This window comes from Desulfosoma caldarium, assembly GCF_003751385.1.
Lineage (GTDB): Bacteria > Desulfobacterota > Syntrophobacteria > Syntrophobacterales > DSM-9756 > Desulfosoma > Desulfosoma caldarium.
Genome location: NZ_RJVA01000009.1, coordinates 515,765 through 563,153, shown reverse-complemented (window position 1 = coordinate 563,153; position 47,389 = coordinate 515,765). Strand labels below are relative to the sequence as shown.

The window sequence follows — 47,389 nt, the reverse complement described above, 5'->3', positions numbered from 1 at the left end:
GCGGGTTTGATGAAGCCGGATGCGGCGGTGTTGGCCGGGGACGGCTTGGCGGAAGTGTGCGAGACGGTGGGCATGCCGCCGGTTTTGGGCTGTGGATCCTGCGTGGACAACAGCCGAATTCTCATTGCCTGTGCGGAGATGGTGCGCGTTGGCGGTTTGGGGACGAGCATTGCGGATCTTCCCGTGGCGGGGGCGGCTCCGGAGTGGATGAGTGAGAAGGCCATCAGCATTGGGCAGTACTTTGTGGCCTCAGGGGTGTTTACGGTCTTTGGGGTGACGTTTCCGACCCTGGAAGGGACCAAGTTCCACAAACTGCTCTTTGAGGGGCTGGAAGAGATGGGCTTTGGCAAGTGGGGTTTTGCGACGGATCCGTACGAGATGGCGCACATGATGATCTCGCACATCGACAAGAAGCGTGAAGCTTTGGGCATCATGGGCCCGAGGGAACGCAAGCTCTTCGATATGGCCGACCGCCGCGCCTTGGATTAAGCGGCGTCAAGACGCTTGGTGCACTCACCCTCGCGCAGCCCGGCTCTTCAGGACCCCGGGGGTGACGTCACCGGCAGATAAATTTCAAAGGCCGTGCCGATACCGGGAATGGAGCTGGCCAAGATGTGGCCGCGATGGTTTTCCACGATGCCGTAGACAATGGAAAGACCAAGACCGGTGCCTCGGCCAAAGGATTTGCTGGTAAAGAAAGGTTCAAAGATTTTTTTCAGGGTTTCCTGATCCATGCCCATGCCGGTGTCGGCCACGGTGAGCACGGCATAGGTGCCGGGCTTAAGGCCGGCACACGGCATGTCGCTTTGGTGATAAAAGGTTTTTTGTTCCAGAAGAATCGACAGAGTTCCTCCTTCCGGCATGGCATCCCGAGCGTTGGCCACGAGATTCATGAGCACGCGATCCATTTGGACGGGATCGGCTTTAACCCACACTGGGGCTGAAGGCAGGGAAAGTCGAACATTGATCTGAGGCGGCAGTGTGGATGCCAGGGTTTCGTGAAAGGCTTGAAGCTTTTCCACAAGATTGGTGTTTTCAAAAGCCGCGGGTTGATCTCGGCTGAAATCCAGCAATTTTTGCACGAGATCTTTGGCTTTGAAGGCCGCTTGGCCTATGGCGTTCACGTGTCGCCGAAGGGGGCTGTTTGCGTCCACGTACCGGGACAAAATGTCCCCGTGGCCGAGAATGGGGGCCAACACGTTGTTGAAATCATGAGCGATGCTTGCGGCCAGTCGGCCGATGGATTCCATTTTTTGCGCATGCCGCAGCTGTTCTTGCAGTTGTTCCTTTTCTTCCTGAGCTTTGATCCGTTCGGAAATGTTCCGGGCCATCATGAACAGCACCTGTTCCCCTTTCATCGCAAACGGTTTGGCGCTGATTTCCACGGGAACCGCGGTGCCCATTCGCGTTCGCACATACCCTTCCACAAGGCATTGATCCCGCGAGGCCAACTGAGCGCGGCATCGATCTACGAAGTCCTGGCCTTCCGAGGCATCGATCAAGGTATCCCAGACGAATCCCAAAAGTTCTCCGCGCCCGTAGCCGAGAAGGGTCGAAGCGGCTCGATTGGCATCCAGAATGCGTCGATCGCGAAGGCGCACAACGAAAAGGGCATCTCCGGCCAATTCAAAAAGAGCCTCATATTGTCGAGTGGATTCCAGCAGTTCTTGTCGAACCTGCAGGCGCCCCAGGGTGTTTCCCAGGTTTACCGCCACCGTTTCCAGAAAGGTTCGTGTTTCCTGCGGGACGTCGCGCAGGGTGCGGGATGCCGCGTTGAGGCATCCCACCACGCGGCCTTCGTAGTGGATGGGCACCACGGCGATGGCTTGAAGGCCTTCTCTGGTTCCTTTGCCCGATTGACGAACGGAAAGGTCTTCGTAGGTGGTGTAAACAGGGGTTCCCGCCAAGACCAGCTGCATGTTGGGTGAGTCGGTGCCATACCATCGAACGGCTTGCACAAAGGATTCCGAGAGCCCCTGTTGGCACACGAGCCGCAACGTGTTTTTTTCCGGGTCAAGAAGGTAAATGCCGCCGCAGTCCATGGCCACCGCCTCGAGCACCGTGTCCAGCACCAGTTCCAGGCGCTCATCCAACTGGGTCATGGAGGCCAAAAGAGCGGCGATCCATCCCTGAACGGTTTCTCTGTGTTCTCCTTCCTTGATGCGCGTGATGTCCGTGTGGGCGCCGATCATGCGCAGGGCCTTGCCCGCACTGTCCCGTTCCACCGCCATGCCGCGGCCCAGAATCCATTTCCAGTTTCCGGCCTTGGTGCGCATGCGAAATTCCACGGCGAATTGCGCCACCTCGTTGTGGATGCAGCGCTGGTTTTCCGAGATGGCGCGCTGCCGATCGTCCGGATGAATGCGATCTAGCCATTCGGCCAGATTGCCGCTGAATTCTTCCGGTTCAAAGCCGAGCATGCGCGCGTAGGCGGGATTGTAGTAAACGCGATTAGTGCGTAGGTCCCAATCCCAGATGCCGTCGGACGTGGCTTCCATCACCAGGCGGTAGCGCGCTTCGCTTTCTTGGAGCGCCGCGTGCAGCGCGTCGATTTCGGATTGTGGAGAAGTGCTCTTTTTAGGGCTGAAGCTCATCGGATGGCCTTTCCTCGTGGGGCTTCGGGGGGTCCAAACGCTCTACCGTGATGAAAAGCTCCGGGCCACCCGAAGGCCTCAGTGTGTAAATGCGATCGGCATGCTCTCGAAAAAGATCCAAGTTGTGATGACTGATAACCAGGACTTGGAACTGTAACTTGTGAGCGATGGTATGAACAATGGCCATGAGGCGCGGCACCAGGTCGGGCCTTAGCCAGCAGTCCTGCTCGTCCAGCACGAGAAAGCGACGGTGCGCTTTATCGTCCAGTTGCGACAGCGCGATGAAACGCAGCCCAACGGACAGCACGTTGCACACAGATCCTCCCTGCCCTCGCAAAATGTCTTCCGGACGGCCGTCCCGTTCGATACCGAATTGAATATGAACCTTTCCGTACTTGACGTCTCTGGACGTGACCACGCGCAAGTTTTGGCCGAGAATGTCCTGCAGAGCGAAAGTGAGGTTGTTTTCCACTTCTTGAAGAATGTCCCCGAAATACGCGGTGGCCAACTGTTCCAGTCTTTGGGCCGCCGCCGGCTGCAGAGCCAAAAAGGCTTCCAGTTCTTTAAGATGCCGCGTCACGTCCTGACGCTGTTTTTCCAGAGTTTCCGCGCGGTATTGCAGCGCCGTCATACGATCGCGCAAATCCTTGGGCGAAGGCACAGCGTCCAAGCTGATGGTGGAAGATGACAGCCCGTTCACGATGGACTTCCCGAGTCGGCCGAAGCCTCAATGGTTTCCAGAGCTTCCTTGATGGATCGAATGTGGGCCTCGTATTCGGCCACTTTGCGGGCGTTTTCCTCACGCCATTGGGCGAGCATGGCTTTGAGTTCCTCCACGTCACTGGTGCCGTATTCGGCTTCGGCGTGCTTTTTCAGCTCTTCCAACTGATCCTTGAGGTTTTGCAAGGTGGTCTCGGTTTCAATCTGTTTCTTGTGAAGTCCGTCGTATTCTTTGCGCAGGGCTTCCAGGGCTTCCTGAATTTTCCTGTCTTCTTCGGGAATGGACGGAGTGGAAGCACGTTCATGCTTTGTTGACACGACCGATCACCTCCTCGTAAAGAGTCCAGATAATGGGCGTTACAGGATCCGAGGGATCCAGGTTGGCTTCCAGAAAGGCCTTGAGACCGACACCCTCCGTGGTTTTTCGAAGGGCCAAGTTCTCCAGGCCTTGAATGAAGCGCGACGCATCGAGCACTTCTCCTTCCGGGTTCAAGGGAGTATCCAGGGAAGGGAAGATGTCATCAAAGGGAGCATGGGGCACCTCCAGCCGAACGGGTTCCTCGTGTCGCGGGGTCCACAGAGCGACGGCAGGCCGAAGGTTTCGCGTGACGGCGCTTCGTGTGATGCGGGTCAGACTTCCCGGATTCACCCACAGGGTTTGACCTCGCCGCTGCGGAGGTTTGGGCGTATGAATGTGTCCGTTCACCACCAAGTCTACTCCGGGAATTTCTCGAAGCGCGATGCGCCCGGCTTCATAATCGGGAAAACGCACGTTGTGGTGAGTGATCCAGACCACCTTGTCGACCTCATTGGCTTGGACGGCCGAAGGTATGGGGGTCCAGTCCGGAGAGGCGCCCAGAAGCACCCGAGTGTTGTCCAGCTGCAGCCATGCCACGGGGCCGGCCCGATCCAGGAGCACGAGGACTTGAGCGGCACGCAAAACGGCCAAGGAAACGTCCTGGGTCAACCGCGCTTCGTACTTGTCGTGGTTGCCGACCAGAACCCAAGGGGAAGTGGGCCGAAAAAGTTCCATGAGCTTCACCAGCAACCCGTTGGGGTTGTCCCTTGGCACATGAAAGAGATCCCCGAGAATCACGGGAAGAAGCCGACGTTCCCGGGCTTCTCGCAAGCAGTGGGCCAGCTTGCCGAGGACGGCGGAACGGTAGTCGTCCGTACGATGCCCAGGGGGATAGGCCGCCACATGAGGGTCCCCTATGAAGAGAAGGCCGGAAAAACCGGTCACGGTAGCCAGGGTCACCGTCTGTTCGGCGTCGACAATCCAAGGCTCATTCCCCATGGGCGCGCTCCAGAAAATGATGGGGATCTATGGGCTGGCGACAAAAGGGGCACACGGGCATGTTCTGCAGGAGTTTTTCAACGGCTTGTCGCTTTTCTTCCATTTGCCGTTGCACGTTTTGTTGAAGCTGCCGCGTGCGCTGCCATTGTTCCTGAAGCCGCTCCATGGCTTCCACAAGCCGCTGCACGGGCTTGGGATCGCGAAGAGACGGCGGAGATGCCAGCGCCTTGAGACTTTTACCGCAAGCCTTCAGGGTGAATACCGCTTCGTGCATCGTTTCCAAAGCCTTCAGCGTCTGATGCAGATCCTGAAGAGAGCGAGTCTCCGGGGGCGCTTTCAGCGGGGCCAGAGCGTCATGGCGCACGGATGTGTTGTGCAGGCTTTGGAGCCGTTCCGTAAGGGCTTCCAGCGTTTGTACCATTCCGTGCACAGGTCGCAGAGCAGGGGGAGGCTGCAGGGTAGAGGCGACTTCTTTTCGCCGGTTTTCCACCTGAAGGCGTTGCACGGTCTTGTCCAGGCGCGCGACCAGCCGGGCCAAGGCCTCCGTGTTCGACAGCGAAGGAGGCTTTTCCGTTCGGCCGAGCACCGAGGAAGCTTGCCACCGTCGCTCAAGGCTGCGACGTGTCCTCACCATGGCGCCAACAAGTTCGTGCAGTGCAGCGGTGTTCTTGATCTGCGGCGGGATGCCAAGGGGCGCAAGGCATCCTAAGATTGTGTTGATTTCTTGAAGCGACTGTTGCGCTTTTTCAAGCCGATTCACAAAGCCTTGGAGTGATAACGTGTCGTGCACATCGGGGGGTGTTTCGAGCTGTTGAAGGTGCTGGGCCTTTTGAGTCCACAGATCCAGGCGCTGTGTCAGATCGTCCGCCTTGTGAATCTGCGCTTCCAGAACGGGAACGGTTCGGCGGGTTACCTCGATGTGCGCATACAGTTTTTCGGCCTGAGCCATCTGTTGGGCCAGAGCAGGCAGAGGGGCAAAGGCGAGCAGGTCCTTTTCCAACTGCTGGACTTCTTCCAGCAGACGTTTGCGTTCTCTTTGCGCTTCAGCGGTTCGTTCCTTCAGAGCCTGTTGCACGGCCAAAAGGTAGTCGGCTTCCGTGGATGCCGCAAAAAAAGCGGCAGCCTGACTACCCGATTGATCCAGCAAAAAGATGGGAGTCTTTTGATGGCCGATGTGGACATCCACAGGCCCGGTTTCCGTGGGCAGGCTGTGAAGCCGCAGCAGAGCTCGAATGTCTTCCGGAACGGCCCCGCGTCCCACCTTGGCATAAAAATCTTCTGTGCCGTTTGCAAAGCGCACTCTGTAAACCACGGACCCCGCCGTGCGCTCCCACTGAACCCACGAGCCGTCGTTCATTTCTACCCGCACCACGGCCTTGGAGGCACCATGGCGAATGAGTTGTGCCGAGGGCGGATTTTCAGCAACGCAGCGCAGCGCTTCCACGATGGCGCTTTTTCCCGTATTGTTGGGGCCGGTGAGCACCGTCACGTTTGGATGCAATTCCAGGACGGTGTGCTTGTGGGTCATAAAATTTTCAATAATCAGCCGATGGATCATGGCCCTTCTTAATCCTCTGGACACCATGGATTCATCTTGGTGCCTCTATACCGGTTCACAGGACCGGTGTAAACGGACTTTCCTCGTCACAGGATGTGTTCCATGAATCGCCATCGTAGCGGAAAGGATGCATAATCTATGGAAGAAGCGCAACGGGTGAAACGCACCTTGTCGTTTAGCCAACCCAACGAAGACATCGACCCTCTTATTGAAGAACTCATGGACCGAGCCGGAGGTGTTCAGCATCGCGGCCTAGTTCGGGAAATGATTCTGGCGGCACTCAAGGCTGGACAGGAGTCCCGCTCCCTCTTGGACCTCAAGCTCATGAACACCACCCTCAAGGAAATGCGATTTACGGCCAAGATCTTTGGCCCTTACCGGCACAAGAGAAAAGTGACCGTGTTTGGTTCCGCGCGGACGGGGCCCCATGAACCCATGTACGTCATGGCCCGCGAATTTGGGCAGGCGCTCGCCGCCTCCGGCTTTATGGTCATCACCGGCGGAGGGCCAGGCATTATGCAGGCAGCTAATGAAGGGGCCGGACCAGAGCATTCCTTTGGTGTCAACATTCGATTGCCTTTTGAACAGACCATGAACCCGGTGGTGCACCAGACTCCGAGATCCATCACCTACAAGTATTTTTTCAACCGCAAGGTGGCGTTTCTCAAGGAAGCCGATGGGGTGGCCTTGTTTCCCGGAGGATTTGGCACCATGGACGAGGCCATGGAAACCTTGACTTTGCTGCAGACCGGAAAACATAACCCCGTACCTCTGGTGTTCTTGGAAGCCCCAGAAGGGACCTATTGGGTGCGGTTTATCCAGTTTCTTAAAGATGAACTTTTGTCCCGAGGACTCATTTCCCCCAGTGATTTTCATCTGTTTCGGCGGATTCCTTCCGTCAAAGGGGCCGTTAACGAAATTCGTCGATTCTATCGGCGTTACCATAGTCTTCGATACACCAGAGACGGCCTTATTCTTCGCTTGTCGCAGCCTCTGCCTTCGGGGGCCGAGGATGACTTGCGTAGAGATTTTCAGGACATTCTGCGACCCGGTGGCACCATTCGTCTGGGGCCTCCTCTCGAAGAAGAAAAGGACGAACCTGACTGCGCCGGACTCAGTCACCTCTATGTGGACTTTCATCGCAGGGATTTTGGCAGGCTGCGCCAATTCATCGATGCCGTCAACGACGCGTGAACCGGCCTTGGCACGAGGCAGTGGTTTACAGGCTGCTTGACCGAAAATGTTCCATGGGTAAGCGCCACACGCGGCGAACGCGTATCGCGGCGTGCGGTGCTAGTTCGGAATGAGATCCTGAAGGCATGCTTAGACTAGCTGCGGGGATGGCGGCGGCACCTCGTGTAGGGGTTCCACAACGGGGTGAGAGGCTTCAAGCTTTTTGAGGAACGCGTGCACGGCATTCCAGTCTGATGCCGCGTTCATGGAGCCTCGGCATCGCACACACACCGTAGGCCCTTCAGGAGTGATGCTGGGGTAGAGGCCGATTTCCACGGAGGGGTGCCGTGCGGCGAACGATTCCACCTCTTCCGCAATGTCACCTTCGGGAATTTTCAAGGTCAGTTCCAGGACTCGCCTTTCCGGTGGAGCTTCCATGCGCAGCAGATCTTCGAGCACTTTCTGGGCCATAGGATGAAGCATTTGAGGAAATCCCGGAAAGGCATACACGGGATCCACGAAAAATCCGGGGGCTCCAAGGGGATTGGCCATGAGCTGCGCTCCTTGAGGAAGCCAAGCCATTCTTTGGCGTTGCTCGGTGAAACGGGTGCCGTACCGGCGAGCCAGCAGGGCAAAGCATTCCTCGTGCCGTACCAACGGGCGTTGCAAGGCCAGGGCGATGCCTTGGCGTGTGCGATCGTCGTGGGTGCCTCCTATGCCTCCGGAAACAAAAATGGGCCGGTACCCTTGACTCACAAGAAAGGCCAGGTGCTTTCCGATGGCCACCTCATCGTCGGGCAGCACCATGGCCACGGCAGCCGGAATCCCGAAGCTTTCAAAGGCTCGAAGAAGCCAGAGGAGGTTGTCATTGGGCCTTTCTCCATAGAGCACTTCCTGGCCCACGGTGATCACGGCGGGTTGGCACCATCGTTTTTCATGGCCCATGGGTTCTACGACCTCGCTTTTTTGGGGAAATGTCCGCGCATGCACGACGAAAGCCCTGGCGACGCAATGTAACTCCGGGTGGGCTTTGAGGTAAAGCTTACGGTATGGGTCCCTGAAGCGAGGCGGGAATGCCTGCACGGCCTCCCAGGCGGCGGGCTACCTGAGCCGCCGCCCACGAGGCGCGCCGAAAACGCTCATGAACGGGCCATCCTTCTAGCAGTCCGTAGACGTAGGCTCCGTGAAAGACATCGCCGCATCCCGTGGTGTCCACAACATCCACGGCATAGGCTTCCTGAAAGGCCAACCGGCCTCGGTAGTAAAAGACGCTTCCTCGCGCGCCCAGGGTGACCCCCACCACCTCGGGTCCAAGACTGGCCAGTTTTCGGCACGCCCCTTCCGAATCCTCGGTCCCCATAAGGCTTCGGGCAAAAACCTCCGACGCAATGAAATGATCGCTCCATCGCGCCAGATCCAGCATGCCGTCGCGAAGGGATCCTGCATCCACGACCACGGGAATGTTCCAAGCTCGGGCCTTTCGAGCCAGCGCCAGGGCCGCGTCCATGAAAAAGCCGTCGGTGAGAATCACTCGGCTTCGACGGACCTCCTGCCAAGGCACCTCATCCGGGCGCAGGGGCGCTCCCGTCGGACGCCGCCAAAAGATGGTGCGCCGTGCCGTGGCGGGTTCCGCGGCAATAAAGGCAAATTGGGATGCGCCTTCGGTGCGCACCTGCACGCCGTCCGTATGAACCCCTTCGTTGTGGAGCGACTGAAGAATGGCTTCGCCGAAAGGGTCGTCTCCCACCACGCCGCACAGAAGGCAGCGTTTTCCCCAGCGGTTTAGGGCCACCAGCGCCGTGGCGACAGGGCCGCCTCCCTGCATGGTCAAGCCTCGAAATTCACACTTGCTGTCCGCTTGAGGAAATCGGTCGATGATCCCAAGGTAATCCAAGGAACATTGGCCCAACCCGAACACATCCCAGAACGCGTCTTGGGGTTCTTTCAAAGGCTGCGCCGAAGCCTTGACGGGTTTCGAGTATCCATTCCAGGCCACAGAAGATCCTCCGTGCAGGCATGCGGTCACCCTTGATGCATAGGGCGCCTCGACGGCACCCGATTTGGAATCGTGGGAGACGGAGCCTCAAAACCCACGGTCGGCCAATCATCTGGCCCGAGACCGGACCGATCACGGCTTGATCCCCTGGGAGGGCGAGCCTCTTGTGTGCCAAAAGAGCAGGCAAAATGCCTATGCTTTCAAAGCCAGGGGCATTGTTCCATGGAATGCCCTTAAGGCCAAAGCCGACGGGGTCGCGCCAGCTTAAGTTCAGTGAAGGATCTGGCTGAGAAACAGACGGGTGCGCTCGTGCTTGGGATTGGAGAAAAATTCTTCGGGAGTATTTTCCTCCACCACGCGCCCTCCGTCCATGAACAGAACCCGATGGGCCACACTTCGAGCGAAGCCCATTTCATGGGTGACCACAAGCATGGTCATGCCTTCCTGGGCCAGTTCGATCATGACGTCCAGGACTTCTTTGATCATTTCAGGATCCAGGGCTGAAGTGGGTTCATCAAAGAGCATAACCTTGGGGTTCATGCACAGGCTTCGAGCGATGGCCACCCGTTGTTGCTGACCTCCGGAAAGCTGCCCCGGATACTTGCGCGCCTGATCGGCGATATGGACTTTTTCCAGGTAATACATGGCCATTTCTTCCGCCTGTTTTCGCGGAATCTTGCGTACCCATATGGGGCCTAGGGTGAGGTTGTCCAGCACGGTCAGGTGTGGAAACAGATTAAAGTGCTGAAAGACCATGCCCACTTCGGAGCGGATTTTTTCAATGTTCTTGATATTGTGGGTCAGTTCGATGCCATTCACGATGATGCGACCCCTTTGATGTTCTTCCAATCGGTTGATGCATCGAATGAGGGTCGATTTGCCGGAGCCTGACGGGCCGCAGATGACGATTCGTTCCTTGGCGTGCACGGTGAGGTTGATACCGCGAAGGACGTGAAATTCGCCGAACCACTTGTGCACATCGATCATTTCCAGCATGGGAGCGGTGTCGGCCGGCGGCTGGTGAAGTGCTGTGTTTGTCATGGACCTTACCTCTGTCCCACGTGGGTCACATCTTGATTTATGCCATAGCGGTCAAATGATAACTTCTCGAACAGGATTGTTGAAGCCGGCATAAGGTTTTTTCGGCCTGGGCTGTGCTCCACCATGGAAAACAGGAAGCGCCATCTCAGCCACCCTCCTGACGGTTCGTGGAAAGCTGCCTTTCCAGTCGGCGACCTGCATGGGACATGGAGAAGCAACCCGCGAAATAGAGTATGGCGAGGAACAGATAGGCTTCTCGGCTAAAGCCCATCCATTCCGGGTTGGACAACACGGTTTGGGTTGTCTTCAGTACATCGTAGAGCGCGATGATGACCACCAGAGAGGTATCCTTGAAGGCGGAGATCAGAATGCTCACGGTCGGTGGAATCACGATTTTTAGAGCCTGGGGAAGTACCACGAGGCGCATGGTGAGATAGTAGTTGAGCCCCAAGGATTCGGCCGCTTCATACTGCCCTTTGGGTATGGCTTGAAGTCCGCCGCGCACCACTTCCGCAATGTAGGCCGCGGTAAACAGAATGATGGCAACCTGAGCCCGCAGGATCTTGTTAATCGTGATGCCGGCGGGGAGAAATAGGGGAAAGATGATGGAGGCCATGAAAAGCAAACTAATGAGGGGCACGCCTCGAATCAGTTCAATATAGACGACACAGAGCAGCTTTACGGCGGGAAGGCGGGACTGGCGTCCCAAAGCCAAAAGGACACCCAGCGGGTAGGCCGCCGTAAGACCGAAGACGGCGAGAAGAAGGGTCAGAGGAAGCCCCCCCCATTGTGTGCTTTCCACGGGGGGGAGCCCAAAGAGGCCTCCCGCCATCAGCGTGCCCATGGCCCCTAAACCCACGATCCAGGCACAGGCCAAGGTTTTAGTCCAGAACTTGCGGTCTCTGGAAAAAAACACGAGGCCTAACAACAAGAGCATGGCCGTGATGGGCCGCCATTGTTGATCATAGGGATAGAAACCAAACAGAATGAACCGGATATTTTGGCTGATCACCGACCAGCACGCCCCTTCCGATTGCCGGCACAGGTTGGAAGGGCCGACCCACACGGCATCGACAAAAGCCCATCGAAAGAAGGGCAGAACGGTTTTCCATAGAAAAAAGAGGGTAAGGCCTGTCAGGACGGCATTTAACGGGGTGTTAAAAAGATTTTTTCTCAGCCATCCCAGGGGTCCCACCGTGGTCACGGGCGGCTTGAGGTCATCCGGTGTTTGCGAGGGGCGTGGGGACATGGTTCGTTCAAAGCCGCTCATCGTTCTACTAGTCTAGCCTTTTTGTTGTACCAATTCATAAAGGCGGAAGTGGACAGACTGAAGAAGAGATAGACCGCCATGATCAAGGCCACCCCTTCTATGGATTGCCCGGTCTGGTTGATGGTGGTGTTGGCCACGGAAACAAAGTCCGGGTATCCAATGGCCACGGCCAAGGAACTGTTCTTGGTCAAATTGAGCATTTGGCTCGTGAGGGGAGGAATGATAACCCGTAGGGCTTGCGGCAAAATGACCAGTCGAAGCACCTGGGCCGGCCTGAGCCCCAAAGACATGGCGGCTTCGCGCTGGCCTTTGCCTACGGCCTGAATGCCAGCTCGGACGATTTCCGCCACAAAAGCGGCCGTGTAAAGGACCAAGCCCAGCAAAAGAGCGGAAAATTCCGGGCTAAGGGTCTTGCCGCCGACGAAATTGAACCCTTGAAGTTCCGGCAGAGTTACGGCGCGGGGAAAGCCGAAAGCCCACCAGGTTACGAGCGGCGCCCCCAGGACAAGCACCAAAGAGGTGCGAAAGACGGGAAATGGGCGACCGGTGCGGTCCTGGCGGCGCCGGGCCCACGCCCGCAAAAGCCATGAGGCCACCATGGCTGCGGTGAACGCAAGGATCATCCAACGCCATGCCGGATGTGGATTCAAGGACGGCACAATGAGTCCTCGATTGCACACATAGACACCGATCATGGGGTTCAGAGCCTGGCGCGGTCCCGGAAGCATTTCGTAAAAGAGCGCGTACCAAAAAAACAGCTGCAGAAGCACGGGAACATCCTGCATCACCTCGATGTAGACGGCCGCAAGGCGCGCAATGAGCCAGTTGGATGAAAGGCGTGCTATGCCGATGAAGGTGCCCAGGACCACGGTGAGGCCAATGCCGATGGCGGCCACTTTGACCGTGTTTAAAGCCCCCACGAAAAGGGCTCGCGCATAAGTGTCCGCGGCACTGTAGCTGATAACGGATTCGCCGATTTCAAAGGCCGCTTCTTTTTCAAGAAAAGCAAAGCCCGTAGCGATTTTTTGACGCTGCAGATTGGCTATGGTGTTGGCCATGAGATACCAGGCCAGAAGAGCTACGGCACCCAGGACCAAGGCTTGAAAAAGCAGGGCACGAAATCTAGGATCGAGCCAAAAAGGTTCCTTGGGATGGAAGGGTCGAGACGCCACCGTTTGGGACGAATCCAAGCGTAGCCTCCGTCAGATCTGTCTCACTGCATGGGCCAAAATGTCAAACATTCCGGCACCACGGCCCTTCTGCCCGTTTTGGGTGCGAGGCCGAAGGTCTCGAACTGTCGGGAAATTTTTTATCACGGTCATACTTTGATGAGCCCTCGGCGTGTGTTCAAGAAAAGCTCATGCCCGGCGTGTTTTCGTCCTTTAGGAGCGCCGCACGACGCGACAAGGAGGGGCGGTTTGCGGCGCTCCTTTTCAAGAGCGGTATTTTAACGGAAAGGGGCCGCGTACATGAGTCCGCCCTTGGTCCACAAGGCATTCAGGCCCCGTTCCATGGCCAAAGGAGTTTGAGGGCCCACATTGCGTTCAAAAATCTCTCCGTAATTCCCTACTTGCTTCACGATGTTATAGGCCCATTTGTCATCCAGACCCAGAGCGGCTCCAAGGCCCGGTGTCACGCCCAGGAACCGCTGAATTTCCGGATCCTGGCTCTTGAGCATTGCATCCACGTTTTTGGACGTGATGCCGAATTCTTCGGCTTGAATCAAGGCCATGACCGTCCAGTTGACGATGTCGAACCATTGATCATCCCCATGGCGCACCACAGGGGCCAAGGGTTCTTTGGAAATGACTTCCGGCAAAATGATGTAGTCCTGAGGATTGGGTGCCACGGCGCGGTGGCCGGCAAGTTGGGACACATCCGAGGTTAGGACATCGCATCGGCCGGAGAAGAACGCCTTGTTCAATTCGGGAGTTTGTTCAATAACCACCGGTTTCCATTGCAGGTTGTTTTTGCGGAAGAAGTCTGCGGCGTTCAATTCCGTTGTGGTTCCGGGAAGCACGCACACGGTGGCCCCGTTCAATTCCTTAGCGCTCTTCACCCCCAATTTCTTGGGAACCATGAATCCCTGGCCGTCGTAGAAATTGACGTGGGTGAAATTCAGCCCGTTGGTGGTCTCCCGCAGAAGAGTCTGGGTGGTGTTACGGCACAGCACGTCCACTTCTTTGGATTGCAGGGCCGGAAGGCGTTGAACGGCCGTCAAGGGGACGAACTTGATCTTGGAGGCATCCCCAAAAATGGCTGCGGCGATGGCTCGAGCCGTATCCACGTCCAAACCTTTCCATTCACCCTTTTCGTCCGGCATGCTGAAGCCGAACACCTGGCCATTGACGCCCGCAATTAGGTACCCTCTGGCTTTGACTTCATCCAGAGTTCCCGCGGAAGCGCTCAAGGTCCAAGCCAGGACGAACGCCACGACGAAAATTACTTTGAGTCTCTTCATGCTTTCCTCCCTCTTGTGTGCGTTTCCTAAAAAGATGGACCTTTCCTGAGGACAATCCGGCGCCCAAGCGCACACTGTTATTCTCGGCGCACTTGTGGCGCACAGGGTGACTTTGGAAAGAAACCTTTTCGACTTCACGCTCTGGCGACGGGCCCTGGAACGGGGTGAACATAGACAAGCAGCGGGAAGGAAGCACCGGGCCCGCAAATCCTTATACTTCAGGATTCGTTCAGCGCTCAATCTTTTTTCGCCCTTAGATCATAGAACCATGTCCAGACATTGTGCTATAAGGCCCAAACAAGTTGCTGACGGAAGGAACGTTAAGGCATGGCGCTCCGGCGCTGTGAAAGAGGCCCCTTCAACAACGGATGCTCACACTCCAACCTGGGCAGGCCGATTCAGGTCTGAGAGGTGAGGGGATTTTTTTCAGGCTACGACATGTCTTTGAGAGGACCCTTGGGGAAATGAGGGCATGAACGGATGGGCTTGACATTCATGGATGGCAACGAAGCCGTGGTGCAAGGGGCTGTGTATGCCGGCTGTCGGTTTTTTGCAGGCTACCCCATCACGCCAGCGAGCACCATTTTGTCGGGGATGTTGAACGTTTTGCCGCCCCTTGGGGGCATTGTGTTGCAAGCTGAGGACGAAATGGCTTCCATTGGGGCCTGCCTTGGAGCTTCTATGGCGGGCTTAAAGGCCATGACGGCCACGTCCGGCCCAGGCCTCAGCTTGTACAGTGAAAATATCTCCTTTGCCGTGGGCAGCGAAATTCCTTTGGTGATCGTCCATGTCATGCGTCAGGGTCCCTCCACGGGTGCGGCCACGCGTGGCGCCGACGGGGATGTGCACTTTATGCGCTGGGGACATTCCGGAGGGCTTCCTGTGGTGGTGCTTGCCCCCACCGGTCCTGCCGACTGTTTCACTTTGACCGTGCACGCCTTTAATTTGGCCGAACGGCTGCGCTGCCCGGTGTTCGTGGCGTCCAGCAAGGACATTGCCATGACCCGAGAAACCGTGGACATGGAAAGAGTGGAAAAGCCCCCGGTGGTCGATCGAAAAACACACGCCAAAGGCCCCTTTCTTCCCTTTGAGGCCGGGCCGAGCGGCGTGCCGGCGTTTCTTCCCATCGGCGGGCCTGTGCCCGTGCGGCAGACGTCTTCCATGCACGGTCCCGACGGCTACATCACCACCAACCCGGAAGTCATACAATCCTTGGTAGAGCGCCTTCAATACAAGGTGGAATCTCAGATCGACACCTTTTCCTTTTACGACTGGGATCCTCAACCCGGCGCTTCCATGCTCCTGGTCGCTTACGGCATCACGGCGCGATCGGCTCGCGAGGCGGTCTTGCGCCTTCGAGCTCGAGGCCATGGTGTGAGCTTTCTTGTCCTCAAGACCCTGTGGCCGGTTCCCGAAAAGGTTTTGCTCTCCGCGGCCGAAGCGGTTCACAAGGTGATGGTAGTGGAAGCGAACCTGGGTCAATATGTTCACGAAGTGCGCCGCGTTGTGTGCCCGAAACCCGTCCACTTTTTCGGACTCATGTGCGGCCGTATGATGACCCCTGAAGAAATTGTTCAAGAGGTGATCCGTGCCCAGTCTTCTTAACCCATCTCGCCCTCCGGTTTTTTGCCCCGGATGTTCCCACGAGCGAAGCCTTCACGCCCTGGACAAGGCCTTTCAGAGACTCCATCGACAACCCCACGAGGTGGTGATTGTGAGCGATATTGGCTGTTCGGGGCTCTTTGACGTTTTTTTTGCCACCCATGCTTTTCACGGATTGCACGGGCGAGCGCTCACCTATGCGACCGGGATCAAGTTGGCCCAACCGCACGCCACTGTGGTGGCGGTCATGGGGGACGGAGGTGTGGGAATTGGAGGCGCCCATGTGCTGGCCGCGTGCCGTCGGAACTTGGACCTGACCCTCCTCGTGCTGAACAACTTTAACTTTGGCATGACAGGCGGGCAGGCTTCCTGCACGACCCCGCAGGACGCTCACACGGGATCGGCCTTTCTCAATACCTTGGAAACCCCTCTGGATGTGTGCCGCACCGTGGCTGCCGCAGGCGCTCCCTTTGTGGTGCGCCGCTCGGTCTACAGCCAGGACCTTGTGGAAAAGCTGCTGGAAGCGCTTCGGTATCCCGGATTTGCCGTCGTGGACATCTGGGGCCTCTGTCCCGGTCGATACCTCAAAGCCAATCCCATCTCCCCTAAAGATATGGATGGCATGGTGGCCCGAGCGGGTGTGTGGGACGGTGTTGTGGCCGGCAATGAGCGGCGGGAGTATGGCTCCGCTTATGCCGAACACCGAGGACATGCCCCATTTGTCGAGGATTGGAAGGGCATTGAGGCGCAGGGGCGAGCGAACCTTGTGGGGCGCCACGGCACCCTCTTTTTGGGAGCCGCCGGAGAACGTGTGCTTTCCGCAGGAAACCTGTGGGCCATGGCGGCGGTACGGGCAGGCCTTCACGTCACCCAAAAAAGCGATTACAACATCACGGTCATGCGAGGGCCTTCCATTGCGGAAGTCTTGCTCTCGTCCGATCCCATTGACTATCCAGGCATTGAGGAACCCGATGCGGTGGTGGTTCTGGCCCGAGAAGGCGTGGAGCGCATGGCCCAGATATGGAACCGCCTCAGCGAACGAACCCTGGTGATTCAAGCGGCAGACGTTCCCGTCCCGAAACATGCGGGCCGCACGCTGATGGTGGATTTCAAAGCCTTGGACATCGCGAGAAAAAACAGAGCCATGGCTTCCCTGGGAATGCTGGCGCGTTGGACGGGAATCTTTTCCATCGAGGACCTGGTGCAGGCCGCCGCAGCCACGCTGGCCCCGTCCCAGCGGGATGGGGCGCTGCAGCTATTGCGTCAAGGAGCCGCCGTGCCGGGGCCAGGATCTCCACGGAAGTGAAAAAGCATGCGGAAATTCTTCAATAAGCCGTGTGGCCAGGGATTTTGTCGCTCGGAAAGCCGTTTTTTTAACGCGTTCACAGGCCTTTGGTGGCTGCTCTGTTTGATGGCCGTTGGGTCCTGGCCCATACACTCCGCGGCATGGGCCTTGACCCTGGAAGACGCCTTGAGCGAAGCTCTAGCCACACACCCTGAAGTGAAAGCCGCCGAGCAGGATTTGGAAGCCCGCAGAGCTCTGGAACGTTCCAGCCTCACCCCCTACGTGCCCTCCGTCGACCTGGTGGGATCCGTGGATCAGGTCTCCAAGGGAGGCCTTGAGGATCGTCGCGAGCAAGTGACATTGGGGACGGAATATCTTCTCTTTGATGGAGGGGCTCGGTTTTCGGAGCGATCGGCCGCCAAGATTCAACGGGCTCAAGCGGAAGAATCCCTGCGTGCAGCGCGCCTGAACGTGATTCGCGACGTGTCGGAAGCTTATTTTCTCGTGTTGGCACGAACCCGCATCGTGGCGGAACGGACCCTGCAAGTGGAGGATGCCCGGAAAGATTTGGAAATCGCCGAAGGCCGCTATCGGCTCGGTGTGGCCATGAAATCCGACGTGCTGCAAGCGTCGGTGCGTTATGAAGAATCCCTTTTTGAAAAAAACAGTGCCGAAGGCGACCTGTCCACGGCTCGAGCGACCTTGTGGTCTCTGGTGGGGCGGCCTCTTGAAGAAACGGAACCCCTTGAGGGCAACCTGGAAGAATATGTCGGTGCTTTGAAAAATCGAGAGGTCCTTTTGCGCATAACGGAGACGCACCGCCCCGAAGTGCGCCTGGCGCAATGGGCCGTGGCCCTGGCGGCATCCCAGGAGCGTAAGACCTGGTCTCCCTTTTGGCCGCGTCTGACGGCCGACGCCAGTTACACCAGCTACGACGGGACGGGACCCTATGGCGAGCTGGACAATGAAAAACGTATGGGTCTCACGGCTTCCTGGAACCTGTTTCGCCTGAACAAGTACTACGACCGCAAGGCCGCCTCGGCGCAGCTCAGAGCGGCTCAAGACCGACTCTTGGAGGCGCAGCGCCAAGGCCGCCTAGAATGCCACAGTCGTTACGACAAGGCGCTGACGGCACGGCGTAACGTGGATTTGGCCCGGTCGGTTCTTGTCCAGGCCGAACATAACTACCGGCAGGCCCTGGGGGAATACCGGGTTGGCAAAGGCGATGTGCTGTCGCTGGTGCGGGCCGAAAGTGCTCTGGGCGCGGCACGCGTGCGGCTCCAGGAAGCTCTGGGTAACTGGAACGTGAGCTTGGTGAATCTGCAGCGAGCGGTGGGGGTTGAAAGGCTGGATGAGCTGATGAAAGCGGAGTGAGGCAACGTGAGAAAAGCCATTGCGGTCTTGGTTGTCCTCGGCCTCGTGACAGCGGGCGTCTTGGGATATCGACGATGGCGGGCGCCGGCGGCGGTCCAGGTTTTGGAAACGGCGGTGGTGGAAAAGGCGACCATTCGCGAGGTGCTGGTGGCCACGGGCATGATCAAATCCCAAGTGGGCGCTCTGATTAAGGTGGGCTCCCGGGCCACGGGCGTCATCGACGAGATGCGCGTGCGGGTCGGTGACAGCGTGAGGAAAGGAGACCTTATTGCGCGCATTGATGACCGTGAAATCCAAAAGACTTTGGCTGTGGATCGAGCGGTCTTGGAGGCGGCGCGCAACATCCTGAAGGAAGTGACCACCGTGTATCCCGAGAAGATTCGAGAAGCGCAGGCGCGGTTTCGGCTGGCCCAGGTGAATCTGCGGCGGGAGAAGGCATTGATTGAACAGGACTACACCACCCGGGATGCGGTGGACCGTGCACAAGCGGAACACGATGCCGCGCAGGCCGCGCTGGAAAGGCTGCGCCGAGAATATGTCACGCAGCGGGCCGTGGCCGAAGCCAAGCTGCGCGAAGCCGAAGCCAAGCTCAAACAGGACGAGATACGCCTGAGCTACACGCGCATTCACGCGCCCATTGACGGCATCGTGACGGAAGTGACGGCCCAGCAGGGCGAAACCATTGTCACCGGCCTGCAGACGGTCAACCTCGTGGTCATCATGGACCCGACCCAGTTGGAAATGCAAATCTATGTGGATGAAACGGATGTGGGCCGTGTTCGCGTGGGCCAAACCGTGGAATATTCCGTGGACACCTACCCGGACCGAACCTTTGTCGGCACGATCAAGGACATCTACCACCAGCCGGTGATTCGGGACAACATCGTCTATTATCTGGCTATTGTCAAAATTCAGCCGGAAGATGCGCGTGCGCTTCGGCCGGAAATGACCACTTATTGCCGCATTCTTTTGACGGAAAAAGCGGAGGCGCTTTCGGTTCCCAATGCGGCCATCAAGTTTGAAGCGGGCCGCCAAGTGGTCTACATCATAAGCGAAGACCAAAAGATGCCCCAGAAGGTTCCGGTCTCGGTCGGGATTCGCGGCGAAAATCGAACGGAAATCGTCTCGGGTTTGAATGAAGGGCAAGTGGTAGCCACCAAAATCATTGTGACGCAGGGCCAAAACGGCCCAGGATCCCAAAAGCGGTAGGCAGTGGGGAGGTTCGTTTCCAAGAGCTTGCACGGCCTTGGCCGAAAAGCGGACTGCATAAACGGGGCTTCGGCCATGACGCCGGCCAATGCGTACGGTTTTGGGGACGAAGCCTTGTGGGCTCAGGGACTGAAACCTTCCCCAAAAGGTGTGAGACAGGCGCGCGGCCTTTTCAAAAGCGGCGCCCGACAAAGGAACTGCATGAGTCTGTGCCTCCTTGAGGATGTTCGCAAGACATACATGATGGGCGATGTGCGCGTGGAGGTGCTGCGCGGGGTGAGCCTGACCATAGGTGCCGGTGAAATGGTGGCCATCATGGGGCCTTCGGGGTCGGGCAAGACCACGCTCATGAACATTATAGGGTGCCTGGATGTGCCCAGCGAGGGCCGTTACATGCTATCGGGAAAAGATGTCACGCACATGAGTGACGATGAGCTTTCCCGCATGCGCAGTGAACATATCGGCTTCATCTTTCAGAGTTTTCATCTGTTGCCTTACGCCACGGCCTTGGAAAACGTTCTGCTGCCTACGCTTTATCTAGACCGTAAACTGGACGGGCGCCGAAAACGGGCCATGGAGCTCCTGGCTTTGGTCGGGTTGGAAGACCGTGCCCAGTTCAAGCCAAGCCAGCTCTCGGGAGGGCAACAGCAACGGGTGGCCATTGCCCGAGCCCTCATGAACGCCCCTCGGCTGGTCCTGGCGGATGAGCCGACGGGAGCCTTGGATTCGGCCACAGCCAAAGACATCATGGAGCTCCTCGTCCACCTGAACACGCAAGGGACCACCATCGTGGTGGTGACCCACGACCCGGAGGTGGCCTCGTATGCGCAAAGAATTCTCCGCATGCGGGATGGCCTCATAGTGGAAGACACCGCCGGCGGTTCGTAGGACTCACTTCTGGAGACGAATCCACGAGCGTTGCACGTCTTGAAAGGGACGGTCTTTGGAAGGGTACAACCATGGAGCGGAGCGCCACGGAGCATTCCCTTCCATGAAACGATTGGACCTGCAGGCTTGCAGGAAAAGACCTGGCAAAGGTCGCGCCGGTGGCGGGCTCATGAAGGCCCGCTGAGGAGCCGCGCCGTGGCGGCTATGGGGCGCGCCGTGGGACGTTTCTTCGATGCGTGGCGAAGAGGACTTCTGAGCGCTGCGTGAATAAGATATTTTTACTCAAAGGATGGCTGAGGCCATGATGCGGCTTTGGCTTCAATTGGAGGATGCCTGGCGGGCTGTGCGGGCTTATCGGCTGCGCGCCGTCTTTTGTGCTCTCAGTGTGGCCTTGGGCGTCGGGGCCATCACCATCATTGTGGCAGCCACGGAAGGCGCATACAAGAGGGCGTATGACATCGTGGACCGGTTCGGTCCGGATGCCATGTTACTTCTTGGGGAAAGCGAAGAAGCGCGGGCCACCGGGCGGCGGGAACGTAGCATCACCGTCGAAGATGTGGAAGCTTTGCGCCAAGCCTTTCCGACGGCTTATCTTGTGGTGCCCATGAGCTTTCGAGGTGGCATCATTGTTTCCTACCGTAATCGCAAGCACCAGACACGCCTCACGGGCACCACCGCGGATTACAGTCTCAGCTGGTCGTGGCCGGTGACGGATGGCCGGGACCTGACCGAACAGGACATCAAAGGCATGCGCAACGTGGCCTTAATCGGACGCACCATCGTTCAAGAACTGTTTCCCGATGAGGATCCCCTGGGCAAGTCCATTTTCGTGCGCAATCTGGCCGTGCAGGTTGTTGGGATTCTTGAAGAACGTGGAACCACGGGACCGGGACACAATCTGGACGATCGCATTGTCATGCCCATCACCACCGCCATGAAAAAGATTCTCAACGAAAAGGATCGAGTGCAGGCCGTGCGGCTGAGGTTTGTGGATCCAAAGCGCATGGAGCACTTTGAAGCCGAGGTACGCCAGTTTATGAGAAAGCGGCACCAGTTGCAAGAAGGCCAGCCGGACGATTTCCGCATCGTGTCTCCGAAAGAAATCATCAAGTTCCTTGTGGCTTTGACGGGATCCCTGGTCGTGTTCATCGGCATCACGGGGCTATTGTCCCTGGTGGTGGCGGGTTTTGTTTTGGCCAACCTGTTTCTGCTTTCCGTCAGTGAAAGGATTCCGGAAATCGGCATACGCCGTTCCGTGGGCGCCAGGCGCCGGGATATTCTTTTTCAGTTCCTGTCCGAGGCCGTGGCCCTGACGGCTCTGGGAGGGGTTTTGGGTTTTGGGATTGGCCTGTTGGGTGGCCCTTTGCTGAAAACGGCTGCGGAATTTCCCATGCATTTTTCCTGGAGGGCCTTTGCCGTGGGCATGTTCATGGCCACACTTGTGGGCGTGCTGTTCGGCATACAGCCGGCTCGAAAGGCGGCCGCGGTGCATCCCATTGAGGCGGTGCGCAAGGGATCATGAGGCATGAATTTTCGTCGTATCGGGCTCAATTTCAAGATCGCCCGTCGTTCCCTGGCCAATTTCAAGCTTCGAACAGCGCTGGCGGTGCTAGGCGTTTTTTTGGGGACCTTTTCTTTGGTCACGGTCTCCAGCCTCTCCCAGTCCATGTCAGTCAAAACCCGCCTGGAAATGGCGGCGATGGGAGAAAACCTGCTCATTGTGCAAAGCGGTACGGTGCGCACTTTTGGCATGCGCACGCGCCTCATTTCCCAAGCGACCACGTTGACCACAGAAGATGCTCTGGCCATTGCCAACAGCACGTCATGGGTCGAGGACGTGAGCCCGTCTTCCGGCACGGCTTTTGTGGTTCGTGCCGAGGCGATCGTGCTCAAGGACGTCATGGTCACGGGGGTCACGTCCAACTATCCAACCGTGCGGAATTTTCACCCACGCCTCGGCCGTTTTGTGTCTGACGAGGACGAAAAAATCTCGGCCAAGGTAGTGGTGCTGGGGCATAAGGTGGCGGCCAAACTTTTTGCCGGGCAAAACCCCTTGGGCCGAACCATTCTCATTCGCCGCGTGCCGTGTCAGGTCATCGGCGTTATGGAAGAAAAAGGGGCGGACCTCTCCGGGTTCGATCAGGACAACCAGATCTTCATGCCGCTCAAGACCTTTCTTCACCGCTTCGTGAACAAAACCTATATTCAAACGATCTATGTGCGGGTGAGTCGAGAAGAAGGGTTGTCGGCAGCCAAGAAGGAAATTGAGGAGCTCTTGCGTTTCCGCCATCGAATCGGACCCGGAAAGCGCGATGATTTCACCGTGATGGACATGCGGGACGTGATGCAGCTCAAGAGCGAGGCCATGACCATGATCACGATTTTGGGGCGCATTGCGGCGGTGGTTTCCTTCGCCATTGGGGGAATGGGAATCCTTTCCATCATGATTTTGATCGTCAATGAACGGCGCCTGGAGATCGGATTGCGGCGCGCCGTCGGAGCGAGGCGTCGGGACATTGCTGTGCAGTTTCTGACGGAATCCTCGGCCATTGCCCTTTTGGGAGGGTTTTTTGGAATCCTTTTTGGGGTGACGTTTAGTGGAGTCGTTTTTACATGGCTGCGCTATCCCGTGGCCACATCCTATGCGGGTTTGGTCGGATCCTTTGCCGCGTCGCTGGTCGTGGGCATCGGCGCAGGCATTTATCCATCCCGAAAAGCTCTGGCCATTCAACCGGTGGACGTCATGCGTGCCGAAGCGCGCTAAGGCGTTGAAACATGAAGAAACTTCTCGCTCTCGTTTTGTGTGTTCTTGGGTGTCTCGCCACGGCTTGGTGGTTTTGGCCCAAGATGCCGCCCCCCCTCAAGGATGGAGCGCGGCAGCTCATGGCGCAAGGGGCTGCGGTCAAGGAAACCGTGAACACAGCGGTTCGAGGCATCTTTGCCCAAGGTCAAAAGCAGCCCGTCCTTCAGGGCCAGGACGGCCAGCTATGGGTGGAACCCATCACAGGCATGAGGTTTGTCTGGATTCCCGGCGGGTGCTTTCGCATGGGCAGCGAGGCTTCGGAACAAGGTCGGAGTCGAGATGAAGGGCCGATCCACGAGGTGTGCCTGGACGGTTTTTGGATGGGTCAGAGGGAAGTGACGCGGGGCGAGTTTCGGCGTTTTGTGGAAGATTCCGGCTATGTGACCGATGCGGAAAGGGAAGGCTTTAGCTGGGTGTACACGGGTAGATGGGAAAAGCGCGGAGGCTATTCGTGGAGGCGCCCCGGGTTTTATCAGGATGAGACGCATCCGGTGGTTCATGTCTCATTCAATGACGCCTCGGCCATGGCCAAGTGGCTTGGAGAGAAAGCGCAGGCGGCCATTGGCCTGCCGACGGAAGCGCAATGGGAATACGCGTGTCGATCCGGACGACTGGAGGCCCGCCATTGGGGAGACGACCCTAAGGAGGCGTGCGCCTATGCCAATGTGGCCGATAGAACGGCGGCCAAGGATTTTCCATCCTGGACCGTGCACGAGTGTTTTGACGGTTTCGTCTTCACGGCCCCCGTGGGAACGTATCGGCCCAACGCCTATGGGTTACATGATATGTTGGGCAATGTGTGGGAATGGTGTGCCGACGGTTACGATCCGCAAGCCTACCGCAAACACGGATCGAAAAATCCGGCCGTGTTGGGCCCTGCTGTGACGGCTCGAGTGATTCGCGGCGGAAGTTGGTACAGCCGCCCGGATGATGCCCGCTGTGCCAAGCGCGATGCCCTCAGCCGGCCCGATCGGCGGAGCCAGGACCTGGGCTTTCGCCTCGTGCGCCAATGATGCCGCGGGCGTTCAGATCGGTTCTCGCGGGGCTTGAACGAATGGGCACAAAGGGAGCTTCGGCCACGATGGGAAAGTCGTGAACCCTACTCCAAGAAAGGGCCTTTGGGGACACCGTATTTGGAGCCTGGGTATGGGGCCACGGGCTGGACCCTGGAAGGAAAAGGGACCGTGAGACGGCCATGGAAAGTAAGGGACCCATGAAAAAAGAGGGGAGTCGAACGCTTTTTCTGTGGGTGATTGTGCTGTTCCTGGTGGGATGCGCCGTGAATCCCGTGACGCAGCGAAGCCAGTTTTCGCTCATGAGCCCTCAGCAGGAAGTGGCCATCGGCCGTGAGCTTTATCCGCTTTACACCCAAATGTCCTACGGATTGTTTCAGGACCCCACACTGCAAGACTACGTCCAGACCGTGGGAAAACGCCTGGCATCCGTCAGTCACCGGCCCAACATGCCCTACGAGTTCAATGTGGTCAACGGGTCGGAAATGAACGCCTACGCACTGCCGGGCGGCAAGATTTCCGTGACCCGCGGCATGGTGTCCAAACTCCACAATGAGGCCCAACTGGCGGCGGTGCTGGCCCACGAAATCGGCCATGTGTCCGCCATGCATCATGCCACTTTTTACACGCGGCAAACGGTGGCGAGTCTCCTAACGGGCCTGGGGGCGTCGATGCTGCAGGCCGGGGGTGGGGCCGGAGGAGATCTTTTGGCTCAAGCGGGTGTTGTGGCTGCAAATCTGGTTCTTATGAAATACAGCCGCGATCAGGAACGGCAGGCGGACGAGCTGGGCATGGAATACATGGTGCGTGCTCAGTACAACCCCGCAGGTTACGTCCAGACCATAGCCCTTTTGCAGGAAGAAGGTCAAAGACAGCCGTCGCTTTTGGAAAGTTTCTTTTCAAGCCATCCTTTGACCACGGAACGCATCATGGCTTCCAACCGTAGGCTTGAACAATACGGCCCGGGTTTGCGCACACCCGAAGCCCTTCGAAAAGCCCCGTTTCGAGAACATACGCGCTACCTTCGACAGGTGGCCCCGGCCTATGCTCTCATGGACGAAGCCAAACAGGACTTGTCCACAGGGAATGCCGTGCGTGCCGCCTCACTCCTTGCCCAGGCCACCGCTCAAGCGCCCAAGGAAGCCCTCATTTGGGTCTTCCGGGCCATGGCCGAAAAGAAGGCGGGCAAGGGCCGTGAAGCCGTTTTGTCCGCGCGCCGAGCCGTGAAACTCTACCCCACACTTTACCATGCGCGATATGTGGCCGGAGTGGTGCTGTTTGATGAAAGGAACCACCGGGAAAGTCTGGAGCAGTTGACGGAAGCGAACAAAATCGTCGCCGATCAGCCATCGGTCCTATTCTATATGGGCAGAAACTGGGAAGCCATGGGCCAAAGGGACCGCGCGGCTCGCGCCTACCACGCGGTCCTAAAGAAAGTGCAAAAGGGGCCCATGGCCCAATACTGTTACCAAAGATTGGTGGAGTGGGGTTATTTGCGCTAAAGGGCGTTCAACACATCAAGGGCCCGGTCAATCTCTTCGTCTGTGGTGCACCAGTGAGGGGCCAAGCGGAGGTAACCGGATCGGGCCGAGACGAACACGCCGCGACGCGCCGCTTCCTTCATGATCTCTTCCGCAGAACGCTGACATAGGACCGACAAAATGGCCGACCGGTGCGGTGTGGAAAAGACGAGCGGCGTGTAACGTTGCGAATCCAGCCCCTGAAGAAGGCGGTCTTGAAGCCGAAAGATTTCTTGTTGAATGTGGTTTATGCCCACCGAAAGAATGGCCGATCGCAGGCTAGCCGCCAAGGCCGCCGCCAAAATCGTCGGCGTCGTGCTGTATTCAAACCGGCGGGCACTGGTGTGCGGCTGCCATGTGTGGTTGAGGTAGTCATCTCCTTGCACCATGGCTTCGGCTCCGACCAGAACATCCCCTAATTTTTGTCGAAATTCCGGTGAAGTGTAAAAAAGGCCTGTGCCCGTGGGCCCAAAAAGCCATTTCCATCCGGAAGCCGCAATGGCCGCGATGTGGTACCGTTCAGGGTCAATGACAAGGCTGCCCAAACTCTGGGCCGCATCCACCACCAAGTCGATGCCGCGTTCTCGGCAATAGGTTCCCAACTCTTCCAGATCGGCCGCATAGCCGCTGGTGAACTGCACATGGCTAATGGCCACGAGCCGCGTGCGCGGCGTCGTCAAACGCTGCACATCTTCTAGGGACCATCCGCATGGAAGGCCCTGTGTGGGTCGGGTGGCCATGGGCCGATTGGGCAACAGGACCAATCGCACGCCCCTGCGTTCCTGCAAACGCCACGGATAGTGATTGGCGGGGTATTCATGAACATAGCTGAGGATTTCATCCCCTTGGCGAAAAGGGTAGCCGTGGGCGATCATGCCCATGGCTTCCGAGGTGTTCTTGACAAAGGCCACGTTGTCGGGATGGGTGAAGAGCAGTTCCGCAGCGGCTCGGCGCAGGTCTTCCACCGTGTGTCGATACGAGGCGAGACCAAAAACACCTCGCTCCATCTGCCCCAAAGCAACCAGGGCGATGGCTTCATGGGCCGGCCTAGGCAAAGGGGAAATGGCGCAATGGGCGAGAAAGACTCCTTCCTTCTTGACGGGGAACAGATCGGCATTCTTGCACATCATGGCACATTGTCCTTTCCATGACTGAACCGTGTAAGTGAAACCGATGCCTCTATGGGTGAAGATCCAAAAAGATTCCACCACGCTACACCTTTTTTGTCTATGTTTGAAATGCCAGAGACCCTTTTTCAGACTTCCTCGGCGCAACGGTTCACCTGACCTCCTTCAAGAGGAGCGCCGCACGGCGCGATAAGGGAGTCGCGGCTCAAGCCGCCCCTGAAAATTAGGTACTCGCACGGGGACTTTGACACCGTTTCATCGCATCTCTTGGTACGCACCCCAGGGTGATGTGGAGGCTTCCGTTGACGTGTCAACGGGGGTTGGTTAGAAGAAGGTCAAAGCCGACGATGTCGACGCGTCAATGCAAAGGAGCGCTCCATGAAAGCTATATTGGATGACATTAAAATGGGTAGCCTGATTCTGGCGCTGCTGGCGGCGATGGTTCTCCCCGGATGCAACCCTGCAGCGCATAACGTGGCGAGGGAAACCGGCGTGGTGGCCGGCCCCCATGCACCGACCATTGACGGCGTCTTCGCCGTCTCATCCATGTGGCTGGGAAAAAACTGGGAAATTTTTGTGGCCGGATCGGATCCGGACGGCGACATGGACTACATCTGGGCGGAGGTCTCCCAGCTTGGCGGCCACATGTGGGATCAGCATCAGCTTCGCCTGACGGGGTCGCAACGCACCCAGTTCAGAGGCGTCATTACCCTGCCCACGCCATCATTTCAGTCGCGAAAGATCTGGGAAACGCTTCGAGTGACCTTGAGGATTCGAGACGCGGCCGGGCACTACAGTGATCCTGTAACGTTGGAAGTGGAATTAGGGAAACCGACGCGGGAAAGTATTCCGGAGTCCTGGCAGGATGCGCGGGAACATTCCCTCGGGGTCATCTTCTTTGACTTCGATATGGACTATGGCGAACACAGTGAGGATTTCAAGCGCTGGTAAGCGTGATAAGGCTCGGCGAAGGGTCTTGGGGCGACCCTTCGCCGAAAGACATTGGCCCGTAGCGCCCCATCTTTACGAGCGTTCTCCGTGGCGGCTCAGCCGGGGAACTTGATGGTCACGGTTTCTTTGGAATCTTCTTTTTTATACTTGACTTTAAGCTCCAGACTACTGTCTCGAATACCAAGGGCCAAGGGGGACGAACCCTTTTCGCCTTCAAGTCCTACGACGCGCTTCAGGATTTCAATCACCTGGCCGCCAACTTCAGCACCCGGTGTGCGCAGGGGCGCTTCTCGGTACTTGGCGCTCACGGCCACGCTGCCGTCGGCATGACGGAAAACCTTAATCTTTTCCGCTCCGGCCGTGACCCCGTGAAGCACGGCCAGAGCCACCCATTTCAAAGCCGCCTCTTCCTTGTCCGGTTCTTCGGAGACCTTCGCCATTTCCATCAGAGGATCCGTCGTGGCGAAGCAATCGCAGAGTTCCTGAACCTTTTGGTGTAAGTTTCTCTTATCCTTCATGGCCTGTCCTCCCTGCTCGAGGTTTATCATACCTTCAAGTTAAGGTTTCTGAGCCGTCCATCAAGGAGGGTAGGCACGCTGAAAGGGGATTGACGAACGTTCGATTTTTCAAGAGCGCGATGGTGTCCATCTGGGGGTGGAAGAAAGCGGTGCCTTGCCGTGTCATTGTCTCCAAGCGTGGGCGTCTCGCCCGCCATGAATGCGGGCCAGGGATTTGCCGGTTCTCGACATGAGGGCTTTCGTGACGGCTCTTATCGACCTTGCCATTTTTCTTAGGCGTATGTCTTGCCGAAAGGGAGCGTGTCGTGTTAGCGGAATCGATAAAGTGCCTGGCGTTTCTCTTGAGGGGATTCTGGAAAAGTCGCTTCAATCAAAGGTTTTTTGGTGATGAAAGGAGTCGCTCATGCCGCGCACGCCGTTGGCAGTGGACAGTCCTTTGGAGTACCTGGCGATTCTCGATGAAAAGGGTGAGGTCGATTCGGCGCTGGAGCCGAATTTGTCCCAAGAACTGCTTTTGAAACTCTATCGGTTCATGGTTCTAGGGCGCCGCTTTGATGAGCGGATGCTCCAGTTGCAGCGCCAGGGACGGCTCGGCACCTTTGCCCCCATCAAGGGCCAGGAAGCGTCCCAGCTGGGCGCGGTGGCTGCCCTGGAGCCTCGCGATTGGATGGTGCCGTGTTTTCGAGAAACAGCGGCGCAACTGTGGCGTGGCACGCCCATGGAAAGCATCCTTTTGTACTTCGGAGGCTTTGATGAAGGAGGGCGCATTCCCGAAGGGCAAAAGGACCTGCCCGTAGCCATTCCCGTGGCTTCGCAGTTGCTCCATGCCGTGGGATTGGCCTGGGCGGCCAAGTACCGAAAGAGTGATGAAGTGGCCATGACCTTTTTTGGCGACGGTGCCACGTCGGAAGGGGATTTTCATGAAGCCCTGAATTTTGCGGCCGTTTACCAGACCCCTACGGTTTTTGTCTGCCAAAACAACCAGTGGGCCATTTCCACTCCTCGATCCAAACAGACCCGTTCCCGCACTTTGGCGCAAAAGGCTCTGGCCTACGAAATGCCGGGCCTTCAGGTGGATGGAAACGACGTGCTGGCCGTGTACACGGCGGCCAAGGAAGCCGTGGATCGCGCCCGAGCCGGCGGTGGTCCTACGTTTATTGAATGCGTGACCTATCGCATGGCCATGCATACCACGGCGGATGATCCCGGCCGATACCGAAGCGATGAAGAAGTGGCGGAGTGGACGCGGAAAGACCCCATTGCCAGGGTCGAAAAATACTTGGCGGCCAAGGGCATGCTCACCCCGCAGGAGATGGAAGCCGTAGCCTCAGAAGCTGATGCGGCGATTCAGGAAGCGATCCAGCGCTATGAGGAAATCGCTAAAACCCTTGGCGATCCTTTGCAAATGTTCGACCACCATTTTGAAGAGATGCCGGTCCACCTGCTGGAACAGCGGGAAGAACTGCGGCGGTTTCTTGAAACGGAAAACGAGGAGGCTCGCCATGCCTAAGATGACCATGGTGCAAGCGCTGAATATGGCTTTGCGTCAAGAGATGGAAAAGGACGACCGAGTTATCGTTTTGGGAGAAGACGTGGGGGTGGACGGGGGTGTGTTTCGGGTGACGGACGGGCTCATCGACCGTTTCGGGCCCGATCGCGTTGTGGACACGCCTTTGGCCGAATCCGCCATTGTGGGCATGTCCATCGGCATGGCGGTCTACGGGCTTCGGCCCGTGTGCGAGATTCAATTTTCCGGATTCAGCTATCTGAACTTTCACCAGATCGAATGCCATGCCTCTCGGCTGCGGCACCGCTCCCAAGGCCGATGGACCGTCCCTATGGTCCTGCGCACACCGTACGGAGGCGGCGTGCGGGCTCTGGAACACCACTCGGAAAGCCGCGAAGTCTTTTACGCACACATGCCGGGCCTCAAAATGGTCATTCCTTCAGGGCCGAGAAACGCGCGAGCGCTGCTCGTTAGTGCCATTCGGGATCCGGATCCTGTGATCTTCTTTGAACCCAAGGCCGTCTACCGGGCTTTTCGGGAGGATGTCCCGGAAGAAGAGGAAACCTTGCCCATCGGAAAATCGCTTTTGGCGCGTGAAGGCCGACACGTGACCCTGATCACGTACGGGGCCATGGTGCGACCCGTGTTGGAGGCCGCCGACCGATTGAGCCAAACAGACGGGATTGAACCGGAAGTCATCGATCTTTTGACCCTGGCACCGCTGGATGACACCCTTTTGGTGGAATCCGCCAAGAAAACGGGGCGCGTGGTCATTGTGCATGAGGCGCCGTGTAGCTACGGTCCCGGTGCCGAACTGGTGGCGCGCTTGGTGGAAAAAGCGTTCTATTTCCTGGAAGCTCCGGTGCGGCGCGTCACCGGATTTGACCTCATCATGCCGCTTTTTGCTCGAGAAAAGGCATACCTGCCAAATGCTGAGCGGATTGTGCGCGCCGTGAAAGAAACCCTTGAGGCGGCGGCTTGAGACGGAGGATCGGTCATGCCAAAAGTTTTTCAATTGCCCGACTTGGGGGAAGGGATTCACGAAGGGGAAATCGTCGAGGTGCTCGTTAAGCCCGGAGAATCCATTCTAGAAGGTCAGCCCCTGCTCATCGTGGAAACGGATAAGGCGAGTGTGGAGATTCCCTCGCCTTTTACGGGCGTGGTGGAAGCCGTGCACGTGCAACCCGGTCAGGTGGTGCGCGTCGGGGATTTCCTGGTGACGGTTTTGGAAAAAGGAGAAGAGGCGGAGACAGCGCCTGTGGGTGTCTCCGCTGAAGGGCGAAGCGGGGGAGAAACCCCGGTGCAGGAACCGGAAGCACGAGACAAACGGGAAGGGCTGCCGGTGGCGGCTTCGCCGGCAACGCGCCGTCTGGCCAGGGAATTGGGCGTGGATCTGCGTCAGGTTCGGGCCAGCGGTCCCGGAGGGCGCGTCACGGCAGACGATGTGCGCCAGGCGGCCCAGGCGATTCACGAACCCAAAGAAGTCCCTTTGAAGCCCGCCGAAGCGGCACCATCGGGGGAAGTCAAACGGCCGAGCCGTCCCGTAGAAGGCGCCCCTGGTTCCGAGCCCGTTGGTTTGGGGCCTGAGGAAGAAGGCGAACGCCGCGTGCCATTGCGATCGGTGCGCCGCGTCATCGCCCGGCGCATGCAAGAATCCTGGGCCAGGGTCCCGCACGTCACCCACCACGAAGGCATCGACATCACGGACCTGGAGCGGCTTCGGCAGGAAGTCAACAGCGAGGCCATCGATGCGGCAAAGCACCTTTCCCTGACGCCCTTTCTTGTCAAGGCGGCCGTGGCGGTCCTGAAGGAGTTTCCCTTTTTCAACGCGCGGCTGGATGAGGATAGGCAGGAAATTGTCGTGCACAAAGCCTTCCACGTGGGTGTGGCTGTGGATTCGCCCCGTGGCCTCGTTGTGCCGGTGCTCAAAAATGCGGACCGAAAAAGCATTGCGGAACTCAACGCTGAGCTCCGCCTTCTCTCAGAAAGGGCTCGATCGGGCGAACTCAACCCCGAGGATGTCTCCGGCGGCACCTTTACGGTGACCAACATCGGTCCTTTGGGCGGTCGAGGCTTTACGCCTCTGATCAATTATCCTCAAGTGGCCATTTTGGGTGCCGGCAGAGCGCGCCTCGAACCCGTCGTGACGGGCACGTTGGAAGACCACACCATCACTGTTCGGCTCATTTTGCCCGTGGTGTTGGCCTTTGACCACCGAGTTGTGGACGGCGCGGACGGCGCCCGCTTTGTCAACCGCCTTAAGGCGCTTCTGGAAAACCCTAAAAAAATGCTCATTGCTCTGTGAGTCTCCTTAGCAAGTCCAGCCCTTGGCATAGGGGGTGAAGGGGGAAAAGGTCATGGTGATGGGGGAATTGAGTCAAGAAACCCAAGTGGTGGTCATCGGCGGCGGGCCCGGAGGCTACGCGGCGGCTTTTCGCGCAGCCGATTTGGGACTGGATGTAACCTTGGTGGAAATGGAACCTCGATGCGGAGGCACCTGCTTGCTTCGCGGTTGCATTCCGTCCAAAGCGCTGCTGCAGACGGCCGAAATCATTTGGGACGCTGAGGAAGCCGTTCGGCGCGGTGTGCATTTTGACAGGCCCAGGATGGACTTGGACAAGCTTCGAGACTGGAAGAACGCCATTGTGGCTAAACTCGCCGTGGGCCTGGATCATCTGGCCAAAAAGCGTGGCGTTCAAATCTTGAACGGCCGAGCGACCTTTGAAGATGCGCACACGCTGCGGCTGGAAGGTTCCGAAGTGAGCCACCTTAAGTTTCGTCACGCAATCATTGCCGTGGGATCCGAACCGATGGGGCTTCCCGGCGTGTCCCCCACCTTGAAAGGGCGCATCATGGATTCCACAGGCGCCCTGAATTTGGAAGAAATTCCCCAGCGACTTCTTGTGGTGGGAGGAGGATACATTGGGCTGGAATTGGGTTGTGCTTACGCCGTCTTCGGCAGCCGCGTCACGCTGGTGCATCGATCCAAAAGAATTCTCGGAGGGGTGGATGAAGATTTAGTACGTCCCTTGATCAAGAGAATCGGCGCTCTTTTTGAGGCCGTGCGATTGGAAACCGACGTGGCGGAACTTCGAGAAGAAGCGGACGGCGTCACAGCTGTTCTGCGAGATCCTGAAGGAACCACACGGGAACGGTTTGATCGCGTCCTCATCGCCATCGGCAGAATCCCACGGAGCCGTTCGATGGGTTTGGAAAAAGCGGGCATCACCGTGGACGATGCGGGATTCATTCCCGTGGATTCCCAATGCCGAACCTCGGTTGCCCATATCTACGCCGTGGGCGATGTGGCGGGCCAGCCCATGCTGGCCCACAAGGCCATGCGAGAAGGCAAGGTGGCGGCCGAAGCCATTGCCGGCATGCCTTCGGCCTACGATGTGCAAGCCATACCGGCCGTGGTCTATACGGACCCTCAGATCGCCTGGGCGGGACTCACTGAAAACGAGGCGCGTCGACAAAACATTGCGGTCAAAATCGCCCGTTTTCCGTGGGGCGCTTCCGGCCGAGCCCTTACCATGGATGCGGCCGACGGCTTGACCAAGATTCTGTTTGATCCCGATTCCGGACGGCTGCTGGGCATGGGCATCGTGGGTCGGGGCGCCGAAACCATGATCGCCGAGGGAGTTCTCGCCATCGAAATGGGGGCTTCGGCCGAAGATGTGGCCCTCACCGTGCACGCCCATCCCACTTTGTCGGAAACCGAAGGCGAGGCCGCCGAAATCTTTCTCGGCAGCGCCACCCACCTCTACGTGCCTCGAGGGGCCCAAGGTAAAGGGGCGCCCCCATTGTGAGCCTGTTCAAGAAAGGGCTTAGGGCTGCATTATGGGGGCCTTTTGGGCCATGATTGCTGGCGGGGTTCCACTTCAGGATAGAGTCAACCTTGCGGCAGCGGCTGAGCACCGCGATGGTTTCAAGGGCATTGTGGGCGGAATCAAGCCTGAGCAGAAGGGGCTCTTGGTCAACACTCTGGCCCGCGCCGGTGATTCTTGCAGAAAGGGGATAAAGTTGTTTTGGCTCTGCTGGCTGCCCTATCGAATCTCCAGGTTGAGACGCCAACCTTCCTCACCCACGTAGGCGGCAATGGGAGCGTAACCAAAATATCCTTGGTCGGTGCAGCCTATTCTCTCTTTTTTGGTACCGGAGTTGTCCAGGCAGAACACATCGATATCCAAAGGGACATAGCCACCGGTCGGCGGGATTATTCTGCCCTTGACCCGCTAGATGAATTCGGTGATGGTCGATGAGAGAATCGACTGTGCCGCTTCCGCGATCTCGTCAAGTCGCCGGCGTGGGTCTCGGCCGAGGGTATGCGTTTCAAGCCCATGGACTCGTGGAAGAAACGATCGTCCCGCATGTCGGTGATGGCCTCGTCATCGCTCTTGCCCAAGGCAAAGAGCCCGATAGAGGTGCGGACCATGTCGATGTTGCTGATGCCTTTTTCAGGTATGGCTCTTTTTAGCTTTCCGCCCAGTTTGGTGAAGCGGTTGCCCCCCAAGCCGACCAGGACCGGCCCGGAATGGGAGGCGTAGAATTCGTCTTCGGATCTTTTAATGATGAATTTGCGGTTTTTGGGGCACCCCTTTAGTGAGTTTTTTAGACGGATGCATATTAAACTATATTTATATAAAAACCAATATGATAAGTTGAAAAATAGAAAATTGTTATTCGAATTTTGTCACTGAAAAAGGTAGATAGTCTTGAAGGGAGGCAAAGGTTAGCCAGACAGACCGGCTACTGTGGTCAGTAAAGACAGGGGCGAAGAATATGAGCGTATCTGCTGACGATCTCAAGGAGCGGCTGGAGCGGCCTGATTTATTCCTAATTTGAGCGATTCTGGAGCAATACAGAGCCGGCGATCGTCTGCCTGACCGTCGAAGAGTCGATTTTGGCGCCCCGATGGCCATCTCTCAGCGACGGGCTGTGCATTTTTTTCTGTGAATGAGCCCTGATGTTTAGTGGATCGTCAAATTGACGCCATTTTGGAGACACCTTTCCACCTGCAGGTCATCTCTTCGGCTTGGCACGTCTCTTACCCCCATCAATATCTGGGCGGCGCCCCGCTTTTGTACCAAAGCCTCTCGAAATGGAGGGCCTCAAAGGTTGGCGCCGTCACTTTCAGCACCACAGGGCGGCCGTGATGCACGATCTTGGCGGCCATGTCCAACACCCTACGGCGCAGCGTGGTGGCATAGCAAACGGGCTCGACCACCGGCGCGCAGACGTCTTGCTTGAAGCTCTCGTAGAGAAAAAAGGCCGCCAGCATCGTGTCGAAGAAGGCGGCATTGGGGGCAAAGCGCTTGAAAGGCAGAGGCCGAAATCCTTCAGCGCTCGATACACCAGCTCCTCACTGCCCCGGCCGTGGTAAGCTGCGATGATCCCTTGCCCTTGAAGCCATGGACCGTATCCAGCCTTGGTGAGCGCTCAATCGATGGCCTGTCCCTATCCCTGGGTTGGTGACCACCACCGTGTCGGGCCGGGTAAAAGGCCGCATCGTCTGGGCATCTTGATACAGCGGACGGCAAAACAGGGCTCGACGAAACGCCTTCCACCGATCGCACCTTGTGCCAAGCTCCAGGTATTGCCAGACCTGGCTCCCTTGCTCGTCGCGGCCCCAGGCGGCCTGGTTCCTCTGGCTTTGGGCCACAAATTCCTTGATCGGCCCATACAACTTGCCGCCACAGATGTCGCCAATGCTCAAATCTTCAAAAGCCTCGAAAAGCTTCTGGTCAAAAAGTTCGCTGTCCATGCGAACGATGATGGCCACCTCGGCTCGATGGGCTTGCGGATTCTGGCCACCATATGGCGCACCATTCGCTCCAGCCTCTCGCCGTTGTGGCCGTGGCCATCTCCGCGACGAAAGACCGCACCGATGATGTGGTTTTGCCACGTCATCTGCAGCGGCTGAAATCCTTTGACACGCTTGGAGGTGGGCTTGACGCCGTGATGTACCCAGGCCTCGTCGTTGTCCATGACCATGGTGTCCATGCCCAAAACCATCAAGATCGGCCCCTTGCAGCTTAAGAAGCCACAAGAACAGCCGCTGTAAAAGATGACGGAACAGGTCAATGCGCGGCCACCAAAAAGAGCAGAAGAACCCTTTGACGGCGTGGGAGGAAACCATGCGACCCGGCTCACACTCGATGGCGGCGGCATAGCCCGCGTCCTTGGCCACGGCGTCGAAGTCGACCAGGTGCCGGCTGGTGCCGTCCATGAAGAAACACAGCAGCTGCTTAAAAATCTCGGGGATCGGCTACCCCTTGCTGCGGCGACGCATGGAGCCAAAGAAAGTATCGATCTGCTGAAAAATCTGGATGCTGCGAAGATAGCGAACAAACAGACTTAAACCGCCGCGGCCTGTGAGCATATCGTGGGTCATCTCAACGCCGTCAATTCTTGCTTTGCTTTTTGTCGCGGTTGTGGCACGCGTCATTGTGATGCTTCTACCTTTTGGGTTGCTGTTGCGCGGTATGGGATGCACCCGATAACGCTACCATGCCACGTAAATAGCCCATGAGGTGGGAATTTTTTTTGCGCTTAAACCGCTTAGTTTAGGTTGGAGAAAAAGCACGTTCCATTCCACCCCATCGAGAGATCGATGAATATCTTGTGAAGAAAATGGGTAAGGATCTCAAGATACCAAAGCCCTAACCACTCAATTTATTCAACGGCCATGAGGCAACGCCGTCGAAAATGACAAGGGGTCTCGGCCCATGCATTTGCGCCAGCTTTGGGCCATCCCTTCGCTCGAGAACGATGTCGGTCAATCTGTGAGCCCAAGGGGATTCGATCCCGCTTGCGCACCTAGAAAAATCGCAGGACAGAGCTCCGTGATCCGTGGCGTGAACATGGGGGAATGGCGGCTTCGCCGGCGCAAGACGGCTCCCGCACACCTTTTAAGCTGACAGCGCTATATCATGTGTGGTATAACGCAAAGTCGTGTGACAGAAATGGCTTTGGAAGGGGGCGAGGGCATGGGGAGCGAGTGATGGAAAAGGCGTGCGGCCATGGTGGGTTTGAGGAAAAAGAGGTGGCCGGCAAAAAAAGCAATAAAAAATGGGTAGGCGGGCGGCTCGAAGCCAAAAGAACGGCTTCATGTTACGAACGGGCAGGAGACGCATGATTGGATCTCTAAGGATCGGGATTTTGGCTGTGGTCTTGGCCTTGAGCGGCGTAGGGCCTGGGGGGACTGCTGACAAAGATGTGTTGCTAATGGCCACCACCACCAGTACGGATGCTACGGGATTTTTGGACGCCTTGGCACCTAAGGTCAGAAAAACCTTGGGGATCGATCTGCGCTGGGTGGCGACGGGTACGGGTAAGGCGCTGGAGTTGGGCAAGCGCTGCGATGTGGACATGGTTTTGGTGCATGCGCCCAGGGCCGAAAAGGATTTTGTCAAGGCGGGCTACGGGATCGACCGGCGCCGTCTGATGTATAACGACTTCGTGCTGGTGGGCCCACCTGGCGATCCGGCGTTCGTCAAAGGGACGAACATTCAGGAAGCCTTGCGCCGCCTTGTCGGCGCCAAGGCCGGTTTTGTGAGCCGAGGTGACGATTCGGGCACTCACATGAAGGAGAGGGAATTGTGGCAGGCCGCCGGCATCGACAACTTTGGCTCCTTGCCGGGTTATGTGGAAACGGGTCAAGGCATGATGGCCACATTGGATGTGGCCGTCCAGCGCCGTGCATATACCTTAACGGACCGGGCCACCCTGGCCAAGTTCCTGGACAACCCGCAACGAGCTGCTTCCCTGGCTATTCTGGTGGAAGGGAGTACAGAGTTGCTGAATCGATACAGCATCATCACCGTGAACCCTGAAAAGTGTCCCAAGGTCAAAACCTCGGCCGCCAAGCGTTTCACCGACTGGATGACGGCCCCCGAAGGGCAGGCGTCCATTGAATCCTTTCGTGTGTCGGGAAAGCCGATCTTTTTTCCGGACGCCGAAGGCCCTCAATAGAGCGAAGCCCTTTGTGCGTTAAGGACACCGGCGAGGTTTCTGTGGACTATTTTTTCGAAGCTTTGTGGAAGGCGCTGCACCTGATTCTGAAAGGGGATGCGGAAACCTATTCGGCCCTTCGCACGACCCTGTTGGTGTCTTCGGTGTCTACGGCCATGAGCCTAGCGGCAGGCATGCCTCTGGGTTTTATTTTGGGCTACGTGTCCTTTCCTGGCCGACGAGCCCTGCGCACCGTGGCGGATACCTTGTTGTCCCTGCCGACCGTGCTCATCGGCCTTCTGGTCTATGGACTCCTGACCCACAAGGGCCCTCTCGGCCACTTTGGCCTGCTTTTCACTGTGCAGGCCATCATTTTGGGTCAGACCCTTTTGGCTATCCCCATCGTGGTCGCCTTGACGGCGTCCGCGGTGGAAGCCCTGGACGCACGCCTTCGCGTGACGCTCTTGTCTCTCGGCGCTGATGGATGCCGTCGTTTCCTGACCAGTCTGCGTGAAGCGCGCTTCGGGGTGCTCACCGCGGCGGTGACCGCCTACGGCCGAGTGCTCACCGAGGTGGGCATTGCCATCATGGTTGGAGGGAACATCAAGGGGCACACACGCACCTTGACCACGGCCATCGCTTTGGAAACCAACAAGGGCGAGTTTGCTTCCGGTGTGGCTTTGGGCCTGATCCTTCTGTTTTTGGCTTTTTGCGTCAACATCGCCCTTCATGGGCTAAGAAAGGGGGCCTGAAGCAGTGGGTATGGAGGCGATGCCGGCAAGAGAGTTCACCCCATCTTCCGGGATGCCCCTTTATGTGCTGGACGGGATTTTACAAGTCTATGGGGGCCGGCCGGTCCTTTCCGTCGATAGATGGTCGGTACCGCAGGGGTGTGTCCTGGGTTTGGTGGGCCCCAATGGAAGCGGCAAGAGCACTCTGCTTCGGCTCTTGGCCTTTGTGGAATCTCCCGCGCAGGGGACTTTGTGGTTCCAAGGATGCTGTGTCTCACGCCGAGAAGCGAGGAACCTTCGCCGTATCGTCACCTTACTTCCTCAGGATCCCTACCTGCTGGATCGTTCGGTGGCCGACAATGTGGCGTACGGTCTTAGGGTACGAGGGGTGCATGGGGGGGATCGGAAGGCACGCGTGCGGGAAGCCTTGCGTTGGGTGGGATTGGATCCCAACCTCTTTGAACTTCGCCGTGTCCAGGCTCTTTCAGGGGGCGAAGCCCGCCGAGTGGCTCTGGCCGCACGGCTTGTTCTGCAGCCTCGCGTGCTGCTTCTGGACGAGCCCACTGCTGAAATTGATGTGGAAAGCGCCCGGCTTGTGCGCCGTGCGGCCCTCAAGGCCCGTTCGGCGTGGGGCACGACGGTCATCATCACCAGCCATGACTGGGGATGGCTTCTGGGCCTGTGCGACCAGGTTTATCACATGCACGCCGGGCACCTTGTGGGGCCAGCTCCCGTGAATTGCTTTGACGGGCCGTGGCGAGTGGACACCGACGGGCGAGTTTGGAAAGACGTGGGCGCAGGCCAGCGGTTGGTCCTACCTGCCCCGGAGTCTCTGACAGCCACAGCCGTTGTGGAGGCGGAGCATGTGCAGATCTTCACCCACCGTCCGGAAGACATCGGCGTGCAGGAGAACCTTTTTCATGGCATTGTGACCGGCCTTGCCGTGTACGGGCACGACGAGCGGCTTTTGGTCACGGTGCGCCTGGCGGAAAGGATTTTGCTGGCTTCCGTTTCCGGGGATCAGCGGAGGGCCCATGGGCTTCAGCCAGGATTGGGCGTTTTCGCGTGGGTTCCCTCCGATCGGTGCCGATGGCTCTGAGAGAAAGGGCTGCAGAGCGCTTTGTGAACATGCCGGGGCCGGCCGTGATGTCACCCTGCGGCGGCGTTTGGGTTAAGAGACTTTGGATCCCGGAGCGGCGGGAGCGTCCGTGGTGATGAGCCGTAAGCCTTTCGGGTCATGGGCGGCCAGAATCATGCCTTGGGATTCCACACCCATCAGTCGCGCGGGCTTGAGGTTGGCGACGAGGATGACGGTTTTTCCCACGAGTTCATCCACGGCGTAGTGTTCGCCGATGCCGGCTACGACCTGCCGCTTTTCCCCGGTATCCACCGTCAGCTGCACGAGTTTCTTGGATTTGGGAATGCGTTGTGCCGCCAGCACCACGCCCACTCGAAGATCCAGGCGCTGAAATTCCTCGATGCCGATCAAGCTGTCCGGGCAACCTGCGGGTGTTTCCGACGTCGCCTTGGGTGGTGAAGACCCCACGGCGGCTGGTTCAGGTTTTTTGGACGAAAGTTTTTCTGTGACGTCATGTTTTTTCGCGTCCACTCGTGGAAAGAGGGCTTGGCCTTTTTCCACGGCCTGTCCCTCGGAAAGGCTTCCCCATGCGGCATCGCGGTCCAGGCGCACATTCAAGGCCGCGCAGGCCACACCCAGGCGCGAAAGCATTTTTTCGGCCGTTTCGGGCATAAAGGGGGCGAGAAGCACGGCCACGGTCTTGTTCACTTCGAGCAGTGTGCGCAGGACCCGTTGGAGGCGACCACGGTGCGCCGCGTTTTTGGCCAGGTTCCAGGGGGCCGTGCGGTCGATGTATTTATTGGCCGCGTTGATGACGTCCCAGATAGCCATGAGGGCTTTGTGAAAAGCCAGCTGAGGAATCTCTTCTTGGTAACGGGTCACGGCCTGTTCCAAAAGATGCCGAAGTTCCATGTCCTCAGGTTGTTCCGGGTCTCCAAAAGGCGGCACCAGACCGCCGAAGTATCGGCTGGTCATGGCCAAAGTGCGGCTGAAAAGATTGCCCAAATCATTGGCTAGATCGGCGTTGAGGCGCTGCACGAGGGCGTCTTCGCTAAAATTGGCATCCAGCCCAAAGACCATTTCTCGAAGCAGAAAATAGCGAAACGCATCCAGCCCGTACGTGGGCGCCAGGTCCAAAGGCCGCACCACCGTGCCACGACTTTTGCTCATTTTGCCTTCGTTGATTTTCCAATACCCGTGGACATTGAGATGCCGATAGGGTTCGATGCCGGCGGCTTTGAGCATGATGGGCCAGTAGATGCCGTGCGGTTTCAAAATGTCTTTGGCGATAAGGTGTTGGGCGACGGGCCAGAACTTTTTAAAAAGGTGGCCGTCGGGATAGCCTAAGCCCGACACGTAATTGATCAGAGCGTCGAACCACACGTAAGTGACGAACCGTTCGTCAAAGGGCAACGGAATTCCCCAGCTCAGGCGCTCTCGAGGCCTCGAGATGCACAAGTCTTCCAAGGGCTCTCGCAAGAAGGCCAACACTTCGTTTTTGTAGCGTTCTGGTCGAATGAAGTCCGGGTTCTTTTCGATATGTTCGATGAGCCACTCCTGATAGGCGCTCATGCGAAAAAAGTAGTTGGCCTCTTCCCGTTCCACGGGTGGCGTGTCGTGGTCGGGGCATTTGCCGTCCACCAATTCCCGGTCGGTGATGAAGCGTTCACAGCCCACGCAATAACGTCCTCGATACGTGTCAAAATAAATATCGCCCTTCTCGTAGACTTTCTGAAGGATGAGTTGCACGACGCGCCCATGGCGCGGTTCCGTGGTGCGAATGAAATCGTCGTGGCTGATGTTGAGCCGGGGCCACGTTTCTCGAAACATGGCGCTGATGCGATCGGCATAGCTTTTGGGATCCGTGCCGGCAGCTTCGGCCGCCTGAACGATTTTGTCCCCGTGCTCGTCGGTTCCCGTGAGGAAGTAGGTCTCAAAGCCCATGAGGCGGTAAAAGCGGTTGAGCACATCGGCGACGATGGTCGTGTACGCGTGGCCGATATGAGGTTCTGCGTTGACGTAGTAGATGGGTGTCGTGATGTAAAAACGTTGATCCATGTCTTAGAATCCTTCTCTTTACTTGTCGTTGCCCTCTTTCATGTCGGTGGCCTCTGGGGGTTTCTGATCCCCGGGCGGCGGGATTTCACCGTGGCGACGGCATGGGGGTAGACTGTGGGTTTCATCCGGTAAAGGCCCGTAAGAGATCTCGAGTTCTTCTCCGCTTTCCAGCAGCACGGTGATGGTGCGGTCCCAGACGTTTTGACGGATCACTTTGCCTCGACCCTTGGGCGTGTCCACCTTCTTGCCCAGCTTGGGCATTCCTTGCTTGTATTGCCGATAGACTTCGTATTCATACTGCAGGCAGCACATGAGCCGGCCGCAAGCCCCGGAAATCTTTCCTGGATTGAGGCTCAGGTTCTGTTCCTTGGCCATCTTGATGGATACGGGATGAAAGGAGCGCAAAAATGTGGCGCAGCACAAAGGCCTTCCGCATGTGCCTAGACCCCCGACCATCTTGGCTTGGTTGCGCACGCCGATTTGTCGCAGTTCCACGCGGGTGCGAAACCGCCGAACCAGGGCCTTGACCAGTTCTCGAAAATCCACGCGCGTCTCCGCCGTAAAGTAAAAAATGATCTTAGATCGGTCGAAAAAGCATTCCACATCCACGAGGTTCATGGGCAAATTCAGTTCCTGAATGCGTTCCAAACAAAACCTTTCCGCCTCCTCTTCATAGCGCATGTTGTCAAAGTGCTTTTCGATTTCCTCGGGATTGGCCGGGCGTTCAATGGGTTTGATGTCCTTGGGATGCACGTCCGGGTTTTTGACAAACGGCCCCTCCATCACTTCCCCCAGGCCGATTCCTTGCTCGGTGTGCACCACCACGTAATCCCCTTTGCGAACGTTCCATGGTCCCGGGTCAAAATAATAGATTTTTCCTCCCTCTCGGAAACGGATACCGATAACCCTTTCCACCTTGTCCATAGATCACATCCTTAATCTTCAAGCACACGGCTTCCAGCAAGAGCTGTTTGGCCGCGTGAGCTCGAAGGTGCTGAGCGGCTGTTTCCAAGACCTCGAGTACGTGCAGCAGGTTTGCCACAGGAAGTTGATTCCACGGTGTGCGATGCTTTGGGGCACCTGCGGCACCCGGTCCCTTTGCAGACGATGCCACGGTGTTCCACAAAATCTCGCGCACAGCGAACTTAATACATTCTAGGTCTTGTTCCAAGTTTTCCGTTTCTTTGGCCCATTGGGCCACCTCCTGAAAAAACTCGATCATGGAACACCGAAGCAGTTTGTCCAGACGATCCATGACGGTTTCCATGCGTTCCAAAAGGTGTTCTTGAGCCCAGGTGCGGGCTCTGTCCAGGCTTCCGAAACTCAATTGGGCAAGCCGAGCGGCGGCTTGGGGATTGAGGGACAATTGGTTCTGCAGCACGGCCGCCACGTTTTGAGGATCCAGAGGGCGGCATCGAAGATGGCAGCAGCGGGAGACGATGGTGGGCATGAGGCTGTAGGGTTCCGGCGCCAGAAGGAGGAAAAGGTTTGACGCGGGAGGTTCTTCCAGAATCTTGAGCAAAGCATTGGAGGCTTCTTCCGTGAGATCCTGGCAGTCTTCGAGAATCATCACACGCCTTTTCCCTTCGTAAGGGTGGACGCGGCAGCGTTCCTTCAGGTCTCGAATTTGACCCAGCTTGATGGAGGCTCCATCCTTGGCGATGAGCAGCACATCGGGGTGTACTCCGCGGGCAATCTTGGTGCAGGAAAGGCACTGTCCGCAGGCCATGGCCGAAGCGCCGCCATGCATGACGGATTCCTTTGTGCGGGGCGAGAGGCAGTTGACGGCCTTGGCGCATTCCAAGGCCAAGGCTTTTTTGCCGATGCCGGGTATGCCCGTGAGCAGCACGGCATGGGGCAGTCTACCTTCGTGCATCATGCGCAAAAGCATGCGCTGGGCCTGAGGTTGTGCGGTCAAGCCTTCTGGACTGAACATGGCTCACATTCCACCTCGGCCGCCTGATAGCCCTGAGGTCCATGTGGCTTCAAGGACGGCCGTGACGTCCTGGAAAACCTTTGCCAGGGGCTGTGTGGCGTCGATGACCACGAAACGCTGCGGGTACTGTCGGGCCAGGTCCAGATAACCTTGGCGCACCTTTTCCATGAACGGCCTGGCTTCCTGTTCCAATCGATCGCGAGACGTGGCGCGTTTGGCCACGCGATGCCAAGCCACCGCCACGTCACAGTCCAGGAGCACGGTTAGGTGCGGAAACAAGGGGCCGAGCACCAGGTCTTGAAGGTCTTTCACGCGATCGGCGCCGAGCTCTCGGCCCCAGCCTTGGTACGCCACGGTGGCATCCCGAAAGCGGTCGGCAAGGACCCAGATTCCCTGTTCCAAACAGGGCACGATGATGTCTCGGACCTGCTGCGCCTGACTCGCCACATAGAGACACACTTCCGCCCATGGATCCATGGGGGCAAGGCCGGGGTCCAAAAGCAGCTCGCGGATTCTTTCCCCCAACTTTGTGCCACCCGGTTCTCGAATGAGCCGCACCGAGTGGCCCCGTTCTTCGATCCAGCGGCGCACATGAGGCAAAATCGTGGTCTTGCCTGATCCATCCAGGCCTTCCACACTGAGAAAGACGCCCAGGGCGAAAGATTCATGCATCGTCATGGCTTAGGCCTTTTGCCAAGCCCTCGGGCCACAGGGGCAGCTGAACTTTTTCGCGCCCGGCACTGTTCTGGGAAAGGGCCGAACCCGTTTCCATCAGGGAAGCCTCGGTTCGAGACCCTTTGTAGAAGTACCTTCCGTAAAGTTGTTGGTAGGCCGTCCATGCGGATTCGGGATCGTCGCTCTTGGACAGAATTTCATCCACACTGTTCATGCGTGCGTCCAGGTCATCGGCAAGATGCAAGGCCAGAGCTTCTCGCGTCATGGGCTTTTGTACAGCGCCGTATTCGGTTTCTCCGTGGTGGCTGAGGATCAAGTGCTTGAGCACCATGGCGGTTTCTTCAGGAAAACCCTTGCAGACCATGAGCTTGGCATTGAGGATTTCCACTCCCAGGACCATGTGACCCACCAATCGGCCCACATCCGAATAATCGATGACGAGATCATAGGTGTACTCATAAATTTTGCCGATGTCATGAAGGAAAGCGCCCAAAAGCAGCAGATCCCGGTCCAGGCGCGGGTACACATCGGCAATGAGGCTCGCGAGTCGCATGACGCCGACGGTATGTTCCAAAAGGCCGCCGAGATAGGCGTGATGGACGGATTTGGCCCCCGGGGCTTTGCGAAAGCGTTGCATGAGGGGCTTGTCGGCTAAAAAAGACTGTACCAGTTCTCGGTGAGGTTTCCGTGTCAACCCTTGAAGCAGTCCGGAGAACTCCCGCCACATTTCTTTCACGTCCCGGGGGCAGACGGGAAGAAAATCCGAAGGATTTACCTCCTTTTCAGGCACCGCCTGCACGGTCTGCACGTGAATCTGCAGTTCGTCTCGAAACAGTTCGCTGCGTCCTTGAATGCGAAGCACCCGGTGCCCTGCCAGACTTTGCGCGGTTTCTGCTGCGTTTTCCCATAAGCGAGCGGTGACGGAACCGGTTTTGTCGCGAAGCTTCAGGGTCAGAAACGGCTTGCCGTTCTTGGTTGTGCGCAGCTGCTTTTCTTCCACGGCAAAGATGCCGACCACGTCTTGGTTCGGACCGATGTCCGCAACGCACTGCATCGGCGAAGTCTTTTTCGTTTGAAAAACGTCCTTGGCCATGAACCCTGTGCCTTTTTCACGAAACCCCGCCGTGCCCGGCGGGGTAAGAGGTGAATTGTTTCATTCCTTTAAGCAGACCCTCACAGCCATACTACAGGAACACCATGTTTTTTCAAAGCCGCTGTGCATGTTGTGGGAATCGCACCTTGCCAGGGAAGCGCAAACGCCCTAGGATGAAATGAAAAAAAGAGAAAGGGGCAAGCATGGACGCCATCGCGCAATTGGGATCCCTTTTGGGGCTTTCGTTCATTTGCGGTGTGAATCTTTACGCCACGGTGGCCGTGGTGGGCTTGTGCCTGAAACATGGACTTGTGCACGGCCTGCCCGTGGAACTGTCGGTGCTGGCCAATGATGCCGTGATCTTTGTGGCGGTTGTGCTCTACGTCGTGGAATTCGTCATCGACAAGATTCCGGGCATGGATACCCTTTGGGATGCCCTGCACACGGTGATTCGTCCTTTAGGCGGGGCGCTCCTTGCTGTCCTTCAGGTGGGAGAAGGCTCACCGGCCTTGGAAGTCATTGCGTTCATGATTGGGGCAAGCCTGGCGTCGGCGGCCCATCTCACCAAGGTGGGCACGCGGCTTCTGGTGCAGGCAAGCCCCGAGCCCTTTTCCAATACGGTGCTCAGTGTGGGGGAGGACCTCTTTGCCATAGGCTACGCCTACATGTCCCTGAGCCATCCACGTTGGACCTTTTTTCTGACCCTTCTTCTGGTGGCGGGGGTCCTACTGGTGCTTCCCATGCTGTGTCGCGTCCTCTTCATGGGTGTCAGGGCTTTGGGCCATCGCATCGGGTCGGCTTTCGGCGCTCGATTGCCCCTCAATCCTCCAAAGGACCTTCCCCTATGGGTGCAGGTGGCCTTTGAGACGGTGCGCCAGGACGGCGAAGAAATACTCTGGGCGTCACGAGCCTATGCGCTGCGGGTTCCCGGCGTCCCTCGCTACGCCTCCGTGCACATGATTCTTTCCAATCGTGCCGCCACGCTCTTTTACCAAAAGTTTTTCAGAAAACGGCACCTGAGACTGCTCAAGGACCACGTGACGCGCACGAGTATATCGTCGGGAAAATTTCTTTCCGCTTGCTTCTTTCATCAAGCCGGCTCCTCGTGGGGCGTGGCCGTGTACCGTAATTTGGCACAGACCCTGCCATCTTCATGGGTCATGTCCAAGGAACCTTGATAACAAACTGTTCCCTATCACCGTCGACGAGAAATCTCATGGCCGTCAACGACTCGATGCACGCGGACCTTTCGCCCACCTTGTTATGGCAGACTTTGCGCCTTCCGGGTTTTACCGAAGAGGGGCTCGGGCTTTCCGAAGAGGTTCAGGCTCTTGTTCGGGAACGCAATGTGCTTCACTACAAGGAAAAGACACCGCTCGTGTGGGTCTTTTTTATGGGAGGGACGGGGACCGGCAAGTCCACGGTCTTTAATGCGGTGTGCGGAGCGGTTTTGAGCGCCGTCGGGGCGGAAAGGCCCAAGACGGCAGGCGCCGTTGGTTTTGTCCATGATCAAGTTGCGCTGGAATCCGATTTCCCCTTTCCTGAATTTCGCTTCATCTCGCATCAGTTGGATGCGTCTCGAACTTTACCGCCGTTGTTGGGCGAGCCGGGAGTGATTCACCTGTGGGTTCACCAGCGCCCAGAATGGGCGTCCGTCGTCCTGATGGACACGCCCGACGTGGACAGTGTGGAAATTGCCAATCGAAATCTTGTGGAGACCCTCTGGCGCTTGGCGGATGTGGTTGTTTTTGTGATGAGCCAGGAAAAGTACGCCGACGATGTGCCCTCCAAGTTTCTTAAGAAAGTGATGGCGGAAGGGACAGACGTTCTTGTGGTGTGCAATAAAATGGGCGGGGAATTCCGTGAAGAAGACGTGAGCGACATTCTGGAGCGAGAAACCTCGGTGCCAGAGGGAGCTCTGTGGCTCTTGCCTTGGGTTTCTTCCAATCCTGTGGAGG

General features: G+C 57.6%; 41 protein-coding genes and 2 pseudogenes (1 of these 43 only partly in view). 22 read left to right on the top strand and 21 right to left on the bottom strand.

Annotated elements, in window-relative coordinates; genetic code table 11:
* A pseudogene (locus EDC27_RS03070) lies at positions 1–489 on the top strand (anaerobic carbon-monoxide dehydrogenase catalytic subunit); the annotation flags it as partial.
* Positions 490–536: 47 nt separating this feature from the next.
* Here EDC27_RS03070 and EDC27_RS03065 read toward each other — a convergent pair.
* From EDC27_RS03065 to EDC27_RS03045, 5 genes are read right to left on the bottom strand one after another with little or no spacing between them, the layout of a single operon-like run.
* Positions 537–2,594: a PAS domain S-box protein gene (locus tag EDC27_RS03065; protein WP_123289131.1), complete on the bottom strand. Its 2,058-nt coding sequence runs from the start codon at positions 2,592–2,594 to the stop codon at positions 537–539.
* On the bottom strand, positions 2,578–3,294 hold the full coding sequence (locus tag EDC27_RS03060) for an ATP-binding cassette domain-containing protein (RefSeq protein ID WP_211334753.1): 717 nt from the start codon (positions 3,292–3,294) through the stop codon (positions 2,578–2,580). Before EDC27_RS03060 ends, EDC27_RS03065 begins: the two co-directional genes overlap by 17 nt.
* A complete protein-coding gene (locus EDC27_RS03055; RefSeq protein ID WP_123289130.1) occupies positions 3,291–3,632 on the bottom strand; it encodes a hypothetical protein in 342 nt (113 codons plus the stop codon). Before EDC27_RS03055 ends, EDC27_RS03060 begins: the two co-directional genes overlap by 4 nt.
* The gene (locus tag EDC27_RS03050) at positions 3,616–4,611 is read right to left on the bottom strand and encodes a metallophosphoesterase family protein (RefSeq protein ID WP_123289129.1); all 996 of its coding nucleotides are present in this window, start codon (positions 4,609–4,611) and stop codon (positions 3,616–3,618) included. The genes EDC27_RS03055 and EDC27_RS03050 overlap by 17 nt, the downstream gene beginning before the upstream one ends.
* Positions 4,601–6,169, bottom strand: a complete 1,569-nt coding sequence (locus EDC27_RS03045; protein ID WP_170161540.1) for an AAA family ATPase — start codon at positions 6,167–6,169, stop codon at positions 4,601–4,603. Before EDC27_RS03045 ends, EDC27_RS03050 begins: the two co-directional genes overlap by 11 nt.
* A gap of 138 nt (positions 6,170–6,307) precedes the next feature.
* Here EDC27_RS03045 and EDC27_RS03040 point away from each other — a divergent pair, with 138 nt between their 5' ends.
* Positions 6,308–7,363, top strand: coding sequence for an LOG family protein (locus EDC27_RS03040; protein ID WP_123289127.1), 1,056 nt, complete (start codon positions 6,308–6,310; stop codon positions 7,361–7,363).
* A gap of 129 nt (positions 7,364–7,492) precedes the next feature.
* On the opposite strand, the gene EDC27_RS03035 is transcribed toward EDC27_RS03040, so the two are convergent.
* The 6 genes from EDC27_RS03035 to EDC27_RS03005 form a co-directional block, all read right to left on the bottom strand.
* Positions 7,493–8,287 carry a competence/damage-inducible protein A gene (locus EDC27_RS03035; protein WP_123289126.1) on the bottom strand — a complete coding sequence of 265 codons (795 nt, stop codon included), beginning with the start codon at positions 8,285–8,287 and terminating at the stop codon, positions 7,493–7,495.
* A 97-nt stretch (positions 8,288–8,384) separates the two neighbouring features.
* Complete coding sequence (locus tag EDC27_RS03030) at positions 8,385–9,338, bottom strand: carbohydrate kinase family protein (protein ID WP_170161539.1); 954 nt, start codon at positions 9,336–9,338, stop codon at positions 8,385–8,387.
* A 270-nt stretch (positions 9,339–9,608) separates the two neighbouring features.
* A complete protein-coding gene (locus EDC27_RS03020) occupies positions 9,609–10,379 on the bottom strand; it encodes an amino acid ABC transporter ATP-binding protein (RefSeq protein ID WP_123289123.1) in 771 nt (256 codons plus the stop codon).
* A gap of 145 nt (positions 10,380–10,524) precedes the next feature.
* The gene (locus EDC27_RS03015) at positions 10,525–11,649 is read right to left on the bottom strand and encodes an amino acid ABC transporter permease (RefSeq protein WP_211334752.1); all 1,125 of its coding nucleotides are present in this window, start codon (positions 11,647–11,649) and stop codon (positions 10,525–10,527) included.
* Positions 11,646–12,839 carry an amino acid ABC transporter permease gene (locus EDC27_RS03010; protein ID WP_211334751.1) on the bottom strand — a complete coding sequence of 398 codons (1,194 nt, stop codon included), beginning with the start codon at positions 12,837–12,839 and terminating at the stop codon, positions 11,646–11,648. Before EDC27_RS03010 ends, EDC27_RS03015 begins: the two co-directional genes overlap by 4 nt.
* Positions 12,840–13,096: 257 nt before the next feature.
* Entirely contained in the window at positions 13,097–14,110 is a 1,014-nt protein-coding gene (locus EDC27_RS03005) for an amino acid ABC transporter substrate-binding protein (protein WP_123289122.1), read from the bottom strand.
* Between the two features lie 495 nt (positions 14,111–14,605).
* Here EDC27_RS03005 and EDC27_RS03000 point away from each other — a divergent pair, with 495 nt between their 5' ends.
* The 9 genes from EDC27_RS03000 (at position 14,606) to EDC27_RS02960 (ending at position 25,786) form a co-directional block, all read left to right on the top strand.
* Positions 14,606–15,715 carry a transketolase C-terminal domain-containing protein gene (locus tag EDC27_RS03000; protein ID WP_245994194.1) on the top strand — a complete coding sequence of 370 codons (1,110 nt, stop codon included), beginning with the start codon at positions 14,606–14,608 and terminating at the stop codon, positions 15,713–15,715.
* Positions 15,699–17,018: a thiamine pyrophosphate-dependent enzyme gene (locus EDC27_RS02995; RefSeq protein ID WP_123289120.1), complete on the top strand. Its 1,320-nt coding sequence runs from the start codon at positions 15,699–15,701 to the stop codon at positions 17,016–17,018. Before EDC27_RS03000 ends, EDC27_RS02995 begins: the two co-directional genes overlap by 17 nt.
* Before the next feature lie 105 nt (positions 17,019–17,123).
* A complete protein-coding gene (locus EDC27_RS02990) occupies positions 17,124–18,371 on the top strand; it encodes a TolC family protein (RefSeq protein ID WP_170161538.1) in 1,248 nt (415 codons plus the stop codon).
* 6 nt (positions 18,372–18,377) lie between these two features.
* Positions 18,378–19,580 carry an efflux RND transporter periplasmic adaptor subunit gene (locus tag EDC27_RS02985; protein ID WP_123289118.1) on the top strand — a complete coding sequence of 401 codons (1,203 nt, stop codon included), beginning with the start codon at positions 18,378–18,380 and terminating at the stop codon, positions 19,578–19,580.
* Between the two features lie 201 nt (positions 19,581–19,781).
* On the top strand, positions 19,782–20,468 hold the full coding sequence (locus tag EDC27_RS02980) for an ABC transporter ATP-binding protein (protein WP_123289164.1): 687 nt from the start codon (positions 19,782–19,784) through the stop codon (positions 20,466–20,468).
* A gap of 301 nt (positions 20,469–20,769) precedes the next feature.
* Positions 20,770–21,990 carry an ABC transporter permease gene (locus EDC27_RS02975; protein ID WP_170161537.1) on the top strand — a complete coding sequence of 407 codons (1,221 nt, stop codon included), beginning with the start codon at positions 20,770–20,772 and terminating at the stop codon, positions 21,988–21,990.
* A 3-nt stretch (positions 21,991–21,993) separates the two neighbouring features.
* The gene (locus tag EDC27_RS02970; protein ID WP_123289116.1) at positions 21,994–23,232 is read left to right on the top strand and encodes an ABC transporter permease; all 1,239 of its coding nucleotides are present in this window, start codon (positions 21,994–21,996) and stop codon (positions 23,230–23,232) included.
* Between the two features lie 11 nt (positions 23,233–23,243).
* Positions 23,244–24,284 (top strand): formylglycine-generating enzyme family protein, encoded by a 1,041-nt coding sequence (locus EDC27_RS02965; RefSeq protein ID WP_123289115.1) that lies wholly within the window; start codon positions 23,244–23,246, stop codon positions 24,282–24,284.
* A 182-nt stretch (positions 24,285–24,466) separates the two neighbouring features.
* Positions 24,467–25,786 carry a M48 family metalloprotease gene (locus tag EDC27_RS02960; RefSeq protein WP_123289114.1) on the top strand — a complete coding sequence of 440 codons (1,320 nt, stop codon included), beginning with the start codon at positions 24,467–24,469 and terminating at the stop codon, positions 25,784–25,786.
* On the opposite strand, the gene EDC27_RS02955 is transcribed toward EDC27_RS02960, so the two are convergent.
* On the bottom strand, positions 25,783–26,934 hold the full coding sequence (locus EDC27_RS02955) for an aminotransferase class V-fold PLP-dependent enzyme (RefSeq protein ID WP_148045663.1): 1,152 nt from the start codon (positions 26,932–26,934) through the stop codon (positions 25,783–25,785). The genes EDC27_RS02960 and EDC27_RS02955 overlap by 4 nt on opposite strands.
* Before the next feature lie 375 nt (positions 26,935–27,309).
* Between EDC27_RS02955 and EDC27_RS02950 the strand changes: the two genes are divergently transcribed.
* Positions 27,310–27,882, top strand: a complete 573-nt coding sequence (locus EDC27_RS02950; RefSeq protein ID WP_123289112.1) for a hypothetical protein — start codon at positions 27,310–27,312, stop codon at positions 27,880–27,882.
* Positions 27,883–27,977: 95 nt separating this feature from the next.
* Here EDC27_RS02950 and EDC27_RS02945 read toward each other — a convergent pair whose 3' ends face one another.
* The gene (locus EDC27_RS02945; RefSeq protein WP_123289111.1) at positions 27,978–28,400 is read right to left on the bottom strand and encodes a hypothetical protein; all 423 of its coding nucleotides are present in this window, start codon (positions 28,398–28,400) and stop codon (positions 27,978–27,980) included.
* A 403-nt stretch (positions 28,401–28,803) separates the two neighbouring features.
* On the opposite strand from EDC27_RS02945, the gene pdhA reads away from it, so the two are divergent.
* Genes pdhA through lpdA form a run of 4 tightly spaced genes read left to right on the top strand, consistent with a single transcriptional unit; the run spans position 28,804 to position 33,716 of the window.
* Positions 28,804–29,910, top strand: a complete 1,107-nt coding sequence (gene pdhA, locus EDC27_RS02940) for a pyruvate dehydrogenase (acetyl-transferring) E1 component subunit alpha (protein ID WP_123289110.1) — start codon at positions 28,804–28,806, stop codon at positions 29,908–29,910.
* Positions 29,903–30,889, top strand: coding sequence for an alpha-ketoacid dehydrogenase subunit beta (locus tag EDC27_RS02935; RefSeq protein ID WP_123289109.1), 987 nt, complete (start codon positions 29,903–29,905; stop codon positions 30,887–30,889). The genes pdhA and EDC27_RS02935 overlap by 8 nt, the downstream gene beginning before the upstream one ends.
* Positions 30,890–30,904: 15 nt before the next feature.
* The gene (locus EDC27_RS02930; RefSeq protein WP_123289108.1) at positions 30,905–32,212 is read left to right on the top strand and encodes a dihydrolipoamide acetyltransferase family protein; all 1,308 of its coding nucleotides are present in this window, start codon (positions 30,905–30,907) and stop codon (positions 32,210–32,212) included.
* Positions 32,213–32,264: 52 nt separating this feature from the next.
* Positions 32,265–33,716: a dihydrolipoyl dehydrogenase gene (gene lpdA / locus EDC27_RS02925; protein ID WP_123289107.1), complete on the top strand. Its 1,452-nt coding sequence runs from the start codon at positions 32,265–32,267 to the stop codon at positions 33,714–33,716.
* A gap of 61 nt (positions 33,717–33,777) precedes the next feature.
* Here lpdA and EDC27_RS02920 read toward each other — a convergent pair.
* From EDC27_RS02920 to EDC27_RS15745, 3 genes and pseudogenes are all read right to left on the bottom strand, one after another.
* Positions 33,778–34,528, bottom strand: a pseudogene (locus EDC27_RS02920) (transposase); the annotation flags it as partial.
* A gap of 435 nt (positions 34,529–34,963) precedes the next feature.
* Positions 34,964–35,188, bottom strand: coding sequence for a hypothetical protein (locus EDC27_RS15885; RefSeq protein WP_123289106.1), 225 nt, complete (start codon positions 35,186–35,188; stop codon positions 34,964–34,966).
* Between the two features lie 81 nt (positions 35,189–35,269).
* Positions 35,270–35,689, bottom strand: a complete 420-nt coding sequence (locus tag EDC27_RS15745) for a hypothetical protein (RefSeq protein WP_148045662.1) — start codon at positions 35,687–35,689, stop codon at positions 35,270–35,272.
* A 285-nt stretch (positions 35,690–35,974) separates the two neighbouring features.
* Here EDC27_RS15745 and EDC27_RS02905 point away from each other — a divergent pair, with 285 nt between their 5' ends.
* The 4 genes from EDC27_RS02905 (at position 35,975) to EDC27_RS02890 (ending at position 39,690) form a co-directional block, all read left to right on the top strand.
* Complete coding sequence (locus tag EDC27_RS02905) at positions 35,975–36,268, top strand: hypothetical protein (protein ID WP_123289104.1); 294 nt, start codon at positions 35,975–35,977, stop codon at positions 36,266–36,268.
* Between the two features lie 773 nt (positions 36,269–37,041).
* On the top strand, positions 37,042–37,881 hold the full coding sequence (locus tag EDC27_RS02900) for a substrate-binding domain-containing protein (RefSeq protein ID WP_211334750.1): 840 nt from the start codon (positions 37,042–37,044) through the stop codon (positions 37,879–37,881).
* Positions 37,882–37,922: 41 nt separating this feature from the next.
* Complete coding sequence (locus EDC27_RS02895; RefSeq protein ID WP_123289102.1) at positions 37,923–38,612, top strand: ABC transporter permease; 690 nt, start codon at positions 37,923–37,925, stop codon at positions 38,610–38,612.
* A gap of 19 nt (positions 38,613–38,631) precedes the next feature.
* Entirely contained in the window at positions 38,632–39,690 is a 1,059-nt protein-coding gene (locus EDC27_RS02890) for an energy-coupling factor ABC transporter ATP-binding protein (RefSeq protein WP_211334749.1), read from the top strand.
* 72 nt (positions 39,691–39,762) lie between these two features.
* On the opposite strand, the gene metG is transcribed toward EDC27_RS02890, so the two are convergent.
* From metG to EDC27_RS02865, 5 genes are read right to left on the bottom strand one after another with little or no spacing between them, the layout of a single operon-like run.
* On the bottom strand, positions 39,763–41,727 hold the full coding sequence (gene metG / locus EDC27_RS02885) for a methionine--tRNA ligase (RefSeq protein WP_123289100.1): 1,965 nt from the start codon (positions 41,725–41,727) through the stop codon (positions 39,763–39,765).
* 18 nt (positions 41,728–41,745) lie between these two features.
* A complete protein-coding gene (locus tag EDC27_RS02880) occupies positions 41,746–42,651 on the bottom strand; it encodes a PSP1 domain-containing protein (RefSeq protein ID WP_245994191.1) in 906 nt (301 codons plus the stop codon).
* A complete protein-coding gene (gene holB / locus EDC27_RS02875) occupies positions 42,587–43,663 on the bottom strand; it encodes a DNA polymerase III subunit delta' (RefSeq protein ID WP_123289099.1) in 1,077 nt (358 codons plus the stop codon). The genes EDC27_RS02880 and holB overlap by 65 nt, the downstream gene beginning before the upstream one ends.
* 3 nt (positions 43,664–43,666) lie before the next feature.
* The gene (gene tmk / locus EDC27_RS02870) at positions 43,667–44,341 is read right to left on the bottom strand and encodes a dTMP kinase (RefSeq protein WP_123289098.1); all 675 of its coding nucleotides are present in this window, start codon (positions 44,339–44,341) and stop codon (positions 43,667–43,669) included.
* A complete protein-coding gene (locus EDC27_RS02865; RefSeq protein ID WP_123289097.1) occupies positions 44,328–45,431 on the bottom strand; it encodes a 3'-5' exoribonuclease YhaM family protein in 1,104 nt (367 codons plus the stop codon). Before EDC27_RS02865 ends, tmk begins: the two co-directional genes overlap by 14 nt.
* Positions 45,432–45,634: 203 nt before the next feature.
* Between EDC27_RS02865 and EDC27_RS02860 the strand changes: the two genes are divergently transcribed.
* On the top strand, positions 45,635–46,609 hold the full coding sequence (locus EDC27_RS02860; protein ID WP_123289096.1) for a DUF4126 domain-containing protein: 975 nt from the start codon (positions 45,635–45,637) through the stop codon (positions 46,607–46,609).
* A 38-nt stretch (positions 46,610–46,647) separates the two neighbouring features.
* A protein-coding gene (locus tag EDC27_RS02855; protein ID WP_170161536.1) for a GTPase crosses the window boundary here: on the top strand, positions 46,648–47,389 show its 5' end (the start). Its footprint extends 980 nt past the window's final position; only the first 742 of its 1,722 coding nucleotides appear in the window; it begins with the start codon at positions 46,648–46,650; its stop codon lies off the right edge, out of view.

What these genes read in the sequence shown, in the direction of transcription:
- EDC27_RS03065 (WP_123289131.1), bottom strand. Translation starts at nt 2,594, where the DNA reads ATGAGCTTCAGCCCTAAAAAGAGCACTTCTCCACAATCCGAAATCGAC.
- EDC27_RS03050 (WP_123289129.1), bottom strand. Translation starts at nt 4,611, where the DNA reads ATGGGGAATGAGCCTTGGATTGTCGACGCCGAACAGACGGTGACCCTG.
- EDC27_RS03045 (WP_170161540.1), bottom strand. Translation starts at nt 6,169, where the DNA reads ATGATCCATCGGCTGATTATTGAAAATTTTATGACCCACAAGCACACC.
- EDC27_RS03040 (WP_123289127.1), top strand. Translation starts at nt 6,308, where the DNA reads ATGGAAGAAGCGCAACGGGTGAAACGCACCTTGTCGTTTAGCCAACCC.
- EDC27_RS03035 (WP_123289126.1), bottom strand. Translation starts at nt 8,287, where the DNA reads ATGGGCCATGAAAAACGATGGTGCCAACCCGCCGTGATCACCGTGGGC.
- EDC27_RS03020 (WP_123289123.1), bottom strand. Translation starts at nt 10,379, where the DNA reads ATGACAAACACAGCACTTCACCAGCCGCCGGCCGACACCGCTCCCATG.
- EDC27_RS03015 (WP_211334752.1), bottom strand. Translation starts at nt 11,649, where the DNA reads ATGAGCGGCTTTGAACGAACCATGTCCCCACGCCCCTCGCAAACACCG.
- EDC27_RS03005 (WP_123289122.1), bottom strand. Translation starts at nt 14,110, where the DNA reads ATGAAGAGACTCAAAGTAATTTTCGTCGTGGCGTTCGTCCTGGCTTGG.
- EDC27_RS03000 (WP_245994194.1), top strand. Translation starts at nt 14,606, where the DNA reads ATGGATGGCAACGAAGCCGTGGTGCAAGGGGCTGTGTATGCCGGCTGT.
- EDC27_RS02990 (WP_170161538.1), top strand. Translation starts at nt 17,124, where the DNA reads ATGGCCGTTGGGTCCTGGCCCATACACTCCGCGGCATGGGCCTTGACC.
- EDC27_RS02980 (WP_123289164.1), top strand. Translation starts at nt 19,782, where the DNA reads ATGAGTCTGTGCCTCCTTGAGGATGTTCGCAAGACATACATGATGGGC.
- EDC27_RS02975 (WP_170161537.1), top strand. Translation starts at nt 20,770, where the DNA reads ATGATGCGGCTTTGGCTTCAATTGGAGGATGCCTGGCGGGCTGTGCGG.
- EDC27_RS02970 (WP_123289116.1), top strand. Translation starts at nt 21,994, where the DNA reads ATGAATTTTCGTCGTATCGGGCTCAATTTCAAGATCGCCCGTCGTTCC.
- EDC27_RS02965 (WP_123289115.1), top strand. Translation starts at nt 23,244, where the DNA reads ATGAAGAAACTTCTCGCTCTCGTTTTGTGTGTTCTTGGGTGTCTCGCC.
- EDC27_RS02960 (WP_123289114.1), top strand. Translation starts at nt 24,467, where the DNA reads ATGGAAAGTAAGGGACCCATGAAAAAAGAGGGGAGTCGAACGCTTTTT.
- EDC27_RS02955 (WP_148045663.1), bottom strand. Translation starts at nt 26,934, where the DNA reads ATGATGTGCAAGAATGCCGATCTGTTCCCCGTCAAGAAGGAAGGAGTC.
- EDC27_RS02950 (WP_123289112.1), top strand. Translation starts at nt 27,310, where the DNA reads ATGAAAGCTATATTGGATGACATTAAAATGGGTAGCCTGATTCTGGCG.
- EDC27_RS02945 (WP_123289111.1), bottom strand. Translation starts at nt 28,400, where the DNA reads ATGAAGGATAAGAGAAACTTACACCAAAAGGTTCAGGAACTCTGCGAT.
- pdhA (WP_123289110.1), top strand. Translation starts at nt 28,804, where the DNA reads ATGCCGCGCACGCCGTTGGCAGTGGACAGTCCTTTGGAGTACCTGGCG.
- EDC27_RS02935 (WP_123289109.1), top strand. Translation starts at nt 29,903, where the DNA reads ATGCCTAAGATGACCATGGTGCAAGCGCTGAATATGGCTTTGCGTCAA.
- EDC27_RS02930 (WP_123289108.1), top strand. Translation starts at nt 30,905, where the DNA reads ATGCCAAAAGTTTTTCAATTGCCCGACTTGGGGGAAGGGATTCACGAA.
- lpdA (WP_123289107.1), top strand. Translation starts at nt 32,265, where the DNA reads ATGGTGATGGGGGAATTGAGTCAAGAAACCCAAGTGGTGGTCATCGGC.
- EDC27_RS15885 (WP_123289106.1), bottom strand. Translation starts at nt 35,188, where the DNA reads ATGCTGGCGGCCTTTTTTCTCTACGAGAGCTTCAAGCAAGACGTCTGC.
- EDC27_RS02905 (WP_123289104.1), top strand. Translation starts at nt 35,975, where the DNA reads ATGACGGAACAGGTCAATGCGCGGCCACCAAAAAGAGCAGAAGAACCC.
- EDC27_RS02900 (WP_211334750.1), top strand. Translation starts at nt 37,042, where the DNA reads ATGATTGGATCTCTAAGGATCGGGATTTTGGCTGTGGTCTTGGCCTTG.
- EDC27_RS02890 (WP_211334749.1), top strand. Translation starts at nt 38,632, where the DNA reads ATGCCGGCAAGAGAGTTCACCCCATCTTCCGGGATGCCCCTTTATGTG.
- metG (WP_123289100.1), bottom strand. Translation starts at nt 41,727, where the DNA reads ATGGATCAACGTTTTTACATCACGACACCCATCTACTACGTCAACGCA.
- EDC27_RS02880 (WP_245994191.1), bottom strand. Translation starts at nt 42,651, where the DNA reads ATGGACAAGGTGGAAAGGGTTATCGGTATCCGTTTCCGAGAGGGAGGA.
- holB (WP_123289099.1), bottom strand. Translation starts at nt 43,663, where the DNA reads ATGTTCAGTCCAGAAGGCTTGACCGCACAACCTCAGGCCCAGCGCATG.
- tmk (WP_123289098.1), bottom strand. Translation starts at nt 44,341, where the DNA reads ATGACGATGCATGAATCTTTCGCCCTGGGCGTCTTTCTCAGTGTGGAA.
- EDC27_RS02865 (WP_123289097.1), bottom strand. Translation starts at nt 45,431, where the DNA reads ATGGCCAAGGACGTTTTTCAAACGAAAAAGACTTCGCCGATGCAGTGC.
- EDC27_RS02860 (WP_123289096.1), top strand. Translation starts at nt 45,635, where the DNA reads ATGGACGCCATCGCGCAATTGGGATCCCTTTTGGGGCTTTCGTTCATT.